Consider the following 56,998-nt stretch of genomic DNA (forward strand, 5'->3'; position numbering starts at 1 on the left):
AAACTAATAGTGTGCAGGCTAAGGCGAGAGTGGCAATGAATGCCCATGTGTATATCAGTTCATATTTGGTTATTTTTAAAACTAATAGTGTGCAGGCTAAGGCGAGAGTGGCAATGAATGCCCATGTGTATATCAGTTCATATTTGGTTATTTTTATTGCGTTGAAAAAGTTAAAGATAACTATCTGTGCGTATATGGCGGGAAGTGAAAGGGATAGTGCTAGTAAGGCTTTAATGCCTTCGAGTTCCCCGTTGTCTGTAAGTGATCTCGATGCGACGATGCCAAGCAAAACTATAGCGAAAACGATAATTACCCCTAAGAATATTGCTATTCTAAATGAGGTAATTAATTCGATTTCAATTTCGTCCGTATTTAGATTAGTCGATCTAGCTATTGTTACCAGCGAACCTGAGAAAAATCCGATTGCTACCACGGTTAGAAAAGAGATCAGCGCCCATGCGAGTGATGCATGACTAAGTGAATTAACTATGTAATGTCCAATGAACGAAAAATAAAGTAGTGAGGCAATCATCTCTCCTATTCTGGAAGATATCAGCGGGATGGCTATCCGGGTAATTTCCATATCTGGCAGCCCCTGTTCGTTAAAAAATACAATGAAGGCCTGAAGTGAAATAAAGCCTGTTGCGCTGGAAAAATATACTCTCCTCAATCCCACTGTTTGAGTAGACTAATCAAAGGTGGAGTACCCTTCGCAGCGAAATATTTTTTCCTGAAAAAGTATTCGCACGTTGATATTTTGTGTTTGGTTTGTTTTCGTTTGTTGAACTCTTTATCTAGGGCCGAAAGAGATTTTTGTGTTGATGGGTAAACTTTGGACGTTTTTAGAAGTCCTTCAATGGCTAGAAATACCTGGTCCATGTATATCAGCGTGTCTTCAATATATGATCTGCATTCAGTTTCTGTGATTGCACCTCGTCTGGATAAGGAGAAAAAGCTGGCTTTTATACTTTCGTATCCGTCCACTCTGAAGATATTTGAATACACCCACTTGTAGTGTTTGTTTGTTGTGCCTGTTAAGTAGGTGAAGCTCATTGTTGTTTTTAGCATCATGTCCCGGGCTATTTCACAACCCATCCAAAGATTTCCCGACTGCCAGCAACCCTGGATATCTTGAAATGCATAAAATACGGGGAGTTTTTCACGATGAGCGACATAGATGTGTTTTTCTACAGGTATCCTGGATTTCAGTTGGGTAAATGTTTCCTCGTTTTCTAATGCGTATCCAATCAATGATCGATGGATGACGTTGTTCTCTGTGTTTGACAGCACTGGACCATAGAGAAACCGCTGATCGTCAGAGATCTCATCAAATGCTGTCTCAATTTTGGTAATGATGTTTTCCAATTCGGAAAATGTTATGTAATCAGCATCAATGTGAATGCTTGTTTCGCCATAAAAATTGGTGGTGTTATGAACTTCTTCGTCTTGAGTTATGTAGTGGTAATTTATATCTGTAACCAGCGCGTGTTCGGATTTTTTTATGCTGCTTGCTTTAGGTCGTTGTTCGCACAAAATGATGCAGTCGATATCGGAATGAATGGTACCAATTCCCTCGATCAAAGAGCCTGAGATGACGAGGATGCTAGAGTTCTCTAAAAAAGCCCTTTCTCGTAAATATTTTTTTGGGATTGAAATTTTTCCATTTAATATAGATATCTCATTTTCTGAAATTTTTGACTGCTCGGTTTTGATTAACGGGATCATATGGGTCGCTCCTTGCGTAAGTGTGAGCAGATATAAGGTGTGTTGTGGTAAGTGTGAGCATGGTGATTTGAATAGCGTCAGCTGTGTAAGTGTCTTAGTTTAGGGTTGATGGCTTTTTCGTACTAAAACCCTAGTGTCGATCTTGGCGAGTCGTCAATGTTTGTATAGAAAATCAGAATGGTCTTACGCGTATTGAAGTCCTGGGGTTTAAACAGCGAAAGAAACTTCCTTTTTTGTTGAGAGATTGTTCCTACAGAGTTGGCGCCCGAGAGCGTGGGGTTGTTCAAGGCAGCAGGCTTTTGATCTTTATCCCTGAAGGCATAAAGAGGTGAACTGCTCAAAGACGCGGCGATTGCCGGGATGGGGATTACTTACTTGCCGACGTTTATCGTCGGTGCGGCCTTGAATGACGGCAGGCTGGTGCCGGTGCTGGACGCGTTTCGGCCTGAGCCGCTGAGGTTGTCGGCGGTGTATCCGCAGCACCGCCAGAGTTCGCGGCCGGTACAGGCGTTTATCGAGTTTTTGCGTGAGCGGCTGGATCAGACTGAAGACGGACTCTAAGCCTCACACAGTTCCCCCTGTAAGAGTGAGCCTGCTCGCGATGGCGGAGTGTCAGACGACATCAATGTTGAATGACATATGGCTATCGTGAGCAGGCTCGCTCCTACATTGATGTGTGGATGACCTGGGCTTAGTGGTTATCAGGTCCTTTTGTCATCGCCGTTGACATGAACACCGCGGTCATCGCCGACTTCGCCGTTGGCATGAACACCTCGGTCATCACCGACTTCGCCGTTGGCATGAACACCGCGGTCATCACCGACTTCACCATTGGCGTGTACGCCACGGTCGTCGCCGATTTCGCCATTGGCGTGAACACCATTTTGGTTGTGGGATACTTCACCCGAGCGATGAGCGCCATTTTGGTTGTGGGATACTTCACCCGAGCGATGAGCGCCATTTTGGTTGTGGGACACTTCGCCGGAGCGATGAGCGCCATTTTGGTTGTGGGACACTTCGCCGGAGCGATGAGCGCCATTTTGGTTGTGGGACACTTCACCGGAGCGATGAGCGCCATTTTGGTTGTGGGACACTTCGCCGGAGCGATGAGCGCCATTTTGGTTGTGGGACACTTCACCGGAACGATGAACCCCATGGTCGTCGCCGATTTCACCGGCACGGTGAACGCCATGATCGTCGCCGATTTCACCGGCACGATGAACGCCATGATCGTCGCCAGGTTCGGCGTGCGTGCCATTGCGCCCGGAGTTGGAGGAGGCTGTGTTGCCGGCATTACCCGGGCCATGGTCGCTGCCGCTGTGACTGCTGCCGCTGTTGCCGCCGCTGCCACTGCCACTATTGCCGCCACTGCCGCTTCCACCGTGACCACCGCTGTTGCCGCCACCGCCACCGCCACCGCCACCACCATTACCGCCGCCACCACCGCCATTACCGCCGCCGCCACCGCCATTACCACCGCCGCCACCACCATTGCCGCCGCCACCACCACCATTGCCGCCGCCGCCACCACCATTGCCACCGCCGCCATGACCTCCGCCACCGCCGCCACTACCGCCACCGCCACCACCGCCCCCTCCGCCACCACCACCACCATCCTTGGCCTGAGCGGTCGACATGCTGGACAGACTGTCCGGTATCAATACGGTAGACGCCGACAGGACTGCGCCAATAGCTACTGCAAGTAAAAGCTTGTTGATGTGCATGTCGTTCTCCGTCTTCTTGTTCAGGGTTGGAACGTTGATGAACAATGCAACGTGCTGCTGGATTCAGTTAATGAACACCCCAGCGTTCAGATTTATTCAGTTGTATCGTTGATAAAAAATGCAACGTACCGCTCGAACCTGTTGCAGAGGGTCAGTGAATGCTGGAGGCCAGCTCGAAAATCGGCATGTACATCAGGATCACGATGACCCCGATCAACAAGCCGATGAAGGTCATGAGCAGCGGTTCAAACAGTCGTACAAACCATTCGATCCAGCGACTGATTTCTTCGTCGTAGAAGTCGGCGCTGCGTTCCATCATTTGCCCGAGGTTGCCGGACTGCTCGCCAGCGCGCAGCAAGCGCAGGGACACTGGGGTCACGAGGTGATTGAGCTCGAGCGCGGCCGACAGCGATTGGCCCTCACGCACCCGTTCGCAGGCTTCGTCCAGGCGTGTGCGGGAGGCCACGGTGAGCAGGCCCCGCACCATGCCCATGGCTGTGACGAGGGGAATGCCGCCTTGCAGCAAGATCCCCAGCGAGCGGTAGAAGCGCGCCAGTTCATACATGAAGATGCGTTGATGGACTGCCGGGAGTTTTTCGATCAGGCGGTCGACGCCCCGACGAAAGGCCGGTTGGCGCTGGAGGAAGGTGAGGGCGACGATGAGCGCCAGCAACCCGCCGAAGAATTCGCCCTGGTGCGCATGAAGGAACATCCCGCTGCTCATCAGGACTTGTGACATCCACGGCAGGTTCGACCCCAAGCCTTCGAACACCAGGCTGAAGCGCGGCACCACATAGCCCATCAAAAACAACACCACGCCACCTCCCACCACCAGCAACAGCATGGGGTAGATCGAAGCGCTGACGATTTTCTGCCGGACTTCGTCCATGCGCTGGCGATAGCTGACATAACGGCCCAGCGCTTCGCCCACGGCACCGGTCTTTTCACTGGACTGGACCAGCGCCACGTACAACGGCGGGAACACCGCCGACAACTGGCCCAATGCCTGGGAGAACGACTTGCCCTCATACAGCAGGCGCACCAGTTCACTTAAGGTTTTACGGGCCTGTGGCGCGGTTTCTTTTTCGGCCAGGCTTTCCAGCGCATCGATCAGCGGCAGGCCCGCATTGAGCAACGTGGTCAGCTCCTGGCTGAACAACACCAGGTTGAAGGTCTCGCGCTGGCGAAACTGCAGCGAGAGGAAATGCCGCTCGGCCTGCAGGCTGACCACCCGCAGGCCCTGGTCCTCGACGATGCGCCGGGCTTCGCTGTGGCCGGGGGCCTCGACTGTCATCGAGACCACGCCGGCTTTACCCACGGCTTTGAGATGAAAGCGCATGGTCGTCCCCCGTTATTGCCAGCTGGTGATTTCGGCGTTTTCGCCTTCGCCACCGGGTTGTCCGTCCTTGCCCATGGACAACAGGTCGTATTCACCGTTTTCACCGGGATAGCGGTAGGTGTAGTTACGGCCCCACGGGTCTTGCGGCAATTTTTTCTGTAAGTAAGGGCCGGTCCAGTGCGTTTCATCGCTGGGCGCGGTGACCAGCGCCTGCAAGCCCTGTTCGGTCGACGGGTAGTGACCGACCTCCAGGCGATACAAGTCCAGCGCCTTGCCCAGGCCTTCGATTTGCGCCTTGGCGACTTTGACCTCGGAACGGCCCAGTTGGGCGAAATATTTCGGCGCGACGATGCCAGCCAACAACCCCAGCACCACCAGCACCACCAACAGTTCGAGCAGGGTGAACCCGCGTTGCATACGCGGGGCATAACACAGACGTTGATTCATGATGACCTCACACAGTCGGCAGAAGGGTCGCAATAAAGATTTATGCAATTGCCATGCTCAGCCTTGGGCAACCTTCTGGACCCCCCGTGCCAAGGCCTTTTGCGCTTACGGCACAGTGCTTGCGTATGGCTGATTTACGATCGGCCACTGGGGCATTACCCCCATTTTTTGGGGCCGGCCAGGGGAGGAAAAACAATGAAAACACTCACCGCTGGATTGATCGGATGTCTGTTATTGACCGGCGTCGCACAGGCCGATGTATTCGTTTCCGTGGACGCCAAGGGCAGCTACGTGCTGTCCAATGTCCACCGTCCCGGTCGTACCTATGAGCGGGTCATTCACGAGCCAACGGCGGCTGTTGTCAGCCTCGATCAGCAACCCCAGATGATCGCCGCACAACCCTATGCCGAGCTGGTCTCGGCAGCGGCCACGGCCAATGAAGTACCGGCTGCGCTGCTGCACGCGGTTATCCGCGCCGAGTCCCGCTACAACGCTGACGCAACGTCCGCCAAAGGCGCTGGCGGGCTGATGCAATTGATGCCCGATACCGCGCGGGAGATGGGGGTCAAGGATGTCTACGATCCGAAGGCCAACATCCAGGGCGGCGCCAAATACCTCAAGCGTTTGTTGACCCTGTTCGACAACGACATCGCACTCGCGGTAGCGGCCTACAACGCCGGCCCGCAAGCCGTGCTCAGCCGTGGCGGGGTGATCCCGCCGTTCGCCGAAACCCAGCGCTACGTGCCGGATGTTTTACGCCAATACCGCCGTCTGCAGGGCTTGGCCGTGGATGCGCCGTTGTAGTCGAACACCACGCGCCGGCTCCCCCCAATAGTGGGGAATGATGGCCCCGGCAGAAAAGTGGGGAATAAGTGGGGAATATCCCCCGAGTTATTAAGTCGTAAACGTAAAGCACTGAAAACAAAGAAAAATATATTTGGCATGAGGATTGCTCAAGGGCATTCAGTCGAGAATTATTCCCTGTGAGCATTTAAAACGAGGCCCGTGATTATGTCCGGCATACCCCACGCTCATCATGTGTTTAACCTGTTGTTGTTTTTCGCACCGATGCTCGGTATCGAGCTGGCCGAAGCGGCCGCGCGCTGCGAACGCAATCTGGTGGCGAACGTCGTGGCACTGGATCAGCCGCTGATGTTCAACCGCCTCGGTGCACAGAACGCCAACGGCATGATGTTCGCCTTGCGCCGCGATGTCGTTGACGATCGCAATATGTCCCTCGCCCAGGGTGGCGCGGCAGTGCCGGGCAAAGTCTCGCTGCGGCCCGACAAGCGTCCGCGCCCACTGGTGCTGCGAGTGGCCGCCGGTGATTGCCTGACGATCAATCTGCAAAACCTGCTGGCGTATCAGGCCAACCCCGGCAAACACGAAGGCGCGGAGCCCGAGGGGGAGGAAGGCAATGAAGTTGGCAATGTGGACGACTTCAAGGTCGATGAGCAAGTCACAGACCGGCATGTCGGCTTCCAGGTCAACGGCCTGCAAGCCGTCAACAGCATTGACGACATCGCCTCCTTTACCGGGCGCAACGCCAACTCCCTGATCCCGCCAGGCGCCACCCGTTCCTACACCTTGTACGCCGAGCGTGAAGGCGCGTTTGCCGCCAGCAGCCGTGGTGCCACTTTTGGTGGGGAGGGCGATGCGGGCAACGTGGCCAACGGCCTGTTCGGCGAAGTGGTGGTGGTGCCCAAGGGTGGCCGCACCTATCGCAACACCGTGACCGAAGAAGAGATGCGCCTGGCCAGCACCGGCCGCACTCCGGCCGGTCAGCCGATTGTCGATTACCAGGCGCGCTATCCGCAGCGCGAACCGTGGATCCGTGAAGGCAAGGCCGGCACGCCGATCATTAACATGGTCGACGGCAACGAAATCATCTCCAGCGAGAGTGACGCGATCGTGATGGGCAGCAACGCCGACGGCAGCTTCCCGCCCTCGACTTATCCGCTGGAAGCCATCGGCAAGCGCAATCCGGCGCTGCCCAATAGGCTGGAACCGTTCCGCGATTTCGCCTCGCAGTTCCAGGATGAAACCGCCGCGACCCAGGCATTCCCTGCGTACTGGGCAGACCCGGTAATGGCCCACGTGCTGGAGCCGACCCGCGACTCGTTCATGATCAACTACGGCTCTGGCGGCATGGGCGCCGAGGTGGTGGCCAACCGATTGGGCGTGGGGCCGATGCACGATTGCCTGTCGTGCGCCTATGAAGAATTCTTCCTCAGTTCCCACACCGTGGGGGACGTGGCGATGCTGGTGGACGTACCGGCCAACGCCGGCCTGGAAAACATTCGTCCGGGTGAAACACCACGTGCCGATCAGGTCGGGGTCAAGGCGACCATGGCGCTGTATCCGTCCGAACCCTCCAACGTCAATCACAGCTACATCGGCGACTTCGTCAAATTCCGCAACACGCACAACGGCCACGAGCAGCACATCTTCCACCTGCACGGGCATCAATGGCTGTTCAACCCCAACGACGACAATTCGGACTATGTCGACGCCCAAGGCATTGGCCCAGGTGCCGGCTACACCTACGAAATCGCCAACGGTGGGTCGGGCAACCGCAACCGCGTGGCGGGCGATGCGATCTATCACTGTCACTTCTACCCGCACTTTGCCCAAGGCATGTGGGCCATGTGGCGGGTACACGATGTGTTTGAGGAAGGCACCAAACTCGAAGTGTCCCAGCAGGGTGCCGACGGTTATCACAGCGAACCGTATGCCTTGCGCAGCGGTAAACCGGCGTCGGGCGCACGGGCCTTGCCCGATGGCGAGATCATTGCCGGTACGCCGATTCCAGCCGTCGTGCCGTTGCCGGGCAAAGCCATGGCGCCGATGCCGGGCAAAGTCGCCGTCGTGCCGAAGATCGGCGAAAGCCTGGTGGCCAGTCATGGCGACGATGATGAGGAGGGCGATGACGACGGCGAACATCACGGTGGCAGCGGTGGCGTGCAAGCCATCGGTTCCCTGGCATTGGTGGACCGCAGCGAAGCCAACCGCAATGCCGACGGCAGCCTGAAAAACCCGGGCTATCCGTTCTGGATCGGCGGCATGGAAAGTTCGGTCGGCCAACGTCCGCCAACCCCACCGCTGGACATGCTCGACGCCGCCAAGGCGCAAACCCTGAAAAGCAGTGGCAATGCCTTGTGGGCCAACCTTGACCCCGCTCAGTCCGGTGGTTGGGACGGCGGTTTGGGTCGCCACTCACTGGACGGTTTCTCCTCCGGTGGCCAAGCGCACACCGTGACCACTTCCCTGGATTTCTCCAAGGAAGTGACCCGCGCCAAACCGATTTACATGCCTGAAGAAGGCACCGAAGTCGAACAGGCAGCCATGGCGTTCCATGCCAAAAAAGAACACCCCAGCTACGCCGTGCTGCCGGGCAATCAGGTGGTGGCGCGCAACTTCCGCACCAACGGTGCATTGCCAACGGCGGGGGCGCCGTACTACGAACCGTGCATGGATGACCGGCAAAAACGCCTGACCAGCAGCGCCGGTACCGGCGAATTCAATAGCGGTGAAAAGGCCGACGGCCTGTCGTTCACCGGTGCCTCGACCTTCACCGCCGACCGGCCGCGCATCTATAAAGCGGCCAACATCCAGTTCGACGCGGTATACAACAAGGTCGGTTACCACTTCCCGCAGGCACGCATCCTGGCGCTGTGGGAAGACGCCTGGCCGGTGATTACCAAACAGCGTCCGCCAGAACCTCTGGTGATGCGCATGAACACCTTCGACTGCGTGCAGTACCAGCAAACCAACCTGGTGCCGGCCACCTACGAGATGGACGACTATCAGGTGCGCACGCCCACTGACGTGATCGGTCAGCACATTCACTTGCCTAAATGGGACCTGACGGCGGCTGACGGTTCGGCCAACGGCTGGAACTACGAAGACGGCGTGCTTTCCCCCGGTGCCGTGCAAGAGCGCATCCACGCCATTCGCCAGTTCAACCAGTGCGAAGGCGCCGACCCGCGTGACGGCACGCCAGCCTGCCCGGTGGCCAAGTCGCATCCGTTCTTTGGTCAATATGGTCGGGCCGACTGGGTGGGTGCGCGCACGGCGATGCAGCGCTGGTTCGTCGACCCGGTGGTCAACACCAAGGGCGTCGACCGTGGCCTGGGAACCATTTTCACCCACGACCACTTAGGCCCATCGACGCACCAACAGATCGGTCTGTACGCCACCGTGCTGGCAGAACCGGCCGGTTCCACCTGGTTCCACGCCGAAACCGGCGAGCCTTTGTACAGCGGCGCGCGGCAGGATGGCGGGCCGACGTCGTGGCAAGCGGTGGTGTCCACCGGTGACCTGGACGGCGACGGCAAGAACGACAGCTTCCGTGAGTTCTTCCTCGAATACAGTGACTTCCAGCACGCCTATGAAGCCGGCGTGTACGTGGGCGCCGGCCCGAATGGCGTGCCCAATGCGCAAGCGTTCCCGGCCACCGCCGACAGCTTCCGCTACGCGATCAATCCGCCGGTGCGCAAGGAAGCCGAGACCCTGCTTGAGCAGGTGGTTGAAGCACGCGGTGGACTGACGCCCGGCTGTCCAAACCGGCCGTGCCCGCAAGCCATCTCGGTGGATGATCCGGGGATGTTCGTGGTCAATTACCGCAACGAACCGCTGGCCCTGCGGGTGTACGACCCGAACAAGATCGGCCCGGACGGCAAGCGCGGAATGCAGGCCGACGGCCTCGGCGGCGACCTGGCGTATGCCATGCAAAGCCGTACCGACCGCGCAATCGCGGCGATGAACCTGGCGCCGAACCTGATCACCGCAGCGACCGGCCCGACCGGTGGCACCACGCAGTTCCCGCCGCACATCAACCGTGGCGGCGCGGAACCGGGTGACCCGTTCACCCCGATGCTGCGCACCTACACCGGAGACAAYGTGCGGCTGCGGGTGCATGCCGGCGGTCATGAAGAAGAGCACAACGTGACCCTGCACGGCGTGAAGTGGCTGCAAAGCGGTTCCGGTTTCGGCAACAGTTCCAACTCCGGTTGGCGCTCGTCGCAGATGATCGGGATTTCCGAGCAGATGGGCTTCATTGCGCCGGTCTCGATGCTGTCCAGTTCGGCGGCGACCACCGGGGATTATCTGTACTCGATGGACGCTTCTCTGGAAGGTTACTGGAGCGGCATCTGGGGCGTGATGCGCAACTACACCGCGCAACGCAACGACCTGTTCGCACTGCCGAACAACGCGAAACCGGCCGGCATGCGCAACACCGTGGCCTTCGAGGGCACTTGCCCACGGATCGGCGCCAACCCGAACGGCATCGGCACTCGGCCCACTGTGCAACGCAACTATGAAGTGGTCGCGGCGCTGGCCAACGACATCCTCGGCAATCCGCTGAACCTGTCCATCGCTGATCCGGAAGGGCTCGGCCAGCATGTCGGCGGGCCGCTGAATCCGGCGGGCGGTACGCTGGTGTACAACTCGCGTGCGGTGAGCATTCCCCAAGTCACCGTGACCGACCCTGAAGATGGCGAGACCTTCACCATCGGCGGGCAGAGCGGGCCGTTGCATGATCCGACCGCGATCCTGTACGTGCGCAAATCCGATCTGGACCCGGTCAGCGGCAAGCTCAAGCCTGGTGTGCCTGTCGAGCCGCTGGTGCTGCGTGCGGCGGCGGGGGATTGCATCAACATCACCCTGGAAAACCGCTTGCCGACGGTCATGCCGGACCTGGCGCAGATGGCCTCGGTGATGGGCATGGTCAAGCGTGACCGCAACGGTGGCGAAGGCTCCACCACCTTCAGCAATAACCTGTTGCGGCCGTCCAGTACGGTGGGGCTGCACGCACAATTGCTGGCTTACGACATCACCAAGTCCGATGGCACCAACGTCGGCACCAACCCGATCCAGACCGTCCCGCCACGCGTTGGCAACACCGGGGCGTACCCGACTCGTACCTATCAGTACTACGCCGGGCACCTGGAGCGTGAAGGCAAGCCGGTCACGCAACTGGGGCGCAGTGTCGACAACATCAATGCCACGGCGATCGAGTTCGGCGGGTTGAATTTCACCCCGGCGGACGTGATCAAGCAGCCACAAAAAGGCCTCGGTGGAGCGATGAGCATTCTGCCGATGGGTGCGACCTGGGTTGAAGACGCACGCAAGGTCAATGCGACGGTCACCGCGCCGGGGCAAACCACCTACCGTGACTTCGCGATGGTCTGGCAGAAGGCGTTGAACATGCGCTGGGCCAATGGTCGTCCGGTGGAAGGTATTGCCGCAGAAGCCGGCGTGCCGACCGATCCGCAGGACAACTCCAGCATGGCCATCAACTACAAAACCGAACCGATGTGGTTCCGCTTTGGCCTGCCTCCGGACGCGCCATTCGGTCACGCCGGCGGCTACGGCTACGGCGATGTCCCCAACGCGCACATGGCCTACAGCAATGCGTTGGTGGGGGGCGATCCGCAGACGCCGGTGCTGTATGTCAAACCGGGGCAACCGTTCCGTACCCACATTTTGATGCCCACCGGTGGCAGTCGTGGTTCGACCTTTCAGCTGGACGGTCACGTCTGGTCGGTCAACCCGTTCCAGTCGGAGAAGAGCGACACCGGCGGTTACCCGATGGCAACCCCCGGCGTGGGTTCAGTGCGGTTCGGTTACAACCCGATGTCGATGTACATCGGCGCCCACGAAAGCATCCTGCCGGCGGCGCACTTCAGCTTCATGCACCCGAGTGCCGGGGGCAGCAACGCGATACCGGGCGACTACCTGTTCCGTGATTACGCGGCTTACGGCAATACGGCTGGGTTGTGGGGATTGTTGCGGGTGACCAACGAGCCAGAGCCGGCTCCGGCACCTTAGCAACATGGCCGTGGCGAGGGCGCAAGCGACCTCGCCACAGGATCAGGGTTCGAAGGCAGACACAGATCTGAAGGGGAGAGCGGGATGACCAGGACTATCAAGTTGGCCGGGTTCGCGCTGGTGGCGGGGTCGGCACTGATCTGGCTGGGCGTGTGGCGCACGATGCCGCCGGACATGCTCAGCGAGGTCGCGCTGCCGGATACCTGGAGCGGCCAGAACCTGTCGCGTGACGGGGTCTCCGTGGCGCTTGAAGTCAAACCGCTGGCCAAGGACGGTGTACTGCGCGAAGGCGAATTTGCCGATGTGCAGTTCCGGGTCAATGACAGCGCCTCGGGCCAGCCGTTGTCGGGCGTCAACCCCGGTGCCTGGCTCGACCCCGAAACCGTCGCCGCCGACCAGGCCCAGGGCCGCGAACAAAGCTGCAAATCGCGGGTCGGAGTGTTCCTCAAATCGAGCATCGGTGCGCGGCCACTGCTGGACTTGAACAGCTACTTCCTGCTGGTGATGAACCGCGATGCCAGCGTTTCGGTGGTCGACCCGTCGGTGTCGGTGGGCGGCATCACCAGCACCATGGCGCGGATCAACATCAAACAACCGCCAATGGACTGGATCACTCCGAAGGACAACAAACGCGTCTTCGTGTCGATGCCAACGGCTGGGGAAGTGGCCGTGATCGACAGTGAGCAATTCAAGTTGCTGGAATCGGTGGCCGCTGGCAGCAACCCGGTTCGCGTGGCCCTGCAACCCGATGAGCGCCTGCTGTGGGTTGGCAACAATGCGTCGAAAGCGGAGGAGTCCGGGGTCACGGTGATCGACACCCGCAGCCTCAAGCCCCTCAAACACCTGGCCACTGGCGCCGGCCATCACGAAATCGCTTTCAGCAAGGACAGCCGGTTTGCCTTCGTCACCAACCGCGACGACGGCACGCTGAGCATCATCGACATCGCCAGCCTGACCCTCAGCAAGCAGCTCAAGACCGGCTCGCACCCGTTGTCGGTGGCGTACTCGCCGCTGTCTCAGGCGGTGTATGTCGCCGATGGCAAGGACGGCACCGTGACCGTGGTCGACGGTGCCAGCCTGGACGTGCGCCGGGTGATCAAGGTCAGGCAGGGCCTTGGGCCGATGGGGTTCAGCGCTGACGGTCGATTCGGCATCGTGCTCAATACGCTGGAAAACCAGGCCTCGGTGATCGATGCCGCCACCGATTCGCTGATCCATGAACTGGACGTGTCGGCCGAGCCCTATCAAGTGGTGTTCACCAAGGCCTATGCCTATGTGCGCGGGCTCGCCTCGGCCAAAGTCACGATGATCAACCTGTCATCGCTGGGGCAAGGTCGCACGCCGATCAGCCAGGGTTTCGAAGCCGGCCCGCAGGCGCCACGGCTGGCCGGTGATCTGCCACTGGCGTCGAGCCTGGCGGTGTCGCGGGACGACAACGCGGTGTTCGTGGTCAACCCGGTGGACAACACCACCTATTTCTACGCCGAAGGCATGAACGCGCCGATGTCCGGTTACCCCAACCGCGGGCAAGTGGCGCGGGCGGCGATGGTCATCGACCGCAGCTTGCGCGAGGTTGAACCGGGGCTGTACAGCGCGCGGATCAAGTTGCCGGCGGCCGGGCGGTTCGACGTGGCGTTCCTGCTCAATCAACCGAACATCATCCATTGCTTCACGGCGCTGGTTGAACCCGACAAGCAACTCGCCTCACACCCCGGCGTGCCGAAAGTGGAGTTCATGCTCGACAAGTCAACGGCCGCCCTCGGCAGTCCTTATGTGGTGCGCTTTCGTATCGTTCAGGGCCAGCAGAAGGCCCAGCGAAGTGGGGTCAAGGATGTTCAGGTGCGCTACTTCCGCGCCCCGACTTCACGGGCTCAGGAAGTCGCCGCCCTCGAAGTGGGTAACGGCATTTATGAAGCTCCGGTGACCCTGGACCAGAACGGCGCCTGGTACCTGCACGTCCGTGCGGCGTCGTTGGGGGCGAACTTTGACGACAAGACTTTTGCCAGCGTCCGGGTTCTGCCCGGCAATGCGAACTGAAGAGGACATGGACATGAACCGTTTCGCAAACCGTGGATTGCTGATGTTGTGTCTGTTGACTGCCGGTCTGGGTCAAGCCCTGGCGCACTCGACGGACGAGCATGCCGGACACGACATGCCGGCCAAAAGCGCCAGTTCCGAGAGCGCCCAGGTGAAGTTCGCCGATGTGGCGCTGGTGGACCAGAACGGTAAACCGGTAAGCCTGGAAAAGGACCTGGTACGTAACAAGATCGTGGTCATGAGCTTCATCTATACCAGCTGCACCACGGTGTGCCCGGTGGTGTCCTCGATCATGGGCAAGGTGCAAAAGCAGCTCGGTGCGCGGGTCGGTGGCGAGGTGCAACTGGTGTCGATCAGTGTTGACCCGCAGCGCGACGACGCCAAACGCCTGAACGACTACGCCCGCAATTTTCAGAACGGCCCGGGCTGGAGCTGGCTGACCGGCAGTTCGCAGTCGATCAATGAAACCCTCAAGGGCCTGGGCTCGTTCAATGGCGACTTCAAGAACCATCAGCCGTTGATTCTCGTCGGCGACGGCAACAGCCGTCACTGGACACGCTACTACGGCTTTACCGACCCGGCGGTGCTGACCCGTGAGGTCGAGAAACTCAGCGGCCAGCGCAATGTCCACGCCAAACACACCGCCATTGCCATGGAGGAGCAGCCATGAAAACTCTCGACCGGATTGCCCTGACGGTGGTTGTTTGTCTGTTCAGTTCACTGGCACTCGCCCACGAAGGGCACGAAGAACCCGCGCCAACGGTGGCTGGCGCACAACCGGCGACCGGCACGCACGACGCAAAAACCTGGTTCACCGACACGCCGTTGCAGGACCAGAACGGCGAGACCCTGCGCTTCTACAGTGACGCGTTGCAAAACCGCGTGGTGCTGCTGAACGTGATGTTCACCAGCTGCAACGATGCCTGCCCGCTGATCACCCGCAAACTCAAGGAAGTGCGTGAGTTGCTGGGCGACAAGGCGGATGGCATCACCTTTATCTCCCTTACCAGTGACCCGCTGCGCGATACGCCAGCGGTACTCAAGGCTTACACCTTGAAACAGGGCGTCGATGGGCCCCACTGGTTTTTTCTTACCGGCGACAAGGCGCAAATGGACCTTGTCCTGGGGCGCATCGGCCAGATCGTGCCGACCCCCGAACAGCATTCAACGCAGTTGATCGTCGGTGATGTGGCCAACAAGCGCTGGAGCAAAATCCGTCCCGATGCTCCGGCTGCCGCCATTGCTCAGCGCTTGCAGTTGCTGACCATGCCCGTGGCCGGTCGCTGAGCGCGCCATGAAAACTGTCCTGATTCTCGGCCTGTTGCTCCTGGGCGGCGTCCCTTTCGCCGTCCAGGCGTTGACGCTGAGCCCGAGCGAAAGCGCGGGCAAGCGGCTGTACCGCGAAGGTGTGTCCGAGAGTGGAGAGCCGGTCATGGCCCGAGTGGGTGCGGCCGATATGGTGCTGCCCGCCAGCAGCCTGCCGTGCGCCAACTGCCATGGGGCCGACGGACAGGGACGGCCGGAAGGCGGGGTGCGACCACCGGACATCAGCTGGTCGCGCCTTTCCAGCCGCTACGGCCAGGAACAGATCAATGGCCGCGATTATCCGGCCTACACCGAGGGTGCGTTGGCGCGTGCCATTCAGGAAGGTCGCGATTCAGCCAACAATCGGCTCGACCCGGCAATGCCCCGGTTCGTGCTGTCGATGAAGGACCAGCGCAATCTGACGGCGTACCTCAAACGCGTGGCCGATGACCGCGATCCCGGTTTGACCGCTGACACGTTGCACCTGGGCACGTTGTTGCCGAGTCAGGGACCATTGGCGCAAGAGGGCGCAACGGTGGCGGCCGTGCTCAAGGGCAGCGTGCTGCGGATTAATGCGGCGGGGGGGATTCATGGCCGGCAATTGCGCCTGACCATCCTCGATCCTGGCCCCACCCGCGCCAGTGCCGAGAAGGCGCTAGGCCAGTTGATTGAACAGGAACAGGTGTTCGCCCTGATCGCACCGCTGGCGCCAGCGCTGGATTCGGACCTGGCGGTACGCCTGGAACAGGCCGGAGTCCCGTTGATCGGGCCGCTTTCGTTGCAAGGCTCGGCGCAGTCCAGCCGGCAGATTTTCGAACCGCTGCCGGGTCTTCGCGAACAGCTGATCGCCCTGGCTGATTACGCCGCCACCAGTTTGCGTGTGCTCCAGGGCCCGACGCTAATTACCTACCCGGACGAACCAAACCAGCGGCTGGCGGCGCAGAACCTCGGCCAATACCTGCAAGATCACGCCTGGCAACACGTGCGGTTGCAAGCCTACGACTCTGCGCAGGACGACCTGCCGCTGGGCTCGCGCTCGGTGTTTTACCTGGGCAGCGGCAGTCACTTCAGTCGTTTGGCCGAGCGGTTGCAGACGGCGGGGCAGGTGCCTTACCTGTTTGCGGCTTCGAATCAGGTGGCCGGTGACGTGTTGCAAGTGCCCAGCGGGTTTTCCCGGCGGTTGTTTTTGGCCTACCCGTTCGTGCCCAGTGACTGGACGCTGGCCGGGCGCCTGGCGCTGACGCAATTGCGCGAAAACCAGGGGCTTGGCGGTCAGCACGCGGTGCTGCAAGTGGGCGCCTTCAGTTCGATGCTGCTGCTCAGCGAAGGCATGAAGCAGGCCGGACGTGATGCCAGCCGCGAGAAGCTCATCAATGCCCTGGAAGGTCTGCACGACTTCGATACCGGCCTGACCCCGCTGATCAGCTTTGGCCCGGGCCGTCGCCTGGGCTTGCGCGGAGCACACGTCGTCACGGTGGACCTGCCCGACCAGCGCTTTTTCCTGGTTGCCCCCTACAAACCCATTGCCGCCATGCCCTGACCGGAGGCCGATCATGAAACTCAACACGGTACTGATACTGCTGACGATGTGGGTCCCGGTGGCGTTCTGCACTAACGGCCCGGCTGCCGCGCGGGTCAATGGCGAAGAGATTTCCGAGTTTCGCCTGGAGCGTTACTTCGCCGAATTCCTGGAGGATCAGGGCCGGGCGGTGGGCAATATTCGTAACCCCAAGGCATACAAACAATTGCGGCAGAAAGCGCTGGAAGCGCTGATCGACAAGGAATTGCTGTGGCAGGAAGCGGTCAAGCGTGGCGTGGTGATCAGCGATACGGAAGTGCAGAGCCAGGTCGAACAGACCCGGCAAGCGATTGGCGGCCCCGAGGTATTTGCCCGCAGGCTCCAGGATGCCGGGTTTGACGAGGCCAGCTTTACCGAATACACCCGCCGGGAGCTGGCGGCCCAGCGAATCTTTGCCGACCTGATCCAGGTGGGCCAGCCGGATGAACAACAGGTCCGGGCGTTTTACCAGGAACATCGCGCCGACATGGGCCGGCCCGAAGAAATCCAGGCCCGGCACATCCTGATCAAAGTGCCCCAGGGCGCCGATGCCGCCACGGTTGAAGCGGCACGTCTACGCTTAAGCGGGATGCGCGTGAAAATCAGCCAGGGTGAAGACTTTGCCAGCGTTGCCCGGGCCGGCTCCGAAGACGCTTCTGCCAGTGAAGGCGGCGATCTGGGCTATTTCCCTCGTGGGCGCATGCTGCCTGAATTCGAAGCGGCAGCGTTTGCCCTGGCGCCGGGTGCCGTCAGTGAGCCCGTGCGCACGTCATTGGGCTGGCACTTAATACTTCTTCAGAACCACGTGGAGGCGGCCGATGTCTCAGAGCAGCAGGGTCTTGAAATGGTCCGGGCCTACCTTGCCCGACAACATCAGGCCCAGGCTCGCCTACAGGTTTTGGCGCAACTTCGATCAAGTAATCGAATCGAGCGGATTGATGATGATTGAATGTACTCCCCCCAAAAGTGGGGAAAGCTTGCGCGTAAATTCAAGCGCTTCCCCGTGTTTGGGGGAAGGGGTACGCGGGCGAAAAAGATTTGTCACGGAAATCAAAGAGATGAGTCGGCGAAAAACCGGCTCCGAGTCTGGCATGAAGTGTGCGTTAGCCTGATTGAAGGCGCGTACTCCCAGGCACGAATTTCGGACCTGCGGTTACAAGGAGTCGACCTTGTTGAACAAAATACTGGTTGTTGATGACGAGCAACTTCTTGCGGAAAACCTCCAGGGTTACCTGCAGGCGCAAGAGTTGGAGGTCCGGATTGCTCACGATGGTGCACAAGGAATCGTAGAGGCTGACGATTTCGCACCCGATGTGATGGTGTTCGATTACCGCTTGCCGGATATGGAAGGCTTTGAGGTGCTCGATGCCATCCGCCAGAAACAGAAGTGTCACTTTGTGCTGATTACAGGGCATCCAACCGCAGAGGTATGCGAGCGGGCCCGGCAACTGGGAGTCAGCCACATTCTGTTCAAACCGTTTCCATTGGCGGAATTGGCGCGTGCAGTACTTGATCTTCTGGGGAGGCAACGCGAACCCAAAGCGGGTGTGAGCAGTTCTGAAGGCTTCGTCGAACGACGCCAGAGCAGGACCGAGAGTTTCCCGCTGCAGTTGTACGACGGTAGTTGGGTGCTTGCGGATCGCCGACGTAGTACATCGGCCTCCATGGCGCCAGACGACGAACAACTGCTCACCGGGGAGTAATGGCGCGACAAGACGTTCCGGCATCCGCCGCGATGACTCGCCGCGCCGACAGGGCTCAAAGCCCCGGGCGTTGGAGAGCTTGCCATGGACCGTCTATTGGTTGCCGTCGAACCGGCGTTGTTGGACTGTGTGCCGTCTCGTTTTTCCAGTGAGCAATTGGCTCAGGCGCGAGCCTTGGCCAGCAGTTCCGGCGAACGGGTCCTGGACGCCCTCGGGGAGTTATGCGAACTGGCCCCGATGCCCTTCATCCAGTGCCTGGGCACCACCCTGCATTATCCGGTGCTCGACACCGACAGCCTGTTCAAGTCCACCCCGGTATTCGACCGGGTCACCCTGGCCCAATGCCTCAAGCGCGAATTCATTCTGCTGCGTCACGACGATGCGGTCATTGGCGTGTTTGCCGACCCGTTTGATACGGCGCGCCTGGCCTGGATCGACGACTGCCTGCACGGTGCGCCGCTGTACCTGGTGCATGCCGATGACCTCAAGGCCTACCTGGCCCGTCACGAAGAAAGCTTCCACGCGGTGGAGTCGCTCAATGCCCAATCCGATGGCACCATCGAAATCGATAACCTGCAAAGCCTGTCCCTGACCAGCATCAGCGAAGACTCCAGCGTCGTCGTCAAACTGGTCAACTCGACCCTCTACGACGCCTTGAAAATGCACGCCAGTGACATCCACCTGGGCACTACCGGCAGCGGTCTGGTGATCAAGTACCGGATCGATGGCGTGCTGAACAACATCAGTAAAATCCAGGGGTGCGAGTTCGCCGAGCAGGTCATCTCCCGGGTCAAGGTCATGGCCGAACTGGACATCGGCGAAAAACGCGTGCCCCAGGACGGTCGCTTCAAGATCGGCATCAGTGGCCGGCAAATCGACTTCCGGGTATCGATCATGCCGAGTATTTTCGGTGAAGACGCGGTGTTGCGGGTGCTCGACAAACAGGACCTGGCCGACAAGGTCAGCGGCGTGCAATTGCAGGCGCTGGGCTTCGAAGAAGAAACCCTGCGCCAACTACGGCGCCTGGCCAGCGAACCTTATGGCATGGTGCTGGTCACCGGGCCTACCGGTAGCGGTAAAACCACCACGTTGTACGCGATGATCACCGAGATCAACCACGGCGTGGACAAGATCATCACCATTGAAGACCCGGTGGAATATCAACTGCCGGGCGTGCTGCAAATCCCGGTCAACGAAAAGAAAGGCCTGACCTTCGCCCGTGGTTTGCGCTCGATCCTGCGTCATGACCCGGACAAGATCATGGTCGGTGAAATCCGCGACCCTGAAACCGCGCAAATCGCCGTGCAATCGGCGCTCACCGGGCACCTGGTGTTCACCACCATCCACGCCAACAACGTGTTCGACGTGATCGGCCGTTTCACCCAAATGGAAATCGACCCCTACAGCCTGGTGTCGGCCCTCAACGCGGTGCTGGCGCAACGTTTGATCCGACTGGTCTGCGCCAGTTGCAGCGCGCCTGTCACCCCTACCGACGATGAATTGCTGGCTTCGGGCCTCGACCCTCAACAGGTCGGGCATTACCAGTTTGTGCATGGCAAGGGCTGCGGCCACTGCCGGGGCACGGGCTATCGCGGGCGCAGTGCGATCGCCGAGCTGCTGCACCTGGACGACGAGCTGCGGCAAATGATTGTCGAGCGCCAACCCATTTCGAAAATCAAGGCCCACGCCTGCAAACGTGGCTTGCGCCTGCTGCGCGAGTCGGCACTGGAACTGGTGCAGCAGGGGCGGACCACGCTGGAGGAGATCAATCGTGTCACTTTTATCTCGTGATCGATATGTCGCCGTACTCGGCGCCAGTGGTGTTGGCCTTGGCCAGCGCCGTGGCAGCGAAACCCTGTGGCTGGGCAGCGTCGGCTTCATCGACGAAGGCTTCCATGCCTGGGCCGTCGCCCTCGAAACCCTCGACCGTTTGCTGGGCGAGCACGCGCCTGCCGGTGCGGAGCTTTGCGTGGTGATCTCCGGACACTTCAGCCGTTTTTGCCTGGTGCCCTGGAGCGAAGCGATCAGCAGTCCCGACGAACTGCTCGGGTTCGCCCAACTGTGCTTCGAAGACCTTTATGGTGTTCCCACCCAGCCCTGGAGCATGGTGCTGTCGGCCGAGCCTGCGGGTTACGACCGTATCGCCACCGCACTGCCGCAAGACCTGCTGACACGCCTGCGCAGCCTGGTCAGCGGTCGCGGTCTGCGTTTGCGTTCGGTGCAGCCGTACTTGATGGCCGCGTTCAACCACTTCGACAAGAGTTTTGACCACGGCGACTTTCTGTTTGTGGTCGCCGAACCGGTGCGCAGTGTGTTGTTGCTGGCGCGGGAAGGGCGCTGGGTGTCGGTGCGTTCGGTGGGCAGCAGTGACAGCGATGCCGCACTGACCGCACTGATCGGTCGTGAAAGCCAGTTGCAGGCCTCCACCAGCGAACGGCCGCTCCATCTCTACCTGCATGCGCCGGCCCGCATCGACTCACATCCAGACGTGCCGGGCGTGCAGTTGCGCACCCTTGAAGAAGACCAGGCATCCGTACGCGACAGTTTGTACGTCATGTCCCGGGCGGTGGCCTGACATGCGCCCGCTGATGCTCGACTTCCAGCCGCGTCGCCGTTCCGGTCCATTGGGCTGGAGCTTGCTGGGCGGTGGCGTGGTACTGGCGCTGGTGTGCGTCTTCGTCCAGCAACACCTCAATGACGAGGCCTCGCAGCAGCAAGGACATTTGCAGCACGCCCAGCGTGTCCTCACCGGAGACACCGGCAGCAAACCCACGCTGACCCCGGCCGAAACCCGCGAGCAGGCACAGAACCTGGCGGAAATGCGCAAGGTTTCACAGCAGCTGCGCCGGCCATGGGAGCGTCTGTTCGCCATGCTCGAAGCCATGCCGCGCGACAACATCGCCTTGCTGGCCCTGACCCCGGACGCGCGCAAGGGGCAGGTGCGGATCAGCGCCGAGGCGCGGGATCTGGAAGCCATGCTCGAATTTCACCAGCGTCTGGAAGCCAGCGAAGAGCTGTCCGACGTGTCGTTGCTCAGCCACGAAATCGTCGCCAACGTGCCGGAACACCCGGTGCAATTCAACCTGTCGGCCAGTTGGGAGATCGGCGATGCGAATCCCTAGATTGATCGTCCACGAATACCTGCAAGGCCTGGGCGTTCCTGGTCTGGCGGGCATGGCGCTGCTGGTGGTCGGCTTGGTGTATGGCCTGGGCGCGTTGATGCCGGACTGGCAAGCGCTGCAACAGCTGAGCCAGCAAACCCGCGAAGCCGGCGAGTACCTGGCCAAGGTTGAAGACGGCAGCGTCGCCGCCCCGGTGGTGCCGCAGCGCCAACTCGACGACTTCCCCAGCAAACTGCCGGCCCAGCCTCAGGCCACCGTGGCCATCGACAAAATCTACGCACTGGCCACGCAGGAACACATCACCCTGAGCCGCGGTGAGTATTCACTGGGCATCGACCCCAAGACGCACCTGGCCCGTTACCAGATTCTGCTGCCGGTGCGGGGCAGCTATCCGCAACTGCGGCGCTTCCTGCACGCCTTGCTCGGCCAGTTACCGGCGGTGGTGGTGGAGGACCTGGAGTTGCAGCGTAAAAAGATCGCCGACACCGACCTGACCGGGCGGATCCGCATGACCCTTTACCTGTCGAGGTCATGATGAATACCAAACGTGTAGCGGGTTGGGTGGCGTTCTTCGGCGTGGCCGCGGGGCTGGCCTGGGGGCCTCAATACTTCCAGCAGGCGGACGACGGTGATGATTCGTCCACCGCCGTGGCAACCACCGGCAAAAACAAAACCGGGGGCGCGCTGTCAGCGGTCTCCGCCAATGGCAAACCGGCGGTGATCAAGGACCTGAGCCCCTCCGGCGACCTGTTTTCCTCCCGCAGCTGGAAGCCGGCGCCGACCCTGGCCAGCGTCACCGAACAACAACTCGTCAACCAGACCCCGGTGGTACAAGCCCCCAGCGTACCGCCGATGCCATTCCAGTTCGTTGGCAAGCTTGATGACCATTCCGACCTGCAAATATTTTTGTTGAGCGGCGAAAAAATATACGTCGTACGCAAAGGGGATGTGATCGACGACACATGGAAGATCGAGCGGATATCCGATATGGAACTCAGCTTTGTCTACTTGCCTCTGCATTTGTCCCAGACTTTGTCTGTGGGGAGCGCGCAATGAACAGATCCCGTTTGCTGTTGAGCGTTTGCATCACTGCAGCGCTGGCTGCGTGCAGTTCGGCGCAGGTCGCTAACCAGGAGGCCACTGCACTGATCGAATCAGGGCAGTATGAAGCCGGCCTGGCACGCATTGAGGAAGGGTTGCGCGAAGACCCTCGCGATACTCAACTGCACATAGCCCTCAACAGCGGACGTGCCCTGGCAGTCAAGACGTTATTGACCCAGGCAGACATGGACCGCACACAACGCGATTTTGCTTCGGCGCGCATGGCCTACCACCGGGTATTGAACATCGAGCCGAACAACCGTCGCGCCCAGGACGCGCTGCACCAACTCGACTACCTGCGCAGCATGGATGAAAAACTCGAACTGGCCCGTGGCGATCTGCGCCGTGGCGATATCTACGGTGCCGACCGTCAGGTCAAACAGATCCTCGAACTCGACCCCAAGAACGAGGGGGCCATGGAGTTGCAAGGCAACATCCGCCTGGTGCAGAGCCGCAACGTGGTGCCGTACCCACAGCTGCGTACTCGTCTGGACCGGCCGGTGACCCTGGAGTTTCGCGACGCCAACTTGAAAACCATCTTCGAAGTCTTGTCCCAGGTGGCAGGGTTGAATTTCATCTTCGACAAAGACCTGCGCCCGGACATGAAAGCCACGATCTTCGTGCGTGACGTGCGCATTGAGGACGCCGTGCAACTGCTGCTGCAACAGAACCAGTTGCACCAGAAAGTGGTGAATGAGAACACCTTGCTGATCTACCCGGATTCACCACAGAAACTCAAGGACTACCAAGAGCTGGTGATGCGCACGTTTTACCTGACCAGCATTGATGCGAACACCGCACTGAACATGGTCAAAACCATGCTCAAGACCCGCGACGTGTTTGTCGACGAACGCCTCAACACCTTGACCATGCGCGACACTGAAGACGCCGTTCGCATGGCGGAAAAGCTCCTGCAATCGCAAGACCAGTCCAATCCGGAAGTGGTACTGGAAGTGGAAGTGATGGAAGTCGCCACCCAGCGGATTCTCGACCTTGGCCTGCAATGGCCGAACACCTTCGGCGTGATCAATAGCGATGGTTCGGCGGTGTCCGTTCTCGATCAACTCAAAGGCATCGACTCCAGCCGGATCACCATCAACCCATCGCCTCAGGCCAAGATCAACGCCCAGGACAAAGACATCAACACCCTGGCCAGCCCGGTGATTCGGGTCAGCAACCGCGAACAGGCGCGCATCCACATCGGTCAGCGCGTGCCGATCATCAGCGCCACCTCGGTGCCTTCGACCCAGGGCCCGGTGATCACCGAAAGCGTGACCTACCTTGACGTCGGTCTCAAGCTCGAAGTGCAACCCATCGTGCACCTGAACAACGAAGTGGCGATCAAGATCGCGCTCGAAGTCAGTAACGCCACGCCGCTGACGCCGACCGCTCAGGGCACCATTCCGGTCCAGGTCGATACCCGCAATGCACAAACCACGCTGCGTCTGCATGACGGTGAAACCCAGATTCTCGCCGGCCTGATGCGTGATGACCATGGCAGCACCGGCAACAAGATTCCCGGCCTTGGCGACATTCCCGGTTTGGGCCGCTTGTTTGGCAGCAACAAGGACGACGTCAGCAAATCCGAGTTGGTGCTGTCGATTACCCCGCGGATCGTGCGCAACCTGCCGTACCAGAGCCCATCGGACATGGAATTCACGACCGGTACCGAAACCAGCATGCACATCCAGGCCCCGGACCGCCGGATGGAACCGCAGATCCAGAATGAGCACATTGATCGGCCAATGACTGGCATCAGCACCGAAGTGACTGTTGGCCGGCCGGTGGCGGCAGCCACCACTCAAGTGACCGTTGGCCGGCCGGTGGCGGCCGCTACCACTCAAGTGACCATTGAGAAGCCTTGATCATGAACGCCTCGCAACGTGGTTTTACCTTGATCGAAGTCGTTGTGACGCTGGCCCTGATCGGCCTGCTGGCCGGCATGGCCGCGCCGCTGACCGAGACCGTGGTGCGCCGGGGCAAAGAGCAAGAGATGCGCGCCGCGCTGTACCAGATTCGCGACGCCATCGACGCCTACAAACGTGCCTTTGATGCCGGTTATATCGAGAAGACGCTCAACAGCAGCGGTTATCCACCGAACCTCAAAGTGTTGGTGGACGGCGTGCGCGATGTGCGCAGCGCCAAGGGGGCCAAGTTCTACTTTTTGCGTCGGGTGCCTCATGACCCGCTGGCCACGGTCAAGCGTGACGACGACGGTGGTTGGGGCGTGCGCTCTTATGACAGTTCGGCTGAAAACCCGCAGGAGGGCGAAGACGTCTTTGACGTTYATTCCAAGACCCGCGGCAAAGGGCTCAACGGCATCGCGTACCGGGAGTGGTGAGCATATGCGTCGAGAAAAGGGTTTTACCCTACTGGAACTGATGGTGGTCATGGCAATCATCGCGACGTTGATGACCATCGCCTTGCCGCGCTACTTCAACAGCCTTGAAGCGTCGAAAGAGACCACGTTGCGCCAGAGCCTGTCGGCCATGCGTGAAGCGCTGGACCACTATTACGGCGACACAGGACGCTATCCCGATTCGCTCGATGAACTGGTCGAAAAGCGTTATCTGCGCAATTCACCGACGGATCCGATTGCCGAGCGCAAGGACACCTGGGTCTTGGTCGCGCCCCCTGACGGCGTGGCGGGCGGGGTGGCTGATATCAAAAGTGGAGCCACCGGGAGGGCGCATGATGGCAGCCTGTATTCCGAGTGGTAAGCCGGCCGACGAGGCGGGGTTCACTTACCTCGGTGTGCTGTTTCTGATCATGATCATGGGCATGGGCCTGGCCAGTGCCGGCGAGTTGTGGGCAACCGCTTCGCGCCGCGACCGCGAACGCCAATTGCTGTGGGTCGGGACCCAATACGCCCAGGCACTGCGCAGCTATTACCGCAGTTCGCCAGGTCTTGCGCAGTACCCCAAAGAGCTGGCCGACTTGATACAGGACGAGCGTTTCCCATCGCCCAAGCACCATCTGCGGCAGTTGTACCCGGACCCGATTAACGGAGGAGGTGAATGGGAGTTGATGCGCGGTTTCGATGGGCGCATCACGGGCCTCAGCAGCGCCTCGACGGACACGCCGCTCAAGCAGACTGACTTCCCCAGTCAATGGTCCGATTTCGCCGGGATGGCGAGCTACAAGGACTGGCAGTTCGTGGCCGAGAAAGCCTTCAATGATGGTGCGTCCGGGCCCAAGCCTCAGTCCCAGACCCCTCAGGCACTGGCGCCATGACGAGGCGCTGGCTGGCGGCAGTGATCCTCACGTGCGTGGCGTCCTTCGCCAGCGCCGCTGAAGAGGACGAAATGCTCGGTTTCATCGTCGATGACACGATCTCGCACATCGGCCACGACTTTTACTACTCGTTCAGTGAACGACTGCGTGCCTCCAGCCGGATGGATTTCAACCTGGTGGTCCGCGAACGTCCATCGGCGCGTTGGGGCAGCCTGGTGACCGTGGAATTTCGGCAGCGGCTGGTTTATCGGCGCTTCCTGCCGCCAAACACCGTGGAACTCAAGGACGAGGCCTATGAGGCAGCCGACTTGGTCCGCGCGCAGATTGTCCGGCAGAAGCTGGAGGCTTTATTGCAAGACACTACGGACCTGGAGAGGGACGAATTATGAAAACGAAAACGTTCTTGCAGTGCACCGGCATGCTACTGCTCGGGCTTGGAAGCGGTAGCGTGGTCCAGGCCACGGAGTTGGTCTACACCCCCATCAACCCCTCGTTCGGCGGCAACCCGTTGAACGGCACCTGGCTGCTCAACAACGCCCAGGCGCAGAACGACTACGACGACCCTGACCTGAAAAGCCGCACCGCTGTGGCCGGGACTTCGGCCCTGGAGCGGTTCACCAGTCAGTTGCAATCACGCTTGCTGGGGCAAGTGCTGGACAACATATCCTCGGGCAACTCGGGGAGCCTTTCTACCGACGCTTTTATCGTCAACGTTGTCGATGACTCCGGTGCACTGACCATTGAAGTGACGGACCGATCGACCGGTGAAGTGTCGGAAATTCAGGTGAATGGCCTGGCCCCTTGAGGGGGTTTTGGGACGATGGGGAGTTAGGGATATGAAAAAAATAATAGCGCTAGGGCTGATGGTGGCAATGTTGCAAGGCTGTAATCTGCGTCAGCCGATGTCGGCCGAGCAGGACACCGAAACCCCGACCCTGACACCTCGGGCGTCGACCTATTACGACTTGTTGGCCTTGCCTCGACCCAAGGGCCGGTTGATGGCAGTGGTGTACGGTTTTCGCGATCAGACGGGGCAATACAAACCGACCCCGGCGAGTTCGTTTTCGACCAGTGTGACTCAGGGTGCGGCGAGTATGTTGATGGATGCATTGCAGGCCAGCGGCTGGTTTGTGGTGCTGGAACGTGAAGGTCTGCAGAACCTGCTGACCGAGCGCAAGATCATTCGTGCCTCGCAAAAAAAACCTAATACGCCGGTGAATATCCAGGGTGAGCTGCCTCCGCTGCAAGCGGCGAACATGATGCTCGAGGGCGGGGTCATTGCCTATGACACCAATGTGCGCAGTGGCGGGGAGGGCGCGCGTTATCTGGGGATCGATATTTCCCGGGAGTATCGGGTGGATCAGGTGACGGTGAACTTGCGGGCGGTGGATGTGCGCAGTGGGCAGGTGCTGGCTAACGTGATGACGAGCAAGACGATTTATTCCGTTGGCCGCAGTGCGGGGGTGTTCAAGTTTATCGAGTTCAAGAAGTTGCTTGAGGCTGAGGTGGGGTACACCACGAACGAGCCGGCGCAGTTGTGTGTGTTGTCGGCGATTGAGTCGGCTGTGGGGCATTTGCTGGCGCAGGGGATTGAGCGGAAGTTGTGGCAGGTGGCGGGGGATAATACGCCTGACGCTAATGCGACGCTGGACCGGTACCTGACTCAGACCAAGGTTGATCCGGAGAGTGAGTGAGCGCCGGGGCGGCCTTCGGGTCGACCTGGCTCTTCCCTTGATGTACCCAGGTCAAAGTAGGGAAGCTGGCTGCGATTGGCCGATTGATACCCTTTCTCAAAGACGGCTATCGAAACGGATACTCGTATCGATATTCGTTCGTCTATTCAACTAAAAAGTAATTAGCTAATAACCGTGGTCTTATAGCTTTTCGCTGAATTTAATCGAGGCTTAAGCATATGGATGCACTTATATCTTTATAATAATTTGTGATTAGTCAGGGCTGCTTTTATGTCTTTATGATCTGTCTCACAACAACTCGTGAGACAGGAGGTAGCTCGATGGCAATTCAAATCAAACCGGTCGCGGGTCGAATTGGCGCGCAATTGGAAGGCGTTAAATTAGATGGACATATCAGTGCTGAACAATTCGAGTTTATTAATCAAGCACTGCTGAAATACAAAGTTCTGTTCTTTCGCGACCAACATCTGGATGACGCTGAACACGAAGCCTTTTCCCGGCGCTTCGGTGACCAGGTGCCGCATCCAACCGTACGTTCTGCTGAGCAAAGCACCGCCATTCTGAACCTTGATGCCAAGGAAACCCGGGCCAATTCCTGGCATACCGATGTGACCTTCGTTGCCAATTACCCGAAAATATCCATCTTGCGCGGTGTGGTCATTCCGCCTTACGGCGGCGACACGGTATGGGCTAATACGGCGGCAGCCTACGCTGATTTGCCCGAGCCATTAAAACAACTTGCAGATAATCTGCGCGCGTTACACACCAACTTATATGACTATGCGGCGCCGCGTAATACCGATGAGTCGGGTATTAAACGTTATCGCGAACAGTTTGCGGCTGAAGTCTACGAGACTGAACATCCATTGGTGCGGGTGCATCCGGAGTCGGGTGAAAGAAGTTTGTTGTTGGGGCACTTTGTCAAACAGATACAGGGCGTAAGTCATGGTGATTCGAAACAACTGATTCGCTTGTTCCACGACCGTATTACCCATGTCGACAACACTGTGCGCTGGCGCTGGCAGGAGGGCGATGTGGTGATCTGGGACAACCGCGCCACGCAGCACATTGCGATCAACGACTACGGCGACGCCCAGCGCATCGTGCGCCGGACCACCATCGACGGTGATGTGCCGGTGGGGGTGGATGGTCGCTTGAGCCAGGCGATCAAGCCAAGCCCGGACACCCGCTCGCCGAAAACCGAAGCCGACAAAAAACATCTCGCCGCCTGACCGGCCGACTCTCATTGATTCAAGGAAGACGTGTCCATGGCCTCATTCAAAGCTGATTTCCTGTTTCGCAAGGGCCGCATCGCTGCCGCGCTCGCGGTGGTACTGACGGTACCGTTGGCCCAGGCTGATGTAGTGCGTATTGGTGTAGCGACGGCGGGCGGCGGTGACCCGGTCACCTTCAGTGGCTCGACGTTGGGCATCGTGCGTAACCAGCAATTGTTGGAGAAAGCCTTCGCTGGAAGCGGAACCGAGGTGCAATGGTTCTTCTTCAAGGGGGCGGGGCCGGCTGTCAACGAAGCCTTGTCAAACCAGCAACTCGACTTCGCTTACCAGGGCGATCTGCCCGCAGTCGTCGGGCGCTCCAATGGACTGGACACCAAGTTGCTGGCGGCATTGGGTGTACGCGCCAATCTTTACCTGGCCGTGCCCAAGGGCTCTCCCATCAAAAGCATTGAGGATCTGAAAGACAAAAAAGTCGCCCTGTTTCGTGGCACCAACGGCCACCTGGTGGCAATCAACCTCTTGGCGGAGCACGGTCTTACCGAACGCGAAATCAAGGTGATCAACCTCGATACCGGCAGCACTCAAGCTGCATTGGTATCCAATGGGGTAGATGCCGCATTTGGCGGTCGCGAACTGTTCAAACTGCGCGATAAAGGTCTGATCGACATCGTTTACGACAACCCCACTCAGGATGTGCGCTACACCCGGCAGACTGCACTGGTGGTTCGGGGGGCCTATGAAAAAGAACACCCGGACAACGTGCAAAAGGTCGTCGATACGCTAGTGGACGCGGCGAAATGGACGTCGGAAGACAGCCATCGTGACGCGGTCTTCACTGAATGGGCCAAGAGTAATGAGCCCGCAGAATCACTGCGCGCCGACTTTACCGGGGTCAGCATCAGGGACAGGGCTTCGCCTCTGGTCGACAACTTCCTGCTGAGTCGCTATCAGGCTGTGGCGGATCAAGCCAAGGAAGAAAAACTGATCCGTCGCCCCGTCAGTATCGATGGCTGGTTCGAGACCCGTTATTTGCAAAAATCCCTCAAAACCAAGGGGCTTGAGAATTACTGGACGCCCTACGGACCGGATGGCAAACAGCCGGCTGGTAATGCAGTAGCGGCCGCGACCAGCAAGCAAGGGAGCTAGGCAAATGGCCAGGGCACAGACCGTCAGACTAGAGCCGTACACGGCGCCGGCACCGAACGATAACGTCAAACGTTTTCCACCGTCACCGGCCCGCCCAGTACGCAAGGTTGAGGTGTCGCGCACCTCAGCCTGGCGCGTCAGTCTGGGTGACAAGGCCTTGCCCTGGCTGTTGCCGCTGGTGTTGCTGGGCTTATGGTACCTGGGGGTGGAACGCGGCTGGCTTTCAGAGCAGGTTCTGCCACCACCCGTCTACGTTTACCAGACCTTGTCGGACCTGGTCACCAGCGGTGATCTCTGGCTCAACGCGTCTGCCAGCCTGCAGCGGGTGGTCGTCGGATTTACATTGGGCGCCTTGATCGGCATCGCTCTGGGCCTGGCCATGGGATTGTCCAGGACCCTGGAGGATTATCTGTTACCCACCTTCAACGCACTGGTGCAAATACCGGTATTGGGCTGGTTACCGTTTGCCCTGTTGCTGTTCGGTATCGGTGAGACGCTCAAGTATGTGCTGATTGCCAAAGCGGCCTTGGTGCCGATCACGCTGTGTACCTTGCAGGCTTTCCGCCAGGCGCCCAAAGGGTTGTTGGAAGTCGGCCGGGCCTACGGTTTCAGTCGTCGGCAAAGCGTCACCTCCATCGTCTTGCCTGCGGCGATCCCGACGTTGTTTACCGGTTTACGTCTGGGCTTCACCAAAGCCTGGTTATCGCTGGTAGTGGTCGAATTGGTGGCATCGAGTGAGGGGCTGGGGTACCTGATCGTCTACGGGCGCCAGCTGTTTCAACTGGACCTGGTGATGGCGGCCGTTGTGGTGGTGGGGGCACTCGGGCTGGTGATAGACCGCGGTTTCGATTACGCGGAGAAACGCCTCAATCGGGGGCGGCCAACTGCCGGGGGGCGCCTGTCATGAGTGCGATCTTGTCAGTCGGTCGCGGTAGCCGCCGATATCGCGGTTGGATCTTGCCCATTGCCGCCATAGCCGTCTGGTGGCTGGCATCAAACCAGGGATGGAGCCAATCGGGGCTGTTCGTTTCGCCAGAAAAAGTCGCTGCTACGGCCTGGGATCAAATGGCCTCGGGCAAATTCTGGCGGGCAATTTCTGCCAGCCTGGCGCGCAACCTCAGTGGCTTTTTTATCGGTACCACGCTGGGCCTGGTACTGGGTTGCCTGTTGGGCCTGTCGCGGTATTTCGAGCGATTAGTCGGACCGAGCTTCAATACCTTCAAGCAAATCTCTCTATTCGCCTGGATTCCGTTGATCTCGGTGTGGTTCGGCCTGGGCGATGTGGCCAAGGTGGTGTTCTTGTCATTGGCCGCACTGGTGCCGGTGGTGGTGAATACCTGTGACGGTTTGCGCAACGTCCCCCCCAACCTGTTGGAGGTGGCGCGGGTGTATGGCTTCACCCGTTGGCAAACCATCATCGGGGTGATGCTGCCTTCCGCCTTACCGTCGATTTTCACGGGGCTTTACCTGGCGCTGGTCTATTCCTGGCTGGCGACCATCGGCGCGGAGTACCTGTTGGTATCAGGGGAGGGGATTGGCAACACGCTGATTGATGGCAGCGAACATTTCATGATGGACCTGGTGTTGTTTGGAATGGTGATTATCGGCCTGGTGGGCTGGGGCCTCAACGCATTGGCGCGGACACTTGAGCGGCGGATGCAGCGCCTGTATGGCATCGCTCCTCGTTGATTGGCACTTTCAAAAGGATCGCAACATGCTCAACAACGGCCTGACCCTGGAAAACATCAGCAAGCGTTTCGCTTCCCGACCGGGTAGTTCGACTCAATTGCAAGTACTCGACAACATCCAGCTCGACATTGCACCGGGCGAGTTCATCAGCATCGTCGGCGCCAGTGGCTGCGGCAAATCCACGCTGCTGCGACTGATACTTGGCCTGGACGAAGAATACGACGGGCGCATCCTGCTCGATGGCAAACCCATTGACGGCACTGGCCTGGAACGCGGCATCGTCTTTCAGGATCACCGCTTGTTCCCTTGGCTCAACGTCGAGCAGAACGTCGCTGTTGGCCTCAAGAACTCACCCCTGAGCGCCCGGCAGAAACGCGACACTGTGCGCGAGCACGTCGAACTGGTCGGCTTGCACGATTTTATCGATGCCTATCCGCATCAGATATCCGGCGGCATGGCGCAACGCGTGGCGATAGCCCGCGGCCTGGTCAACCGACCGAGCGTGCTGTTGCTGGATGAACCGCTGGGTGCACTCGATGCCTTGACCCGTGCGCGCCTGCAGGGCGAGCTGCAAAACATTTGGCTCAAGGAAAAAATCACCATGATCCTGGTCACCCACGATGTGGATGAGGCGGTATTCCTCGGCGATCGGGTGGTGGTCATGCAGCCCAATCCCGGCCGCATCCGACGCATTGTCGACATCGATCTACCGCGCTCGCGCAACCGCAGTGACAGCCGCTTCATCGCCCTGCGCGACGATGTGCTGAGTGATTTCGCCGAGCTGCACTAAGCCTTTGCGCCGCGCGCGAGCTCATCTTTTCAAGCGTGTTTTTTCAAGGAACGGGAAATGTCCGAACGCCAGCTCAGCCTTAACCTCTTTATCTACCCCAACGGCCATCACGAAGCCGCCTGGCGTCACCCACAGTCGGTGCCGGAATTCTCCATGGATATCGGCTATTACCAGCAATTGGCGCTACGCGCTGAACGCGAGAAGCTTGATGCGATTTTCTTCGCTGACTCGCCGTCACTGGCCGAAAGCGGGCGTGAAGGTTTGCGCATTCGTTTCGAACCCATTACCTGGCTGGCGGCCATTGCCGCGGTGACCCAACGCATAGGCCTGATCGCCACGGCCAGCACGACCTACAGCGAGCCCTACAACCTGGCTCGCTCGTTCAGTGCGCTGGACCACCTCAGCAAGGGCCGCGCCGGTTGGAATATCGTCACCACGTCCATGGCGGCAGCCGCCGCCAATTTTGGCCTGGAGCAACATCCGTCGGCTCATGACCGCTATGCCCAGGCCGAAGAATTCGTGCAGGTGGTCGGTGACCTGTGGGACAGCTGGGAGGACGATGCGCTGGTGCTGGACAAGGCTTCCGGGGTGTTTGCCGACAGTGACAAGGTGCATTCGATCAACCACGTGGGCACTCACTACAAGGTCGCAGGCCCATTCAACTCGCCACGCTCCCCGCAGGGTCGACCGGTGCAGGTGCAGGCCGGCTCTTCCGAGGATGGCCGCGATTTCGCCTCCAGGCATGCTGAAGCGATTTTTACCGCGCACCAGACCCTGCAAAGCGCGACTGAATTCGCCAACGACATCCGTGCCCGGGCGAAGGCGGTGGGGCGTGACCCTCGTCAGCTGAAAATTCTCCCGGGCATCAGCCCGTACATCGGCAGCACCGAAGCCGAAGCCCAGCGCAAGTTCGACGAGCTGAACGAGTTGGTGCTGCCGCACGTTTCACTCGGCCAGCTACGCCGCTTGTTGGGGGTCGACCTGTCCGGTCACGATCTGGATGCGCCATTCCCGCGCCACTTGATCAACTTCGACAGCAGCGAAAGCCAGTCCAGTCGCTTCAAGTTGATCATCGACATCGTCGACCGCGAGAAGCCGACGCTGCGCCAGCTGATTAATCGCCTGGCCGGTGCTCGCGGGCATTGGGTGCCGGTCGGTACGCCGGTGCAGATTGCCGACCTGATTGAGCAGTGGTTCCGCAGTGGCGCTGCTGATGGTTTCAACGTGATGCCGCCAGCGTTCCCCGAGGGCTTTGAAGTGTTCCTCGATGAAGTGCTGCCGATTCTGCGCAAGCGTGGCCTGTTCCGAACTGAATATGCGGGCAGTACGCTGCGCGAGCATTATGGTCTGAGTCGCCCGGTTTCGCGTTTTGCCTTGAAGTCCGCCTCATCGATCTCGCCATCGCGCAACGGAGTGCAATCGCTTCCAGATTTTGTTTGATTTCTTTATCCGCCCAAATAAAAAAACCGCGACCCAGCACCAAGGGTCGCGGTCTATTCCCCCCCATTAACTCATTGCTGTAGCACGGTGGCCTTGTTGGTACTGCCATATTGCTGCACGGTTGCCGTCTGGGTCATGCCGCTTTGGTCGACGCTGGCAATGTTGCCGCTGCCCCCCTGGGTCACATAGGCCACGTTCATGGTGTCAGCCTGTTTGACCGTGATCATGTTGTCGCTGCCGTATTGTGCGGTGTATGCCTGGTTGCTGCTGCCGGACTGGTCGAACTCGGTGCTGTTGCCGTAACCGTTGCTGCTGCCTTGCGCCAGGTTGGTCTCACCGCGCTGGTCGGAGATCAGGATGTTGTCGCTGCCGTTCTGGTCGAAGTACAGCTCGTTGTAGGAATCAGCCTGGCTGACCGTGGTTTTGTTCCCGGTGCCGGACTGGTTGGTGGTCATGATGTGGCCGGTGTCTTTTTGGGTGAAGTTGGCGACGTTGTTGCTGCCGTACTGATTGACGGTTGCCATTTGGTTGCTGCCGAACTGGCCACCCGCTTGCGGACCTTTCCAGTTGCTGGCGTAGACCTTGTTACCGTCACCCATCGAGGTGGCGTTGAGTACATGGCCGTCGCCGGTTTGATAGGTGAAATGCACGTTGCCCGTGCCCTGTTGGTACAGCGCGACGGTCGAGCTGAGGGACTCGAACTGGTCGGCGTAGATGGCGTTGAGGTCGCCAACTTGCAGCACTGTCGCGGAGTTGTTTTCGCCGAAGCTCTGGTCGACCACGGTTTCGTTGGACTGCCCGTATTGATTGATGGTGGTTTCGCTGGCGAGTTGGCTGTCTTGCCAGACTTCGGTGCCGTTGAGGTCGCCGTACTGGTTGATGGTCAGGGTGCTGCCGTCACCGTCACGCTGGTCGCCGTAGGCATAGTTGCCGCTGCCGGCCTGGTTGATGCCAATCTGGCCGTTGGTCTGGAACGTCTGTTCAGCGGTGCCGTAGTTGCCGTTGCCGTACTGGATGACTGTCGCGTTATTGGCGACGCCCAGTTCAGTCTGTTCGATGTTGGCTTCGTTGTTGTCACCGAACTGGTAGGTCTTGGCGGTCGTAGCGTCCTGACTGTCCTGATAGATGAACGAGAAGTTGCCGCTGCCTGACTGTTGTTGCAGCGCCTCGCTGCTACCCACACCGATTGACTGGCTGGCATGGGCGACGTTCAGGGAGCCAGCCTGTTGCTGGGTGATGGTGCTGCCGTCTTCGTATAGTTGCTCGGCATAGCCGGCGTTGTATTCACCTGCCTGGCTCTGGTCGATGGTGCTGCTGGCGTGGTCTTGCACCGCCGCCGCGTCGTTGCCAAGACCCTGTTGCAACTGGGTGGCGGTGCTGAATGGGGCCACGGTCTGTTTGACATCGGCGATGTTGGTATCACCGAACTGACTCTGGTTGGAAACGCTGTCATCGGCGATGGCCTGGGCACTGACAATGACCAGGATGGCGGCGGTAAGGGGCGTCAGTTTGAACATGGTGAAACCTCCAAAGTGATGCAGTGCTTAGCGATATTGTTTGACCGAAACGCTCATGCCGTTGCCGGACTGGGTCACGGCGCTGGAGAGCCCCGTACCGGCCTGGTCGATGCTGGCGTCGTTGTTGTTGCCGTTCTGGGAAATCTGCGCACGGTTGTGGCTGCCGTTCTGGGTGATGGCGGCGTTATTGCCCGAACCTTGCTGGTTGATCATTGCCATCAGGTCGTTGCCTTGTTGCAGGATGTACGCTTCCTGATTACTGCCCGACTGGACAATGGTGCCGAGCAGCGACTGGCCGTTCTGCTGCAACAGCGCGACATTGGCCTGACCGTTCTGATCGATCAGCGCATGCTGGCCAACCGGCGGTGGCAACTCGCCAAGGTCGGTGCCCGGGCCGAGGTCGTCGTTTTCCATCAAGTCGTCGGCGCGCACGCCCGCACTGCTGCAAAGCAGGAGCAGGCAGAGCAGGGCGGCGGTCGGCGTTTTCATGATTCAATCCTTTGTCAAACGGCCTGCCCCATCCACCGTGACGGTGGATGGGGCGAGGGCTCAGTTCGAGACCACCGACACCGAGCGCACGGTGCCTTGGGACGAGCTGATGGTGGCCGTCGGATTAACCGACGGAATGACCGTGGTGGTGTTGTTCACCGTGAGCTTCCAGCGACCGTTCACCGGTACCGCGGTGCTGCCCAGGGTTACCAGCCCGGTCGGGGTGGTCACCTTGATGGTGATGGTGTTGCCGGTGGTCACCGATGAGGTGCCCGCAAAGTCCCAGGTGAAGCGGTTGTTGGAGCGAGCCGTCACAGAGGCCGTGGTCACCGTGAAGGTTTCCGCAGCAGGCCTTGGCGAGACTTGCACCGTGACCGTTGCCGGCGTCGACGCGGCGCCGAAGCTGTCCCGTGCGAGGTAGGTAAAGGTCGTGGTGAAGGCCGTGGTCACCGTGCCCGGTGGGGTGTAGGTGATGACGGTGCCGTCGGTGCTGACGGTGCCGCGACCGGCCGCCGGTTGGCTCACGATGGCTGCGCTGAGTGGCACGTTGCCTTCCGGATCGGTGTCGTTGGCCAGCACACTGATCGGTATCGCCACGCCCAGGGTCGTAGCGGCATCGTTGACAGCCACTGGTGGCCGGTTAGGTGCCACCGTAATGGTCACGGTCGCGGCGGTGGTCGAGGCCAGTCCTTTAGAGTCTTGGGCCTTGTAGGTAAAGGTCGTGGTCAGCGGTGTCGTGACGGTGGCGGGTGGCGTGTAGACCACCGCTGTTGTGCCACTCAATGCCACGGTGCCTTGCCCGGCCGCCGGTGGGGTCAGTGCGGTGATGGTCAGTGGCACGTTGCCGTCTGGGTCGTTGTCGTTGGTCAGCAGGTTGAGGGTGACCGGCACCCCGAAACTGGTGCTGCCCGTGTCGGCGACGGAAATCGGAGCCTGGTTCTCACCGGTGTCCGGTGCCTTGCCCACGACGACCACTGGCTCGGTGTCACTGCCGCCCGCGGCCGACTTGATCGTAACGGTGGCCGGTGGCTGCGTCAGATCCGGGACGGTCAAGCTCTGCAGAGTGCCGTTCTTCGACAGCCTTCCATAACCCTGGGCAACCATGTCAGGTATGCCCACTTCGTCGGTGGAGGTGGCTTCGATCAGCAGGCTGTGATTGCTCCAGCTGTAGCGAGCCGTCTGGATTTTCACCACGTCCGAGAGTTTGCTCGACACGGACGTCGGGCGGGTCGAACCGGTCGGGTTGGTGGCGGTGATCACGACGACGGGAGGCACAGCGCCATTGACCAGGAGATGCTGGCCGAAGAACACGCCGTTGTTATCGCCCACCATGGTGGTCAGGCAAGGCGAAACAGGCGGGCCGGGGACCAGAGCGATGCTTTCGCGGAAGCACAGGGTTGAGCCGGTGTCTGCTTTACCGAAGACTTCGACGCGGGTGTTGATGCCCCCTGTTCCTGAGGTGCGGCGGTAAGTGGCACGGCTCAAGTCCACCGGTGTTTGCGCACGGTTGTCGAGCACTTTGCCGGACAGGGTGAAGAGGTTGGCCTGGATAGTCCCGGCGGGCCCCTCGATGCGCACGAAGTTGGTGTTGTTGGGGCTACCGGTCACTGCTTCGGTGAGGTTCGGGTCGCCAACGAAGGTTTCGATGGCGCCGGTGTCCGGGTTCACTTCCGTATAAGGCCCGTTGACGCTTTTCAGGAACGGCCCGATGGCACCGTTGACCGCGCCGCTGAAGACCCCTGGCGCACCGACGCCGACGTCTCTGGTGATGTTGATCGCACGCCGGCCAGGGCTGGTGACGTTGACCGTTTCCACACCGTAAGGGTGGGTGATGGTGTAGGTGCCGGCGACGGGGATGTTGATCCGCATACGGATCCGCGCGAAGCTGATTTGATCACCGTCGAGCGGGTTTCCGCCGGCAAATGCAGCCTCGATCCCGGCGACGTAGGCGTCCATCCCATAGCCTGCGGCGTTGTTGGGGATATTGGTTTCTGCGAGGAACCAGAAGGATTCGTCTGGCCAGTTATCCGGGAACACCATCGGCTGGGTGTCGTCGAAAATGCCAGGTGTCGGCAGCAGGGTACACATGTAAGCCGGTGGCACACTGACGGGGACCCGCGAGCTGGCGGCTCGGGACTGGCACAGTTCCATCGACAGCAAATTGTTGTCCTGATACCAGATCGGGAACTTCCCGGAGGCAAAGCTATAAGGGCCGGGGTCAACGGCAGCGAGTTGCGCGAAAGCACTGCCGGACAGCGATAGAGTCAGTCCCAAGGCGTTGAGCGCCAGGCGTGGCCAATTGTTCATGATGCCTCCTGATGAGGATCTGGGCATGAGAGCGTTCATTGCACGATGACCACTTCTTCGGTGTCGCTGCCGCCATTGGATGACGTCACTCGAACCTGGGCTGGCGGATTCGGCGAGATGCCGGTGGCCAGGCTTTTCACTGCGCCATCGCCAATGAGGGCGCCGATGGCGACCCCGGTACCCGTGGTGGCGGTGAGCACCGGTGGTGAGGTTTCATCACTGGTCGAGGCGACGATGGTGATTTGTCCGCTGTTCAGGCTGTACTCGGCACGGGAAATCACCACAAGGTCGGTCAGGGGCGACGACAGGGTAGTGGGAGTGCTACTGGCGATGGCCAGGTGGTTGTCGGCAGTCACTTGCAGGGTGCTCGGCAACGTCGGATCGGTCGAAGACTGCGCATACCAGTGGCCGGTGCTGTCCGCTTCGGTCAAGTTCAGCACCGGGTTATTGCTGTCCAGGGTCACAGTCGCCGGTGGCGGCGGGGCCAGGACGAAAACATCCTGCTGGGCCTCAGGCGCACTGGTGCCGGCATGCCGTGAATAGGTGCTGCGCTGCGCAATGACCGGGGTTGGCCGGACCACGCTGGACAGCTTGCCGGAGACAGCAAAGAGGGTGGTACGCAAGTCCAGGCCATTGGGACCTTCGATGCGCACGTAGTTGGTGTTGAACGGGCTGCCGGTGACGGCTTCCGTGAGGTTCGGGTCGCCGACGAATTGTTCGGCGGCGCCGTTGACCGGGTTGGTCTCGGTATAAGGACCGTTGACACTGCGCAAGAATGGCCCGACATCGCCCTTGAGCGCGCCGTCATAGGTTTTCGCTGCGCCGATGCCGATGTCCCGCGTCATGTTGATCGCCCGCCGCCCAGGGGTATCGACGGTGAACACTTCGACGCCGTAGGGGTGGGTCACGACATAGGTCCCGGCAACGGGCACATCGATGCGGATGCGGATTCGCGCGAAGCTGATCTGGTCGCCTTCCACGGGGTCGCCGCCGCTGAAGGCGGCTTCGACTGCCGAGACATAAGTAAGGTCGATGCCTCTGGCCGCATCGACGATGGTGGTTTCGCCGGTCGCCCAGAACGCTTCGTCAGGGAAGTTGGTCGGGAAGACCATCGGTTGGGTGTCGTCGAAAACACCTGGTGCGGGAATCAACGAGCACATGTACGTCGGGGCGCCAGGGGCGCTGGGTACCCTGGAACTGACAGCCTTGGACAGGCATAAGTCCAGGGTGCGGCCGTGGGTGTCTTGGTACCAAGCAGCGAAATTGCCGTTGGCGGGCAAGTAGGGTCCGGCGTCCACGGCAAACAGCGTCGCGTGCGCAACGCCTTGAGCCAGAGCGGTCACGACCAGGGCGGTCGCGGTTTTGGACAGTAAAGGGTGCATGAGTATTCCCTCTATCAGAGTACCGCCCCTCGGGGACGGGTCAGTTGCGGGTGAGGTCGGCAACTTCCATACCAATCTTTGAAAACTGGCGGCAGAGGCCCGTAGTGATGGCGTGGGGTGCTACTAAGGTCTGACGGCGACGGACACCGAAGCGGGCGACTGTCCCCACTTTTGGGGGTGGATGGGGCCAGTGGGTAGGTGGGGAAAAGAGGGGGGGAGCCCCCCGGAAATGGGCAATCGCCGAGCAGTGGGCTATAACCCTATAGGGAGTACCGGGGAACATCGGCCATGAATTCGCAAGTAACAGCCCTTCTCAAAGAACAGGGTGATATTCGCTTGAGCTCGCGCAAACGGCCGTTCAATCTGCTGCGCTGGTTTTCGCTGATCAGCATGGCGGTGATCGGCACGGTGGCGGTGGCATTGGGGGCTGTGTCCACGCGTTTCGTGATTACCGAAAGCGTGCAGCGCGATGCATTGCTGACCTCCCAGTTCATTGAAGCGATTGCCTCGGCGGAGGTGCGCCATGTCTCGATCCCTAACGTGCGGACCATGGGCGAGCTGCTCGACCCACRCAAGGACAAGGATTTCCCCGACGTCGACCCGATGGCCCGTGCCAGTGCCCGGGGCGAGTTCCTTGACCATGTCGCACATTTGCCCGACGTGATCCTGGCCAACATTTATTCGCCTGATCGTATGGTGATCTGGTCGACCAATCCGGCATTGATGGGCACCAGGATTCATGCCGATACCGATCTCGATCAAGCGTTCGCTTCCAAAACCCCGGTATCTGCCAGTTATCACAGCGTCGACAAAGGGCGTATGGAACAAAAGTTTGTCACGCCGCCGGACTACATATTTATTGAGAACTACATTCCCTTGTTCGATGCCGACCGCGAGACCGTCACTGCGATGGTCGAAATCTACAAGGAGCCCAAGGATTTGATCGAACGCATGGAGCGCGGCCTGGCGCTGATCTGGCTGGCCACCGCGTTGGGCGGCGGGCTGATTTACCTGGGGCTGTACTGGATCGTGCGGCGGGCGGCGATTCTATTGGCCACACAGCAAAAACAACTGATCACCAACGAAACCTTTGTTGTACTCGGGGAGATGTCTTCGGCAGTTGCCCATAGCCTGCGCAACCCGTTGGCGACGATCCGCTCAAGTGCCGAACTGGCGCTGGAGTTTGACAGCGGCCCGGCGCACAAGAACATCAACGATATCGTCGGGCAGGTGGACCGCATGTCGAAGTGGATCAGGGAATTGCTGCAATCCTTGCGCCCGCTCAACGATGAAGCGGAGCCGGTGAACCTGGTGGCGTGTTTGCATGACAGTCTGCTGGCCTTCGAGCATCAAATCGCCAAGGCGGGGATTCACGTGGTGTTTCAGCCGAAGGAAACGCCAATGGTGTTTAGCCAGCAGGTGCAACTGACGCAGATCCTCAATAGTTTGCTGGCCAATGCACTGGAAGCCATGGACGAGGGTGGCACCCTGACCATCACGCTAGAGCCAACCGATACCAAAGGTATTTGCGTGGTGGTGAGCGACACTGGCAAAGGCATGAGCGAAGAACAGCGCAGCATGGCATTCCGTCCGTTTTACACCACCAAGCAAGGCGGGCTGGGGGTCGGACTGGTGCTGGTCAAGCGAATCATGGATCGTTTCGGGGGCGGAGTTACCCTCAATAGCCGTGAAGGCGAGGGCACTACTGTCCGCTTGTCGTTTAATCGGATTCCCTGAAAGCGGGTATGAACTTTCCCCGTTAGCGGGTGTCAAGCCCCAGTCGTTTTTTMCGGATATGGCACATTGATGTTGATAAGCCATTGTTTTAGCGCGTGTTAATACTTTCGTATAAATCAGTTACAAATCTGGCGAGTTCTTTGCAAAACCCCATTACCCCCTTCACGACTTCGAGGCGGCTGGTGATGGAAAGAAAAGCTCGTTATCCCTACAAATGGTTTGGCCTATTGGCGCCTGTTGGCGTCGTTCTGACGATGACGCTGGGCACAGCGAGTCTGCGTGCCAGCCCGATCGATGACGAGCGACAGCCTGAACCCTCCGACCCTTCGGCTTACTACGATGAGCCGGCTGACGAAGCCACGGCGTTGAATGCGATTTTGAGCATGCCGGAGGCCAACCAGGACTCCTTCGATTTGCCCGATGGCGTCAAGGGCAACCGCGACGAAACGCGCATAGAGAACGTCCTGCCGCCTGCGGTGCAGACCAGTTTCAATTACCCCACCAATGGCAAGCCGAGTCCGTTGTTTGGTGCTCAGCCCTTTACTCAGCAATTGGTGTTGTTTGAAGAGTTCGGCCCGGAAAAACTCGATCCCACCACACCGGCGGCACCCTTGGGGTTTCCACCGGCAGCGATCGGCCCGTTGCCACAGCAGGACCCGACCAGTGTGGCCCGCAGTGCGCCACCGAGCGCGGCACTCGATGCCTTCATGCGTCAACCGGGGCTGACGCCGTTCCCCAGTCAGTTTTCCAACGTGGTGGACCGCAACCCTTGGCAGGCGCAGATCGAGATTTTCCTCAATCGCCATATCGGCTCGGCGGCTGAAGGTCGTCCGCCAGGAAAGGGTTGGTCACATCAGCGCTGGAATGAGTTCTACCCGCAAATGGCCTACAAAACCGTGCAAACCGGGGTGAGGACCAACACCGGGTGGCGTGACAGTCATCAGATGCATGGCTACGCCGTGGGCGAGTTTGGCCCCGGTGGCCTCTACCACAACGTCGCTGGTGTACAGGCCACCGATGGCACCGCCAAAGGCGTCGATGCGCGTTTCCACCCGAACATGCCGGTGCAGAATCACAACTCGGTCTGGACCTTCGACGGCACGTTGCCGCCTAAATTGCTGATGGTGCGTTACGGCCAGCCGGTATTGATGCGTCACTACAACGGCCTGCCAATCGACCCGTCGGCCAACATGGGCTTTGGCCTGCACACCATCACGACCCACGAACACAACGGCCACGCCCCGGCGGAAAGCGACGGTTATGCCAACGCGTTTTTCTTCCCTGGTCAGTATTACGACTATCGTTGGCCGATCCAGCTGGCCGGCTACGACACGATCAACACCGATGCGCACGATCCACGCGCGGCGTTCCCTTGCGCACCGGGCGAAACCCTGTGGACCAATGACATGAGCCCGAGCCGCAAGACCTGCGAGAACGGCACGATCAAGATCCGTGGCGACTGGCGCGAAACCATGAGCACCCACTGGTTCCACGACCACATGCTCGATTTCACCGCGCAGAACGTCTACAAGGGCAACGCGGCGATGATGAACTACTACAGCGCCCTGGACCGTGGCAATGAATCGGTGAACGACGGCGTCAACCTGCGTTTCCCAAGCGGCAGTGCGTTGCCGTGGGGTAACCGCGACTACGACGTCAACCTGGTGGTGGCCGACAAGGCTTGGGATCAAAGCGGTCAGCTGTGGTTCAACCCGTTCAACACCGACGGCTTCCTCGGTGACCAGGTGCTGGTCAACTGGCAATGGAAACCGACCCTGGATGTGCGCGCTCGCAGCTACCGCTTCCGTATCCTCAATGGCTCGGTGTCGCGTTACTACAAGCTGGCGATGGTGCGGGAAATCAAAGGCACCAGCGGCGAATTCCAGGGCCCTAAAGGTTCGGGGGTGTCCTATTCCCGCGTGCCGTTCCACATGATTGCCAACGACGGCAACATCATGGAACACAGCGTGCCATTTGACGGCACCATGGACCTCGACGCCGACGGCGACAAACAGAACCACAACGCGATCCTGCCGACCCAAGGCATTGCCGAACGCTTCGACATCATCGTCAACTTCGCGAAAAACGGCATCAAGCCTGGCGACAAGGTGTTCTTCGTCAACCTGTTGGTGCATGACGACGGCAAAGGCCCGAAAGAGCCAGTGTCGCTGGCAGACGTGCTCTCCGAGAAATACCTGGCGGTGATCAAGCAAACCAGCAAAGGGCCGATGTGGGACAGGGGTGACCCGGCGGTGGGCAAGATCCTGCAACTCAACGTCAAGGCGTACACTGGTCAGGACCTGGCCATGGACCCGGCAGCGTACGAACCGGCCAAACCGGGTAAAGCCGAAGGCCTGGTGATGATCCCGCTGAAGATCCATCGCGACAACGCGGCCGACAAGGCGCTGCTCGCTCAGGCACGTCACCGCACCTTCACCTTCGGCCGGTCGGACGGCACCGATGAAGCACCGTGGACGGTCAAGACCGATGGCGGCTTCGGCTTCCACATGGACCCGCGTCGCTTGAACACCGCGACTCACTTGGCTAACGGTCCGACCGATGCGGGGGCTGCCGGTTTCGGCACCCTGGAGGTCTGGAACATCAAGCTCGGCGGCAGTGGCTGGAGCCACCCGGTGCATGTGCACTTMGAGGAGGGGATCATCCTCAGTCGAGGCGGCAAGGCGCCACCGGAATGGGAAAAGTGGGCGCGTAAGGACGTGTACCGCATCGGCTCGGAAAAAGACGGTCTGGACAATGTCGAGATGGCGATCAACTTCCGCGAATTCGCCGGGACCTACATGGAGCACTGTCACAACACCCAGCATGAAGACAACTCGATGCTGCTGCGTTGGGACATTGAGAAACCCGGGCAATTCCAGTTGATGCCAACACCGCTGCCAAGTTGGGATGGTGTGCGCTACGTCAACTCCGCCGCACTGCCTACCTTCCGTACTGGCGACGGCTTCGGCCCTAAAGTGACGGTCAAACCATGAAACGCCGCGAGGGAGCCGACATGAACACGAACATTCACACGCCGCGCTCCCGCGCCTTGGGCATGCACCTGATATTGGTACTGGTTGTCTGTTTGTTGGCCAGTCAGGTGCTGCTGGCCCATGAGGGTGTGCTGGCGCCGACGGAGTCGGCGACACCCTGGGGCGGCGATTATTTCCCCAACACCCTGCTGACCGACCAGGACGGTCAGCAGGTGCACTTTTTCGATGACCTGATCAAAGACAAGGTGGTGGTGATCAACTTCATCTTCACCTCATGCAGCGACTCCTGCCCGCTGGAAACCGCACGCCTGCGCCAGGTGCAAAAGCTGCTCGGCGACCGGGTCGGCCAGGACATCTTTTTCTACTCCATCAGCATCGATCCCTTGAGTGACACACCCGAAGTGCTCAAGGCCTATGCGCAACGCTTCAAGGTCGGGCCGGGCTGGAAATTCCTCACCGGGGAATTTGCCGACGTCACCGAGCTGCGCAAGAAACTCGGGCTGTTCATTGAAGGCGTCGACAACGGGCGCAGCAAGGACCACAACCTGAGCCTGATCGTCGGCAACCAGAGCACCGGTCGCTGGATGAAAGCATCACCGTTCGAGAATCCGTGGATTCTGGCCGATCAGTTGGCCAACACTTTGCAGAACTGGAAAAAAGCCAGCGTTGAACAAAGCTACGCCAACGCCCCGGAAATTCGCCCGCCCAGCAATGGCGAAGAACTGTTTCGCACCCGTTGCGCGTCGTGTCACAGCCTTGGACCGATGGACGGCCAGGGCATTGGCATGCGCAGCATTGGCCCGGACCTGATCGGTGTGACCCGTCAACGCGACCCGGCCTGGCTCAACCGCTGGATTCGCGAGCCAGACCGCATGCTGAAAGAGAAAGACCCGATTGCCGTGGAGCTGTTCGAGCGTTACGAAAAAATCCCGATGCCGAACCTGCGTCTGGATGAGAAATCCGCGCAATCGATTATGGAATTTTTGCAGGAAGAAACCGATCGACAGCAGCCGTTGCAAGCGGCGCAGGCGCAATAGCGGCGAAATACTATCATTGGCTCAGTCAGGCACCGTCATTGACGCCTACACTGATCTGAAACACGGCTGAACAGGCTAGATACGAGCATCCAGGACACCCCCTATGCCGATACTCGAACAACAACAAGAACCGGCACCGATCACACCGGCTGTCGCAGGCCAGAGCCGGGGTGGGCAGTTCAATCTGTTGCGCTGGTTTTCCCTGGCCAGCTTTTTCATCATTGCCGCCGTGGCGTTGGGGCTTGGCTATATCTCCACGCGTTTTGTGGTGACCGAAAGCATCGAGCGCGATTCCATGCTGACCGCGCAATTCATTCAAGCCATAGGTGACGCCGAAATTCGCCATGCCTTGATCGACCCGGCCAGAACCATGGGCGAGATGCTCGACCCTCGGCTGGACAACGCTTATCCCGACGTGTCCCCAGGCACCCGTGCGGCGGCGCGCATTGAATTTCTCGATCACGTGGAGCACCTGCCGGACATTTTGTTGGCGACGGTGTACGCGCTGGATCGTACCGTGGTCTGGTCGACGAACCCGGAGTTGATCGGCGTGCGCATCAAAGACGATGATGAGCTGGACTCGTCCTTTGAAATGAAAGAGCTGGTGTCCACCAGCTACCACGAAATCGATGACGAGCGTCCCGAGCAGAAGCTGCTGCGCGAGCCGGAATACCTGTTCGTCGAGAATTACATCCCGATGTTCAATGCCGACAGAAGCAAAGTGGTCGCCATGGTTGAGATCTACAAGGAACCGGTCGACCTGGTGGAGCGCATCCAGCGTGGTTTCAAGGCCATCTGGCTGGCAACCGTACTCGGCGGCCTGGTCATCTACCTTGGGTTGTTCTGGATTGTGCGCCGTGCCTCGATGCTGCTGCAGAGCCAGCAGAAGCAATTGATCACCAATGAAACGTTCGTCGCCCTGGGGGAAATGTCCTCGGCGGTGGCACACAGTTTGCGTAATCCACTGGCCAACATTCGTTCCAGCGCCGAACTGGCCCAGGAAATCGCCAGCCAGAATGCGCAGAAGAACATAGGTGACATCATCAGTCAGGTCGATCGCATGTCACGCTGGGTTCGGGAATTGCTGGTGTCGTTACGGCCGATGAATGACGACTGCGAAACGGTCGATCTGGTGCTGGCCATCGATGACACCCTGAGTGCATTCGATGCGCTGATCAAACGGTCGAACGTGCAGGTGCGATTCACGCCTCAAGCCTGCCCACCGGTCGTCAGCCAACAGGTGCTGCTGACGCAAATTCTCAATAGCCTGTTTGCCAACGCCCTGGAAGCCATGCCCAAGGGTGGTCAATTGAGTATTGATATCGAACAGCCACAACCCGGCCATGTGCGCATGACCCTTAGTGATACCGGCAAAGGCATGACCAAGCAGCAGCAACAGATGGTCTTCAAGCCGTTTTTCACCACCAAACAAGGAGGGCTGGGCGTAGGCCTGGCCCTGGTAAAACGAATAATGGAGCGTTTCGAAGGCTCGGTCGAACTGATCAGCCAGGAGCAGGAGGGAACCCGCGTTTGTCTCAATTTTAAAGCGGCAACGGGAGGGGAATATGGAGCACAGCATATTGCTGGTCGAGGATGACGAAATCCTCGCCGAGAATATTCAGACCTACCTGGAGCGTAAAGACTTCGAGGTAACGGTCTGCCATTCTGCTGAAGATGCACTGGTGCAATTGGGAGCGTTCGCCCCTGACGTGGTGTTGACCGACAACTCGTTGCCTGGCATGAGTGGTCACGACTTGATCCAGAAGCTGCGCGTCAGCGCGCCGGATCTGAAAGTGATCATGATGACCGGTTACGGCAATGTCGAAGATGCCGTGGTGGCGATGAAAGAGGGGGCTTTCCACTACGTCACTAAACCGGTGGCCTTGCCTGAGCTCAAGCTCTTGCTGGACAAGGCGCTGGCCACTGATCGCATGGAGCGCACGTTGTCGTTCTATCAGGAGCGCGAGGCGCAGAAATCCGGCGTGCAGGCACTGATTGGTGAATCGGCGCCGATGCACTACCTGAAGAACACCATCGCCCAGTTGCTCGACGCCGAGCGGCGCATGGCCAACACCGACTTGCCGCCCGTATTGGTGGAGGGTGAGACCGGCACCGGTAAAGAACTGGTGGCCCGCGCGCTGCACTTCGACGGCCCGCGCAGCAAAGGCCCGTTCATTGAATTCAACTGCGCATCGATCCCTTCCAATCTGGTGGAGTCGGAACTGTTCGGCCACGAGAAGGGCGCCTTTACCGATGCCAAGGACCGCCGTGTCGGTCTGGTGGAAGCGGCCGATGGTGGTACGTTGTTTCTTGATGAAATCGGTGAGATGGATTTGTTGCTGCAAGCCAAACTGCTGAAACTCTTGGAAGACCGGACCATTCGTCGGGTCGGTTCGGTGAAGGAGCGCAAGGTCGACTTGCGGGTGATCAGCGCCACTAACTGCAACCTCGAACAGATGGTGCAGCAGGGCAAGTTTCGCCGTGACTTGTTCTTCCGCCTGCGGATCATCTCCATCAAAGTGCCGCGCCTGTATGCCCGTGGCGAAGACATTCTGCTACTGGCCCGGCACTTTTTAGCCGTCCATGGCAAACGCTATGGCAAACCGAACCTGCATTTCAGTGATCAGGCTGAAGAACTGCTGCTCAGCTATAGCTGGCCGGGCAACGTGCGTGAGTTGCGCAACATGCTTGAGCAAACCGTGCTGCTGGCGCAAAGCGACACCATCGCCGCGCATCAGTTGAACGTCTGCCTCAGCCTGGTGGATGACCCGCCGATGTATCAGCATGAGCCGCAAAACCACGAACCACGCCCGATCTACAACGGCACTGAGTCGATGAACCTGCCTGAAGTCGAGCGCGACATGGTGCGCAAGATGCTCGACAAGACTGACTGGAACGTCACCAAGTCCGCACGGCTGCTGGGCCTGAGCCGAGACATGCTGCGTTACCGGATCGAAAAACTCGGCCTGGCACGTCCGGACAAACGCCAGTGGTAGGCATTGACCTGTGTTACAAGGCGGGGCCCTGGCGCAGGCATGACAACATGCAGCTCGGGTCCTCGACTTCCTGGTTCACGTAGACGCCGTGTTCCTCGTCGTAGGTGCGAATGAACACTCGCACCGACGCGTCCGCCACCGTCGGCAAGCGGGAGTCGTGGAACACGTGCTGACTCGACACCGGGATGAACGTTTGTGGAGAAGACGAAATGTACGCGCCCGGCGGAACAATACTCATGGAGGGCGGCACCGGGTGGGAAAAGGGTTGATCCTTCCCGTAATAGTTGAATTCACTGCTTGATTGGTCGGTTTCCATCAGGCTGTCATCCGCGTGCACGCCGGTGGCGACCAGGCAAAGGGCAAGCAACAGCGTTTGTTCGAACGTCTTCATGGCAACACCTGCGAAGTCGGATTTCCCGTGTTTCCCCAAGGTCATTAACTATAGCGCTCCCGTGTAAAAAACGTCCGTGAGGCGCCGATTGCGGCTGGTCGCACAAGCCCTCAAACCCGGCGACACTCGGCCCATCTACACATTTACACCCCCCATCCCTCCCTCACAGCCTTGCGAATCCCCTCCAGCAACATCGCAAACGCCGGGTTGTCATTGTTCTCGCGCCAGATCAAATGCAGCTCGCTCTGTACGCCTTCCCCCAGATCGATATCCCGAAACACCACGTTCTTGAACACCACGCTGGTGGCGCAGCGAGGGACCAGGGCCAGGCCCATTCCGGCGTTGACCAGCGCCAGAATCGTCAGTGACGAACCGAGCCATTGCACGTATTCCGGAGCGACGCGGGCTGAGCGCAGCATGCCGGTCAATAGTTCGTTGAAGGGCGGGTAGGCGGCGTGGGAGTACATCAGGAACGGTTGCGCGTCGAGGTCTTTGACGGACACGGTTTCGGCACTGGCCAGCGGGTGGCGACTGGGGACGGCCAAGACAAAGGGCTCGCGCACCAGGCACTCGGTGGCGTAACCCGGTTCCAGCAAGGGCGCGCGGACGATACCCAGATCGATACGCCGGGCGCGAAGGGCTTCGTGCTGCTGGTAGGTGTTCATCTCCGCCAGATCGATTTTGACGTGGGGTTGTTTGAGCCGTGCTTCGGCTATGACCTTGGGCAGGAACTCGTACACGGCGCTGCCCACGAAGCTGATGTTGACCGAACCAATGTCGCCTTCGGCAAAACGCCGGGCAGTGACGGCGGCTTGCTGGGCGCGCTCCAGCAAGTTCTGCGCTTCGATGAAGAAGGCGCGGCCGGCGGCGGTGAGGGCGACGCTGCGGGTGGAGCGGGTGAACAACTCGACACCCAGGTGATGCTCCAACAATTGGATCTGTCGACTCAGGGGCGGTTGAGTCATGTTCAGTCGTTCGGCGGCACGACGGAAGTTGAGTTCAGTGGCCACGGTGGTGAAGCAGCGCAGTTGGGTCAGTTCGAACATTGATCTAATCCGGGTATCAATCGAATGCCAGTTTAGATTAGACGGGATCAATTGCCGCGTCCATGATCGGTTCGTCCCTAAAAAAACAATGTCGGGAGTCGCCCTTTGAAAACCCTCCAGAGTCCGCCGGACCCGAATGTGCTTGCCCGCGCCGCGGCCAAGGTGAAGCGCCATGTGTTGCCGCTGTTTGTGGTGATGTTCATCGTCAACTACATCGACCGGGTCAACATCGGCTTCGTACGCAGCCACATGGAAACCGACCTGGGCATCGGCGCAGCGGCCTATGGCCTGGGCGCCGGGCTGTTCTTCATCGGTTACGCGATATTCGAAGTACCCTCCAACATGCTGCTGCAGCGTTACGGTGCTCGTGCCTGGTTGACGCGCATCATGTTCACTTGGGGCGCAGCTGCCATGGCCATGGCCTTCGTGCGTGGCGAAACCAGCTTCTATGTACTGCGCTTCATTCTCGGCGCGGCCGAAGCGGGTTTTTTTCCGGGCATCATTTACTACTTCACCCAGTGGCTGCCGTCGACTGAACGGGGCAAAGCCATGGCGATCTTTCTCAGCGGTTCGGCCATTGCTTCGGTCATTTCCGGCCCGGTGTCCGGTGCGCTGCTGAACGTCAGCGGTTTCAGCCTGCATGGCTGGCAGTGGATGTTCCTGATTGAAGGCTTCGCCTCCATCGTCCTGTGCGGTTTTGTCTGGTCCTGGCTGCAATCCCATCCGCGTGAAGCGAAATGGCTGAGCGTCGAAGAAAAAGACGCCCTGACTGGCGCCATCGCGCTGGAACAGCAAGCTCGCGAAGCCGCGCAGACGATCAAGCCGTCGATGTTCAAACTGCTGGCCGACAAGCAAATTGCCCTGTTCTGTTTTATCTACTTTTCCATTGCCCTGACCATCTATGGCGCCACGTTCTGGCTGCCGAGCATGATCAAAAAAATGGGCAACCTCGGTGACTTCCAGGTCGGCCTGTTCAACTCGATACCGTGGCTGATTTCCATCGTCGCTATGTATGGCTTCGCCGCCATGGCCAGCAAGTGGAAATACCAGCAGGCCTGGGTGGCGTTGACGCTGGTGATTGCGGCGTTCGGCATGTTCATGTCGACCACCGGCGGACCGATCTTCGCCTTTGTCGCCATCTGTTTTGCGGCCATTGGTTTCAAGGCCGCCTCGGCGTTGTTCTGGCCGATTCCGCAAGGCTATCTGGATGCGCGCATCGCCGCGGCGGTGATCGCCCTGATCAACTCCATCGGCAACCTGGGTGGTTTCGTGGCCCCGACGGCGTTCGGTTTTCTCGAACAAAAAACCGGGTCTATCGAGGGTGGGCTTTACGGCCTGGCCGCCACATCCCTGGTCGCGGCCGTGGTGATCTTTTTCGCTCGCACGGCCCCTCGTGGCGACGCCTTGCGCTCGCTGAACGGCAAACCCGCGGAGGACGCCGCCTGCAAAACATCCACCAGTCAACCCGCCTTGAGTTCAGGTTCAAAGGGAGCAGCCTCTTGAAAATCAAACGAGTCACCGTCACCCCCATCGCTTTCCGTGATCCGCCACTGCTCAATGCCAGTGGTATCCACGAGCCGTTCGCGCTGCGCTCGATCATCGAGATCGAGAGCGACAATGGCTACATTGGCCTGGGTGAGAGCTACGGCGACGCTCCGGCGCTGGCGATCCAGCAGCAATTGCAAGACAAGCTGATCGGCCTCGACCCGTTCAACCTCAATCAGCTGCGCGCCATCGTCCAGGCCACCGTGGCGGCGAACAAACCGGCGAGCATCGCCGGCGCGGAACTGGCGCCCGGTTCTCACGCCAGCAAAGCGGTGAGCAACGCGTATTCGGCGTTCGAAGTGGCGTTCCTGGATTTGCAGGCGCACTCGCTGAACGTGCCGTTGGTGGACTTGCTCGGCGGTGCGATCCGTGACGAGATTCCGTTCAGCGCCTACCTGTTTTTCAAGTACGCCCAGCACATTGATTCGCCTTACAAGCCCGACAGCTGGGGGGAAGCGCTGAACGAAGAACAGATCGTCGCCCAGGCTCGGCGCATGATCGAGACCTATGGTTTCAAGAGCATCAAGCTCAAGGCTGGCGCGCTGGAGCCGGAGCATGAAGTGGCGTGCATCAAGGCGCTGAAAAAGGCCTTCCCGGGTTACCCGCTGCGGATCGATCCGAACGCTAACTGGTCCCTGGAAACCTCGATTCGCATGGCTGAATTGCTGGGCGACGACCTGCAATATTACGAAGACCCGACGCCGGGCCTGGAAGGGATGTCCGAACTGCACAAACGCACCGGCCTGCCGCTGGCGACCAATATGGTGGTCACCGATTTCGATGAGTTTCGCCGCAGTGTGGCCTTGAACAGCGTGCAGATTGTCCTCGCCGATCACCATTATTGGGGCGGCCTGCGCGACACTCAGGCGCTGGCGAAAATGTGCCAGACCTTTGGTTTGGGCGTGTCCATGCATTCCAATTCGCACCTGGGCATCAGCCTGATGGCCATGGCCCACGTCGCCGCGTCGGTGCCGAATCTCGATTACGCCTGCGACACGCATTACCCGTGGCAGGAGCCGAACGAAGAAGTGATCAAGGGCGGCAAGCTGCCGATCGTCGATGGTTGCGTGAAAATCACCCGCGCGCCGGGGTTGGGCCTGGAGCTGGATCACGATCAACTCGGCAAACTGCATGACCAATACCTGACGTGCGGCATTCGCCAGCGCGATGATGTGAAACAGATGCAGCGTTACAAGCCTGAGTGGAAAACCATCAAGCCACGTTTTTGAAATCTAGCTAACAGTGGCTTTCAGTGAGCCGAGAGGTTCACTGAAAACCCCGGTTTGTGACCACCAAAAAACCTGTGGGAGCGGGCTTGCCCGCGATGAGGCCCCACCTATCAACACACCTCTGAAGGCTGCACCCACCGCGTCCGATACACCCCCGGCGCACACCCCAGCCAGCGCAAACAGGCGCGGTTAAAACTCTGCACATCGCTGTAGCCCAACCGGTCGGAAATCTCCACCAACTCCAGGTCTGCCGCCTGCAACAAATCTTCCGCGCGGCAGCGCCGGTACTCATCCTGCAGCTGCGAAAAACTCCACCCCAGCGCCTTTAACCGGCGTGCCGCCGTGCGTTCCAGCAAATGATGGTCGTTACAAAACTGCTGCCAGTTGGCGCTGGCCAGATCGGCGATCAAATGGTCGCTGACTTGCTCCAGCAACGTAGGCTCGCTGTTGCGCCGGGTCTGTTCCAGCAACTCCACCAGTGTGTGTTCCAGCTCATGGTTGCCCGGCGTCAGCGCGGTCACGAACAACTGTCGGTCCAGGCGAATCGAAGGGTGCGGTTGTGCCCAATGCACCGGTGCGCGGAACGCCTGTTCGTGATCGGTCGGGTTGGCGGTCCTTGGCCACGCGAGGCCAACACTCAACACCGGATCACGTTCCAGGCCACTGGCGAGAAACTTGCGGCGCAGCATGCTGCACAGGCTGATGAGGATGTAATCGGTGGTCGCCGCACCGGCTTTCACGCTGCCGCAGTCGAGCAGGCGCAATTCCACACCGTCATCGCTGCGCACGATCTGGGCCTGGAAATGCCCGTTGAAGAACGGGAAAAACCGCTCGAAATACGCGCAGGCACTTTCCAGTGACGCCGCCACGTCGAACAGGTAGGTCAGGCCGTTGGTGGCGGTGGAAACGAAGCGACGGCCCGCCGCCAGACCGATCAACGGGTCGCCGGTCTGCTCCAGCGCAAAGGTCCAGAAGCGCCGCGACAGGAACAACGGAATGCGCATGAAGGGCGTGCGCAGCTCGAACAGGCTGCGTCGAAACAGACCTTCGAGGGTATCCCGGGCAACGCCTCGGGCCAGCAGTTCTTCGATGGCCGGCAGCAAGGTCGGCGCATAAAACGCATTCGGTCTTGATTGATGGGACCTTGGTTGATGGGGCAGTCGCTGATCGCTTTTTGTCATGTAGGGCTCACAGCATGTTCCGGGACACTGGTTAGGCTGCTCGACGTTAAGCGATTTGCCGGAGCAAAACCATGCTTGATTTACGCCAGCTCGACCTGAACCTGCTGCTCGCCTTCGATGCCATTTACCAGCAACGCAGTGTCACCCGTGCCGCCGAAGTGATGTGCCTGTCGCAACCGGCCATGAGCAATGCGCTGCGCCGCCTGCGCGAATTGTGTGGCGATCCGCTGTTCATCAAAAGCCGTCTGGGCGTGACGCCGACGCTGGTCGCGCACCGTTTGGCGGACTATGTGCGCGCCGCCCTGGAATCATTGCGCGATGGTTTGCGGATGATTCCGGCGGCGCGGCAGAACAATCCGTTGTTACGCATCAGCTGCCTGGATTGCCTGCAACCGGTGCTGCTCGATGCCTTGCTCGAATCCCCCCAGGCCGACTGGCAGGTGCGCTATTTCCAGCCGCGCCGTCGCGATGCCTTGCAGGAGCTGGCCAGCGGCAAACTCGACATCCTCATCGACCTCGACCAACCGCTGGCCGGGCTCGCCGGGTTGCACAAGCAGGTGTTGCCGGCCGACCATTACGTGTTTGCCTATGGCGCCGCGCTCAAGGAACCGCCGCGCACCCTGCAAGCCTTTCTTGAGCAACCGCAGATTCAGATTTCCAGCCGCCGCGACGGCCTCAGCCCGGTGGACTTGCACCTGGGCTTGAAAGGTCTGCGCCGAACGATTGCGGTGAACACCCAAAGCACACTGGCCGCCAAGCTGATCGCGGATCGGCAGCCCTTCGGCATGAGTCTGCCGAGTCGGGTCGCCAGTGTACTCGGGCTTCAACAGGTGCCGTTGCCGCTGGACGAACCGGTAGAACTGAAGCTGGCGCTGTACATCGAGGGCCGTTACCGCTTTGAACGCAGCCGTGAAGAAGCAATGCATTGCCTGCTGCGCGCCTTGGGTGAGCCCCGAGCGATGATGCAGTCATTTGCGCGTCGCGCCTGATTCAAAAGCAACGCAGAACCCCTGTAGGAGCCGAGCTTGCTCGCGATGAGGCCATAACATTCAGCCTCTATGTGACTGATATGCCGCCATCGCGAGCAAGCTCGGCTCCTACAGGTTTTGCGGTGTTAGACCTGATCCACCGCGAGCAATCGCTGGTCCACCGCCAGGATCGCTTCCACCATCGCCAGCGCTGCCGGCGTCAAAGAATGACCGGGGCGGCTGACGATGCCGTAGTGCAACTGCAGGGCCGGGTCATCTCTGGGGATGTCGGTAAAGGTCAGCAAGTGGATATGCCCCTGGCTGGCCAGTTCATCGAGGGCTTCCATGGTCGCGATGCCGACGGCGTCGGAGTGCATGACCACCCGGCGAATCGCATCGAATTGCGCGCATTCGACGCTGGGGTTGAAGTCCGGCTCGCCCTGCACATCGGCGAGGATCTTGCGAATCATCGGCGGAATCCGGGTGCCGACCACGGCGTAGTCGAGCAGGGCGCGAAGGGGCAGGCGTTCACCCGTCGCCAAGGGGTGGCCGACGCGGCAAAAAAATCGCCCGCGACGGGGCCGCAACAGTTGCACCTGATACTGCGGATCACCGGTGAAGTAACGCGAATCGGCCACCAGAAATTCGATCTGCTGTTCACGCAGCCACAGCGCCAGTTGCTCCCAGTCGCCCAGGTGAAAGCTGGTGCGAATCGCCGGGTGCGCTTGAATGAACTGCGCCAGCGCTTCAGGCACCAACAGTTGCGCCGGGTAAGGACCGCAGCCGAAGTGCAGTTCGCCGCCCGTCAGGCCGTTGTATTGAGTCAGCTCGTTGTGCAGCGCCTGGCTGCCGGCGAGCAAGCGCCGGGCGTGTTGCAACACCAGTTCGCCCTGGCCGGTCAGGCGGAACTCGCGGCTGCTGCGTTCCACCAGGGCACAGCCGAGGTCCCGCTCCAGGGTCTGGATGCTGCGACTGAAGGCTGGTTGACTGAGGTTGATCGCCTCGGCGGCGCGGCCAAAATTACGGTAATCGGCGAGCGCCACGAGGTGGCGAAGCTGGCGTAGGTCCATCATGCGTCTCCTGCATTCCTGGAATACTTTTAATGCATTGGATCGATACCACGACCACTGGCATAACTACAACCCTGTTTACTCGTCGTAGCCTGCCATGCCTGATCAACCGTTCGTTTCCAGCGCCTTTACCCGCACCATTCTCAGCCACGCCCAACAGTCCGGTTTGTGCCGGGAGCAATTGCTGCAACGGGCCGGCATCAACTTGTCGTGCCACGATGGGCAAGGGCTGCCGGTTCCCGCGCACCTCGTCGAAAAGCTTTGGAGTGAATGTGAACGTCTGGGCGCGGGCGCGACGTTTGGCTGTGAACTGGTCAACGGGATGGCGACCAATTGCCTGCAAGGGCTGAACATTTTGCTGGACTCCGCCACGACCCTGCGCGCCAGCCTGGTCTGTTTCACCGAGTTCCTGCCACGTGTCACCAACTACGTGATGGCCGAACTGGAAGAGGCGCACGGGCAGGCCCGATTGCACCTGCGCGCGACGGACCAGCAACCGCATTTTTTCGGTCTGGATGCCGCGGCGTTGACCCTGGTGCGCAACATCGCCCGACGGGTCGGACGGGCGCCGGGCGAGGTGTTTGTCGAGGTCTGCCTCACGCCGCAACAGGCCGCGGGGCAGTGGTTACGCAGCGTCGGCATCGACGTGCACGAGGGGCCGCACCTGTGCCTGACATTGCCCTTGGCCAGCCTCGACGAACCGCTGCTGGGGGCCAATCCGTTCTTGCATCAAAGCATGCTCAGGCACTGGCAAACCGCCGCCGCGCACACCGCCCGCAGCGACAGCCTGGACATGGCGCGGCATTGGCTGACGGCCGGTGATCAACCCATCGAACGAATCGCCGAACGCCTTGGTTACCGCCAGCCGAGTAACTTCATCCGGGCCTTTCGCAAACAGTTCGGTATCACCCCCAAACAGTTTCGCCTCTCCTTGTAACCACACCGGTCTGTAGCAGCTGACGAGCTCCAGCGAGGCTGCGTCCGGCT

General features: G+C 59.7%; 47 protein-coding genes and 2 pseudogenes. 36 read left to right on the forward strand and 13 right to left on the reverse strand.

Features of this window, described 5'->3' with window-relative positions; all coding sequences use genetic code 11:
* Together AC1D2P_RS11975 and AC1D2P_RS11980 are read right to left on the reverse strand one after the other, a co-directional pair.
* On the reverse strand, nt 1–583 hold a 583-nt coding region (locus AC1D2P_RS11975), incomplete at its 3' end, for an MATE family efflux transporter (RefSeq protein ID WP_477811441.1).
* Nucleotides 584–666: 83 nt separating this feature from the next.
* The gene (locus AC1D2P_RS11980; protein ID WP_223524885.1) at nt 667–1,725 is read right to left on the reverse strand and encodes a hypothetical protein; all 1,059 of its coding nucleotides are present in this window, start codon (nt 1,723–1,725) and stop codon (nt 667–669) included.
* A gap of 327 nt (nt 1,726–2,052) precedes the next feature.
* On the opposite strand from AC1D2P_RS11980, the pseudogene AC1D2P_RS11985 reads away from it, so the two are divergent.
* A pseudogene (locus AC1D2P_RS11985) lies at nt 2,053–2,286 on the forward strand (LysR substrate-binding domain-containing protein); the annotation flags it as partial.
* Between the two features lie 533 nt (nt 2,287–2,819).
* Here the strand turns inward: AC1D2P_RS11985 and AC1D2P_RS11990 are convergent.
* From AC1D2P_RS11990 to gspG, 3 genes and pseudogenes are all read right to left on the reverse strand, one after another.
* Nucleotides 2,820–3,449: pseudogene (locus AC1D2P_RS11990) on the reverse strand (hypothetical protein); the annotation flags it as partial.
* Nucleotides 3,450–3,600: 151 nt separating this feature from the next.
* Entirely contained in the window at nt 3,601–4,788 is a 1,188-nt protein-coding gene (locus tag AC1D2P_RS11995; protein ID WP_477757432.1) for a type II secretion system F family protein, read from the reverse strand.
* A 12-nt stretch (nt 4,789–4,800) separates the two neighbouring features.
* Nucleotides 4,801–5,235: a type II secretion system major pseudopilin GspG gene (gspG, locus tag AC1D2P_RS12000; protein ID WP_109787776.1), complete on the reverse strand. Its 435-nt coding sequence runs from the start codon at nt 5,233–5,235 to the stop codon at nt 4,801–4,803.
* Between the two features lie 195 nt (nt 5,236–5,430).
* Between gspG and AC1D2P_RS12005 the strand changes: the two genes are divergently transcribed.
* The 26 genes from AC1D2P_RS12005 to AC1D2P_RS12130 all read left to right on the forward strand — a co-directional run bounded on the left by AC1D2P_RS12005 (nt 5,431) and on the right by AC1D2P_RS12130 (nt 34,123).
* Nucleotides 5,431–6,039, forward strand: a complete 609-nt coding sequence (locus AC1D2P_RS12005) for a lytic transglycosylase domain-containing protein (RefSeq protein ID WP_109787775.1) — start codon at nt 5,431–5,433, stop codon at nt 6,037–6,039.
* 207 nt (nt 6,040–6,246) lie between these two features.
* Nucleotides 6,247–12,069 carry a manganese-oxidizing multicopper oxidase MnxG gene (gene mnxG, locus AC1D2P_RS12010; protein ID WP_477757433.1) on the forward strand — a complete coding sequence of 1,941 codons (5,823 nt, stop codon included), beginning with the start codon at nt 6,247–6,249 and terminating at the stop codon, nt 12,067–12,069.
* A gap of 84 nt (nt 12,070–12,153) precedes the next feature.
* Nucleotides 12,154–14,106, forward strand: a complete 1,953-nt coding sequence (locus tag AC1D2P_RS12015; RefSeq protein WP_077430394.1) for a YncE family protein — start codon at nt 12,154–12,156, stop codon at nt 14,104–14,106.
* Between the two features lie 13 nt (nt 14,107–14,119).
* Entirely contained in the window at nt 14,120–14,776 is a 657-nt protein-coding gene (locus tag AC1D2P_RS12020) for an SCO family protein (protein WP_077432163.1), read from the forward strand.
* On the forward strand, nt 14,773–15,393 hold the full coding sequence (locus AC1D2P_RS12025) for an SCO family protein (RefSeq protein ID WP_477757434.1): 621 nt from the start codon (nt 14,773–14,775) through the stop codon (nt 15,391–15,393). The genes AC1D2P_RS12020 and AC1D2P_RS12025 overlap by 4 nt, the downstream gene beginning before the upstream one ends.
* A 7-nt stretch (nt 15,394–15,400) precedes the next feature.
* Nucleotides 15,401–16,951: a cytochrome c/ABC transporter substrate-binding protein gene (locus AC1D2P_RS12030; RefSeq protein ID WP_477757435.1), complete on the forward strand. Its 1,551-nt coding sequence runs from the start codon at nt 15,401–15,403 to the stop codon at nt 16,949–16,951.
* Between the two features lie 13 nt (nt 16,952–16,964).
* Entirely contained in the window at nt 16,965–17,918 is a 954-nt protein-coding gene (locus tag AC1D2P_RS12035; protein WP_109787770.1) for a peptidylprolyl isomerase, read from the forward strand.
* Between the two features lie 220 nt (nt 17,919–18,138).
* Nucleotides 18,139–18,672 carry a response regulator gene (locus tag AC1D2P_RS12040; protein ID WP_046027976.1) on the forward strand — a complete coding sequence of 178 codons (534 nt, stop codon included), beginning with the start codon at nt 18,139–18,141 and terminating at the stop codon, nt 18,670–18,672.
* An 84-nt stretch (nt 18,673–18,756) separates the two neighbouring features.
* Nucleotides 18,757–20,463, forward strand: coding sequence for a GspE/PulE family protein (locus tag AC1D2P_RS12045; protein ID WP_109787769.1), 1,707 nt, complete (start codon nt 18,757–18,759; stop codon nt 20,461–20,463).
* A complete protein-coding gene (locus AC1D2P_RS12050; RefSeq protein ID WP_223524199.1) occupies nt 20,444–21,247 on the forward strand; it encodes a hypothetical protein in 804 nt (267 codons plus the stop codon). Before AC1D2P_RS12045 ends, AC1D2P_RS12050 begins: the two co-directional genes overlap by 20 nt.
* A 1-nt stretch (nt 21,248) precedes the next feature.
* Complete coding sequence (locus AC1D2P_RS12055) at nt 21,249–21,794, forward strand: PilN domain-containing protein (protein ID WP_046027973.1); 546 nt, start codon at nt 21,249–21,251, stop codon at nt 21,792–21,794.
* Entirely contained in the window at nt 21,781–22,329 is a 549-nt protein-coding gene (locus AC1D2P_RS12060) for a GspMb/PilO family protein (protein ID WP_477811442.1), read from the forward strand. Before AC1D2P_RS12055 ends, AC1D2P_RS12060 begins: the two co-directional genes overlap by 14 nt.
* Nucleotides 22,329–22,850, forward strand: coding sequence for a hypothetical protein (locus tag AC1D2P_RS12065; protein ID WP_109787767.1), 522 nt, complete (start codon nt 22,329–22,331; stop codon nt 22,848–22,850). Before AC1D2P_RS12060 ends, AC1D2P_RS12065 begins: the two co-directional genes overlap by 1 nt.
* Nucleotides 22,847–24,760, forward strand: coding sequence for a secretin N-terminal domain-containing protein (locus AC1D2P_RS12070; RefSeq protein WP_046027970.1), 1,914 nt, complete (start codon nt 22,847–22,849; stop codon nt 24,758–24,760). The genes AC1D2P_RS12065 and AC1D2P_RS12070 overlap by 4 nt, the downstream gene beginning before the upstream one ends.
* A 2-nt stretch (nt 24,761–24,762) precedes the next feature.
* A complete protein-coding gene (locus tag AC1D2P_RS12075; RefSeq protein WP_477811443.1) occupies nt 24,763–25,236 on the forward strand; it encodes a type II secretion system protein in 474 nt (157 codons plus the stop codon).
* A 4-nt stretch (nt 25,237–25,240) separates the two neighbouring features.
* Nucleotides 25,241–25,615, forward strand: coding sequence for a type II secretion system protein (locus AC1D2P_RS12080; RefSeq protein WP_046027968.1), 375 nt, complete (start codon nt 25,241–25,243; stop codon nt 25,613–25,615).
* Entirely contained in the window at nt 25,590–26,129 is a 540-nt protein-coding gene (locus tag AC1D2P_RS12085) for a type II secretion system protein (RefSeq protein WP_046027967.1), read from the forward strand. Before AC1D2P_RS12080 ends, AC1D2P_RS12085 begins: the two co-directional genes overlap by 26 nt.
* Nucleotides 26,126–26,518 carry a curli production assembly/transport protein CsgE gene (csgE, locus tag AC1D2P_RS12090; protein WP_109787765.1) on the forward strand — a complete coding sequence of 131 codons (393 nt, stop codon included), beginning with the start codon at nt 26,126–26,128 and terminating at the stop codon, nt 26,516–26,518. Before AC1D2P_RS12085 ends, csgE begins: the two co-directional genes overlap by 4 nt.
* Nucleotides 26,515–26,934: a curli assembly protein CsgF gene (locus AC1D2P_RS12095; RefSeq protein ID WP_046027965.1), complete on the forward strand. Its 420-nt coding sequence runs from the start codon at nt 26,515–26,517 to the stop codon at nt 26,932–26,934. The genes csgE and AC1D2P_RS12095 overlap by 4 nt, the downstream gene beginning before the upstream one ends.
* Before the next feature lie 31 nt (nt 26,935–26,965).
* Nucleotides 26,966–27,823, forward strand: coding sequence for a CsgG/HfaB family protein (locus AC1D2P_RS12100; protein WP_109787764.1), 858 nt, complete (start codon nt 26,966–26,968; stop codon nt 27,821–27,823).
* Between the two features lie 320 nt (nt 27,824–28,143).
* Nucleotides 28,144–29,055, forward strand: a complete 912-nt coding sequence (locus tag AC1D2P_RS12105; protein ID WP_109787763.1) for a TauD/TfdA dioxygenase family protein — start codon at nt 28,144–28,146, stop codon at nt 29,053–29,055.
* Between the two features lie 36 nt (nt 29,056–29,091).
* Nucleotides 29,092–30,204, forward strand: a complete 1,113-nt coding sequence (locus tag AC1D2P_RS12110; protein WP_109787762.1) for an ABC transporter substrate-binding protein — start codon at nt 29,092–29,094, stop codon at nt 30,202–30,204.
* Between the two features lie 4 nt (nt 30,205–30,208).
* The gene (locus AC1D2P_RS12115; RefSeq protein WP_046027961.1) at nt 30,209–31,111 is read left to right on the forward strand and encodes an ABC transporter permease; all 903 of its coding nucleotides are present in this window, start codon (nt 30,209–30,211) and stop codon (nt 31,109–31,111) included.
* Entirely contained in the window at nt 31,108–31,893 is a 786-nt protein-coding gene (locus AC1D2P_RS12120; RefSeq protein WP_046027960.1) for an ABC transporter permease, read from the forward strand. The genes AC1D2P_RS12115 and AC1D2P_RS12120 overlap by 4 nt, the downstream gene beginning before the upstream one ends.
* Nucleotides 31,894–31,918: 25 nt before the next feature.
* On the forward strand, nt 31,919–32,683 hold the full coding sequence (locus AC1D2P_RS12125; RefSeq protein WP_046027959.1) for an ABC transporter ATP-binding protein: 765 nt from the start codon (nt 31,919–31,921) through the stop codon (nt 32,681–32,683).
* A 57-nt stretch (nt 32,684–32,740) separates the two neighbouring features.
* Nucleotides 32,741–34,123 (forward strand): LLM class flavin-dependent oxidoreductase, encoded by a 1,383-nt coding sequence (locus AC1D2P_RS12130; RefSeq protein ID WP_477757436.1) that lies wholly within the window; start codon nt 32,741–32,743, stop codon nt 34,121–34,123.
* A 71-nt stretch (nt 34,124–34,194) separates the two neighbouring features.
* Here AC1D2P_RS12130 and AC1D2P_RS12135 read toward each other — a convergent pair whose 3' ends face one another.
* From AC1D2P_RS12135 to AC1D2P_RS12150, 4 genes are read right to left on the reverse strand one after another with little or no spacing between them, the layout of a single operon-like run.
* The gene (locus AC1D2P_RS12135) at nt 34,195–35,640 is read right to left on the reverse strand and encodes a curlin (protein WP_223524183.1); all 1,446 of its coding nucleotides are present in this window, start codon (nt 35,638–35,640) and stop codon (nt 34,195–34,197) included.
* Between the two features lie 27 nt (nt 35,641–35,667).
* Nucleotides 35,668–36,129: a curlin gene (locus AC1D2P_RS12140; protein ID WP_046027956.1), complete on the reverse strand. Its 462-nt coding sequence runs from the start codon at nt 36,127–36,129 to the stop codon at nt 35,668–35,670.
* A gap of 60 nt (nt 36,130–36,189) precedes the next feature.
* Nucleotides 36,190–38,436, reverse strand: a complete 2,247-nt coding sequence (locus AC1D2P_RS12145; protein WP_477757437.1) for an Ig-like domain-containing protein — start codon at nt 38,434–38,436, stop codon at nt 36,190–36,192.
* A 35-nt stretch (nt 38,437–38,471) separates the two neighbouring features.
* Nucleotides 38,472–39,818 (reverse strand): hypothetical protein, encoded by a 1,347-nt coding sequence (locus AC1D2P_RS12150; RefSeq protein ID WP_477757438.1) that lies wholly within the window; start codon nt 39,816–39,818, stop codon nt 38,472–38,474.
* Between the two features lie 288 nt (nt 39,819–40,106).
* Between AC1D2P_RS12150 and AC1D2P_RS12155 the strand changes: the two genes are divergently transcribed.
* The 5 genes from AC1D2P_RS12155 (at nt 40,107) to AC1D2P_RS12175 (ending at nt 48,581) form a co-directional block, all read left to right on the forward strand.
* Complete coding sequence (locus AC1D2P_RS12155; protein ID WP_477811444.1) at nt 40,107–41,555, forward strand: sensor histidine kinase; 1,449 nt, start codon at nt 40,107–40,109, stop codon at nt 41,553–41,555.
* A 185-nt stretch (nt 41,556–41,740) separates the two neighbouring features.
* Nucleotides 41,741–44,548 carry a multicopper oxidase domain-containing protein gene (locus tag AC1D2P_RS12160; protein WP_477811445.1) on the forward strand — a complete coding sequence of 936 codons (2,808 nt, stop codon included), beginning with the start codon at nt 41,741–41,743 and terminating at the stop codon, nt 44,546–44,548.
* Nucleotides 44,545–45,585, forward strand: a complete 1,041-nt coding sequence (locus AC1D2P_RS12165; protein WP_109787753.1) for an SCO family protein — start codon at nt 44,545–44,547, stop codon at nt 45,583–45,585. Before AC1D2P_RS12160 ends, AC1D2P_RS12165 begins: the two co-directional genes overlap by 4 nt.
* 103 nt (nt 45,586–45,688) lie before the next feature.
* A complete protein-coding gene (locus tag AC1D2P_RS12170; protein ID WP_223524172.1) occupies nt 45,689–47,182 on the forward strand; it encodes a sensor histidine kinase in 1,494 nt (497 codons plus the stop codon).
* Nucleotides 47,151–48,581, forward strand: coding sequence for a sigma-54-dependent transcriptional regulator (locus AC1D2P_RS12175; RefSeq protein ID WP_109787751.1), 1,431 nt, complete (start codon nt 47,151–47,153; stop codon nt 48,579–48,581). The genes AC1D2P_RS12170 and AC1D2P_RS12175 overlap by 32 nt, the downstream gene beginning before the upstream one ends.
* A gap of 13 nt (nt 48,582–48,594) precedes the next feature.
* On the opposite strand, the gene AC1D2P_RS12180 is transcribed toward AC1D2P_RS12175, so the two are convergent.
* Both AC1D2P_RS12180 and AC1D2P_RS12185 read right to left on the reverse strand, forming a co-directional pair.
* On the reverse strand, nt 48,595–48,972 hold the full coding sequence (locus AC1D2P_RS12180) for a hypothetical protein (RefSeq protein ID WP_109787795.1): 378 nt from the start codon (nt 48,970–48,972) through the stop codon (nt 48,595–48,597).
* 143 nt (nt 48,973–49,115) lie between these two features.
* Nucleotides 49,116–50,018, reverse strand: coding sequence for a LysR family transcriptional regulator (locus AC1D2P_RS12185; protein ID WP_477757439.1), 903 nt, complete (start codon nt 50,016–50,018; stop codon nt 49,116–49,118).
* 105 nt (nt 50,019–50,123) lie between these two features.
* Between AC1D2P_RS12185 and AC1D2P_RS12190 the strand changes: the two genes are divergently transcribed.
* Nucleotides 50,124–51,521, forward strand: coding sequence for an MFS transporter (locus tag AC1D2P_RS12190; RefSeq protein ID WP_223524166.1), 1,398 nt, complete (start codon nt 50,124–50,126; stop codon nt 51,519–51,521).
* Nucleotides 51,518–52,792 (forward strand): glucarate dehydratase family protein, encoded by a 1,275-nt coding sequence (locus AC1D2P_RS12195; RefSeq protein WP_477757440.1) that lies wholly within the window; start codon nt 51,518–51,520, stop codon nt 52,790–52,792. The genes AC1D2P_RS12190 and AC1D2P_RS12195 overlap by 4 nt, the downstream gene beginning before the upstream one ends.
* Before the next feature lie 110 nt (nt 52,793–52,902).
* Here AC1D2P_RS12195 and AC1D2P_RS12200 read toward each other — a convergent pair whose 3' ends face one another.
* Complete coding sequence (locus AC1D2P_RS12200; RefSeq protein WP_109787747.1) at nt 52,903–53,973, reverse strand: AraC family transcriptional regulator ligand-binding domain-containing protein; 1,071 nt, start codon at nt 53,971–53,973, stop codon at nt 52,903–52,905.
* A 71-nt stretch (nt 53,974–54,044) separates the two neighbouring features.
* Between AC1D2P_RS12200 and AC1D2P_RS12205 the strand changes: the two genes are divergently transcribed.
* Complete coding sequence (locus AC1D2P_RS12205; protein WP_477757441.1) at nt 54,045–54,962, forward strand: LysR family transcriptional regulator; 918 nt, start codon at nt 54,045–54,047, stop codon at nt 54,960–54,962.
* 125 nt (nt 54,963–55,087) lie between these two features.
* Here AC1D2P_RS12205 and AC1D2P_RS12210 read toward each other — a convergent pair whose 3' ends face one another.
* Nucleotides 55,088–56,011 carry a LysR family transcriptional regulator gene (locus tag AC1D2P_RS12210; protein WP_109787745.1) on the reverse strand — a complete coding sequence of 308 codons (924 nt, stop codon included), beginning with the start codon at nt 56,009–56,011 and terminating at the stop codon, nt 55,088–55,090.
* Between the two features lie 97 nt (nt 56,012–56,108).
* Here AC1D2P_RS12210 and AC1D2P_RS12215 point away from each other — a divergent pair, with 97 nt between their 5' ends.
* Nucleotides 56,109–56,948, forward strand: coding sequence for an AraC family transcriptional regulator (locus tag AC1D2P_RS12215; protein WP_046027912.1), 840 nt, complete (start codon nt 56,109–56,111; stop codon nt 56,946–56,948).
* Nucleotides 56,949–56,998 lie beyond the last annotated feature (50 nt).

The organism is Pseudomonas sp. P1_F1_2 (assembly GCF_056405815.1).

Coding starts and splice junctions, on each gene's coding strand:
- AC1D2P_RS11980 (WP_223524885.1), bottom strand. CDS start 1,725: ATGATCCCGTTAATCAAAACCGAGCAGTCAAAAATTTCAGAAAATGAG.
- AC1D2P_RS11995 (WP_477757432.1), bottom strand. CDS start 4,788: ATGCGCTTTCATCTCAAAGCCGTGGGTAAAGCCGGCGTGGTCTCGATG.
- gspG (WP_109787776.1), bottom strand. CDS start 5,235: ATGAATCAACGTCTGTGTTATGCCCCGCGTATGCAACGCGGGTTCACC.
- AC1D2P_RS12005 (WP_109787775.1), top strand. CDS start 5,431: ATGAAAACACTCACCGCTGGATTGATCGGATGTCTGTTATTGACCGGC.
- AC1D2P_RS12015 (WP_077430394.1), top strand. CDS start 12,154: ATGACCAGGACTATCAAGTTGGCCGGGTTCGCGCTGGTGGCGGGGTCG.
- AC1D2P_RS12020 (WP_077432163.1), top strand. CDS start 14,120: ATGAACCGTTTCGCAAACCGTGGATTGCTGATGTTGTGTCTGTTGACT.
- AC1D2P_RS12025 (WP_477757434.1), top strand. CDS start 14,773: ATGAAAACTCTCGACCGGATTGCCCTGACGGTGGTTGTTTGTCTGTTC.
- AC1D2P_RS12030 (WP_477757435.1), top strand. CDS start 15,401: ATGAAAACTGTCCTGATTCTCGGCCTGTTGCTCCTGGGCGGCGTCCCT.
- AC1D2P_RS12035 (WP_109787770.1), top strand. CDS start 16,965: ATGAAACTCAACACGGTACTGATACTGCTGACGATGTGGGTCCCGGTG.
- AC1D2P_RS12045 (WP_109787769.1), top strand. CDS start 18,757: ATGGACCGTCTATTGGTTGCCGTCGAACCGGCGTTGTTGGACTGTGTG.
- AC1D2P_RS12055 (WP_046027973.1), top strand. CDS start 21,249: ATGCGCCCGCTGATGCTCGACTTCCAGCCGCGTCGCCGTTCCGGTCCA.
- AC1D2P_RS12060 (WP_477811442.1), top strand. CDS start 21,781: ATGCGAATCCCTAGATTGATCGTCCACGAATACCTGCAAGGCCTGGGC.
- AC1D2P_RS12065 (WP_109787767.1), top strand. CDS start 22,329: ATGAATACCAAACGTGTAGCGGGTTGGGTGGCGTTCTTCGGCGTGGCC.
- AC1D2P_RS12070 (WP_046027970.1), top strand. CDS start 22,847: ATGAACAGATCCCGTTTGCTGTTGAGCGTTTGCATCACTGCAGCGCTG.
- AC1D2P_RS12080 (WP_046027968.1), top strand. CDS start 25,241: ATGCGTCGAGAAAAGGGTTTTACCCTACTGGAACTGATGGTGGTCATG.
- AC1D2P_RS12085 (WP_046027967.1), top strand. CDS start 25,590: ATGGCAGCCTGTATTCCGAGTGGTAAGCCGGCCGACGAGGCGGGGTTC.
- csgE (WP_109787765.1), top strand. CDS start 26,126: ATGACGAGGCGCTGGCTGGCGGCAGTGATCCTCACGTGCGTGGCGTCC.
- AC1D2P_RS12095 (WP_046027965.1), top strand. CDS start 26,515: ATGAAAACGAAAACGTTCTTGCAGTGCACCGGCATGCTACTGCTCGGG.
- AC1D2P_RS12100 (WP_109787764.1), top strand. CDS start 26,966: ATGAAAAAAATAATAGCGCTAGGGCTGATGGTGGCAATGTTGCAAGGC.
- AC1D2P_RS12105 (WP_109787763.1), top strand. CDS start 28,144: ATGGCAATTCAAATCAAACCGGTCGCGGGTCGAATTGGCGCGCAATTG.
- AC1D2P_RS12110 (WP_109787762.1), top strand. CDS start 29,092: ATGGCCTCATTCAAAGCTGATTTCCTGTTTCGCAAGGGCCGCATCGCT.
- AC1D2P_RS12115 (WP_046027961.1), top strand. CDS start 30,209: ATGGCCAGGGCACAGACCGTCAGACTAGAGCCGTACACGGCGCCGGCA.
- AC1D2P_RS12120 (WP_046027960.1), top strand. CDS start 31,108: ATGAGTGCGATCTTGTCAGTCGGTCGCGGTAGCCGCCGATATCGCGGT.
- AC1D2P_RS12125 (WP_046027959.1), top strand. CDS start 31,919: ATGCTCAACAACGGCCTGACCCTGGAAAACATCAGCAAGCGTTTCGCT.
- AC1D2P_RS12130 (WP_477757436.1), top strand. CDS start 32,741: ATGTCCGAACGCCAGCTCAGCCTTAACCTCTTTATCTACCCCAACGGC.
- AC1D2P_RS12135 (WP_223524183.1), bottom strand. CDS start 35,640: ATGTTCAAACTGACGCCCCTTACCGCCGCCATCCTGGTCATTGTCAGT.
- AC1D2P_RS12140 (WP_046027956.1), bottom strand. CDS start 36,129: ATGAAAACGCCGACCGCCGCCCTGCTCTGCCTGCTCCTGCTTTGCAGC.
- AC1D2P_RS12145 (WP_477757437.1), bottom strand. CDS start 38,436: ATGAACAATTGGCCACGCCTGGCGCTCAACGCCTTGGGACTGACTCTA.
- AC1D2P_RS12150 (WP_477757438.1), bottom strand. CDS start 39,818: ATGCACCCTTTACTGTCCAAAACCGCGACCGCCCTGGTCGTGACCGCT.
- AC1D2P_RS12165 (WP_109787753.1), top strand. CDS start 44,545: ATGAAACGCCGCGAGGGAGCCGACATGAACACGAACATTCACACGCCG.
- AC1D2P_RS12170 (WP_223524172.1), top strand. CDS start 45,689: ATGCCGATACTCGAACAACAACAAGAACCGGCACCGATCACACCGGCT.
- AC1D2P_RS12175 (WP_109787751.1), top strand. CDS start 47,151: ATGGAGCACAGCATATTGCTGGTCGAGGATGACGAAATCCTCGCCGAG.
- AC1D2P_RS12180 (WP_109787795.1), bottom strand. CDS start 48,972: ATGAAGACGTTCGAACAAACGCTGTTGCTTGCCCTTTGCCTGGTCGCC.
- AC1D2P_RS12185 (WP_477757439.1), bottom strand. CDS start 50,018: ATGTTCGAACTGACCCAACTGCGCTGCTTCACCACCGTGGCCACTGAA.
- AC1D2P_RS12200 (WP_109787747.1), bottom strand. CDS start 53,973: ATGACAAAAAGCGATCAGCGACTGCCCCATCAACCAAGGTCCCATCAA.
- AC1D2P_RS12205 (WP_477757441.1), top strand. CDS start 54,045: ATGCTTGATTTACGCCAGCTCGACCTGAACCTGCTGCTCGCCTTCGAT.
- AC1D2P_RS12210 (WP_109787745.1), bottom strand. CDS start 56,011: ATGGACCTACGCCAGCTTCGCCACCTCGTGGCGCTCGCCGATTACCGT.
- AC1D2P_RS12215 (WP_046027912.1), top strand. CDS start 56,109: ATGCCTGATCAACCGTTCGTTTCCAGCGCCTTTACCCGCACCATTCTC.